This is a genomic window from Clostridioides sp. ZZV14-6387 (assembly GCF_020657835.1).
Lineage (GTDB): Bacteria > Bacillota > Clostridia > Peptostreptococcales > Peptostreptococcaceae > Clostridioides > Clostridioides difficile_A.
This window is the reverse complement of the sequence record NZ_JAGWCW010000008.1, coordinates 1-57671: the sequence shown is the minus strand read 5'-3', so window position 1 is coordinate 57671 and position 57671 is coordinate 1. Positions and strand designations below refer to the sequence as shown.

46 protein-coding genes and 1 riboswitch (1 of these 47 running past the window's edge) are annotated in these 57671 nt (G+C 27.0%); of the genes, 44 read left to right on the top strand and 2 right to left on the bottom strand.

Features of this window, described 5'->3' with window-relative positions:
• From KGF38_RS06990 to KGF38_RS06960, 7 genes are all read left to right on the top strand, one after another.
• Positions 1-1295: the 3' end of a sigma 54-interacting transcriptional regulator gene (locus KGF38_RS06990; RefSeq protein WP_074178362.1), read on the top strand. The gene continues 1609 nt to the left of window position 1, outside the view; the window shows 1295 of its 2904 coding nt (coding positions 1610-2904); its start codon lies beyond the left edge, outside the window; the stop codon is at positions 1293-1295.
• A 31-nt stretch (positions 1296-1326) separates the two neighbouring features.
• A complete protein-coding gene (locus KGF38_RS06985) occupies positions 1327-1773 on the top strand; it encodes a PTS sugar transporter subunit IIA (protein ID WP_054270836.1) in 447 nt (148 codons plus the stop codon).
• A 95-nt stretch (positions 1774-1868) separates the two neighbouring features.
• Positions 1869-2171, top strand: coding sequence for a PTS sugar transporter subunit IIB (locus KGF38_RS06980; protein WP_054270835.1), 303 nt, complete (start codon positions 1869-1871; stop codon positions 2169-2171).
• Positions 2172-2266: 95 nt separating this feature from the next.
• Positions 2267-3673, top strand: coding sequence for a PTS galactitol transporter subunit IIC (locus tag KGF38_RS06975; RefSeq protein ID WP_074178361.1), 1407 nt, complete (start codon positions 2267-2269; stop codon positions 3671-3673).
• A 334-nt stretch (positions 3674-4007) separates the two neighbouring features.
• A complete protein-coding gene (locus KGF38_RS06970) occupies positions 4008-5066 on the top strand; it encodes a galactitol-1-phosphate 5-dehydrogenase (protein ID WP_054270833.1) in 1059 nt (352 codons plus the stop codon).
• Positions 5067-5140: 74 nt separating this feature from the next.
• On the top strand, positions 5141-5827 hold the full coding sequence (gene araD / locus KGF38_RS06965) for an L-ribulose-5-phosphate 4-epimerase (protein ID WP_054270832.1): 687 nt from the start codon (positions 5141-5143) through the stop codon (positions 5825-5827).
• Between the two features lie 17 nt (positions 5828-5844).
• Positions 5845-6492, top strand: coding sequence for a class II aldolase/adducin family protein (locus tag KGF38_RS06960; protein ID WP_074178360.1), 648 nt, complete (start codon positions 5845-5847; stop codon positions 6490-6492).
• A 150-nt stretch (positions 6493-6642) separates the two neighbouring features.
• Here KGF38_RS06960 and KGF38_RS06955 read toward each other — a convergent pair whose 3' ends face one another.
• Entirely contained in the window at positions 6643-8010 is a 1368-nt protein-coding gene (locus tag KGF38_RS06955) for an alanine/glycine:cation symporter family protein (RefSeq protein WP_054270830.1), read from the bottom strand.
• Positions 8011-8199: 189 nt separating this feature from the next.
• Positions 8200-8288, bottom strand: a riboswitch (glycine riboswitch).
• Positions 8289-8716: 428 nt separating this feature from the next.
• Here KGF38_RS06955 and KGF38_RS06950 point away from each other — a divergent pair.
• Both KGF38_RS06950 and KGF38_RS06945 read left to right on the top strand, forming a co-directional pair.
• Positions 8717-10837 carry a DNA topoisomerase III gene (locus tag KGF38_RS06950; protein ID WP_074178359.1) on the top strand — a complete coding sequence of 707 codons (2121 nt, stop codon included), beginning with the start codon at positions 8717-8719 and terminating at the stop codon, positions 10835-10837.
• A gap of 103 nt (positions 10838-10940) precedes the next feature.
• A complete protein-coding gene (locus tag KGF38_RS06945; protein WP_074178358.1) occupies positions 10941-12182 on the top strand; it encodes a hypothetical protein in 1242 nt (413 codons plus the stop codon).
• Positions 12183-12246: 64 nt separating this feature from the next.
• Here the strand turns inward: KGF38_RS06945 and ytvI are convergent, their stop codons facing one another.
• Complete coding sequence (ytvI, locus tag KGF38_RS06940; RefSeq protein ID WP_074178357.1) at positions 12247-13308, bottom strand: sporulation integral membrane protein YtvI; 1062 nt, start codon at positions 13306-13308, stop codon at positions 12247-12249.
• Positions 13309-13585: 277 nt separating this feature from the next.
• Between ytvI and KGF38_RS06935 the strand changes: the two genes are divergently transcribed.
• The 35 genes from KGF38_RS06935 to KGF38_RS06765 all read left to right on the top strand — a co-directional run bounded on the left by KGF38_RS06935 (position 13586) and on the right by KGF38_RS06765 (position 57504).
• Positions 13586-14326 (top strand): tyrosine-protein phosphatase, encoded by a 741-nt coding sequence (locus tag KGF38_RS06935; RefSeq protein WP_074178356.1) that lies wholly within the window; start codon positions 13586-13588, stop codon positions 14324-14326.
• Between the two features lie 11 nt (positions 14327-14337).
• Positions 14338-16116: a BglG family transcription antiterminator gene (locus tag KGF38_RS06930; RefSeq protein WP_074178355.1), complete on the top strand. Its 1779-nt coding sequence runs from the start codon at positions 14338-14340 to the stop codon at positions 16114-16116.
• Between the two features lie 172 nt (positions 16117-16288).
• Entirely contained in the window at positions 16289-17206 is a 918-nt protein-coding gene (pfkB, locus tag KGF38_RS06925; RefSeq protein WP_074178354.1) for a 1-phosphofructokinase, read from the top strand.
• Positions 17207-17242: 36 nt separating this feature from the next.
• Positions 17243-19162, top strand: a complete 1920-nt coding sequence (locus KGF38_RS06920; RefSeq protein WP_074178353.1) for a PTS fructose transporter subunit IIABC — start codon at positions 17243-17245, stop codon at positions 19160-19162.
• Between the two features lie 375 nt (positions 19163-19537).
• Positions 19538-20359: a transporter substrate-binding domain-containing protein gene (locus KGF38_RS06915; protein WP_227832273.1), complete on the top strand. Its 822-nt coding sequence runs from the start codon at positions 19538-19540 to the stop codon at positions 20357-20359.
• Positions 20360-20372: 13 nt separating this feature from the next.
• Positions 20373-21041, top strand: a complete 669-nt coding sequence (locus tag KGF38_RS06910; RefSeq protein WP_074178352.1) for an amino acid ABC transporter permease — start codon at positions 20373-20375, stop codon at positions 21039-21041.
• A gap of 330 nt (positions 21042-21371) precedes the next feature.
• Positions 21372-22898, top strand: coding sequence for an FAD-dependent oxidoreductase (locus KGF38_RS06905; protein WP_074178351.1), 1527 nt, complete (start codon positions 21372-21374; stop codon positions 22896-22898).
• 26 nt (positions 22899-22924) lie between these two features.
• Entirely contained in the window at positions 22925-23482 is a 558-nt protein-coding gene (locus tag KGF38_RS06900) for a hypothetical protein (protein WP_054270820.1), read from the top strand.
• Between the two features lie 474 nt (positions 23483-23956).
• Positions 23957-24226 (top strand): hypothetical protein, encoded by a 270-nt coding sequence (locus KGF38_RS06895; RefSeq protein WP_054270819.1) that lies wholly within the window; start codon positions 23957-23959, stop codon positions 24224-24226.
• A 201-nt stretch (positions 24227-24427) separates the two neighbouring features.
• Complete coding sequence (locus tag KGF38_RS06890; RefSeq protein ID WP_054277068.1) at positions 24428-25414, top strand: hypothetical protein; 987 nt, start codon at positions 24428-24430, stop codon at positions 25412-25414.
• A gap of 36 nt (positions 25415-25450) precedes the next feature.
• Positions 25451-25687, top strand: a complete 237-nt coding sequence (locus tag KGF38_RS06885) for a hypothetical protein (protein WP_065388404.1) — start codon at positions 25451-25453, stop codon at positions 25685-25687.
• A gap of 16 nt (positions 25688-25703) precedes the next feature.
• Positions 25704-25916 (top strand): phage holin, encoded by a 213-nt coding sequence (locus tag KGF38_RS06880; RefSeq protein ID WP_074178349.1) that lies wholly within the window; start codon positions 25704-25706, stop codon positions 25914-25916.
• Positions 25917-25999: 83 nt separating this feature from the next.
• On the top strand, positions 26000-26998 hold the full coding sequence (locus KGF38_RS06875; protein ID WP_074178348.1) for an immunoglobulin-like domain-containing protein: 999 nt from the start codon (positions 26000-26002) through the stop codon (positions 26996-26998).
• A 25-nt stretch (positions 26999-27023) separates the two neighbouring features.
• Positions 27024-27644: a glutamate-rich protein 5 gene (locus KGF38_RS06870; RefSeq protein ID WP_223153159.1), complete on the top strand. Its 621-nt coding sequence runs from the start codon at positions 27024-27026 to the stop codon at positions 27642-27644.
• A gap of 21 nt (positions 27645-27665) precedes the next feature.
• Complete coding sequence (locus KGF38_RS06865) at positions 27666-30257, top strand: Ig-like domain-containing protein (RefSeq protein WP_074178347.1); 2592 nt, start codon at positions 27666-27668, stop codon at positions 30255-30257.
• A 32-nt stretch (positions 30258-30289) separates the two neighbouring features.
• Positions 30290-31348: an immunoglobulin-like domain-containing protein gene (locus KGF38_RS06860; protein ID WP_054270813.1), complete on the top strand. Its 1059-nt coding sequence runs from the start codon at positions 30290-30292 to the stop codon at positions 31346-31348.
• Between the two features lie 141 nt (positions 31349-31489).
• Positions 31490-34243 (top strand): hypothetical protein, encoded by a 2754-nt coding sequence (locus KGF38_RS06855; RefSeq protein WP_227832272.1) that lies wholly within the window; start codon positions 31490-31492, stop codon positions 34241-34243.
• A 52-nt stretch (positions 34244-34295) separates the two neighbouring features.
• Positions 34296-34511 (top strand): hypothetical protein, encoded by a 216-nt coding sequence (locus KGF38_RS06850; RefSeq protein ID WP_054270811.1) that lies wholly within the window; start codon positions 34296-34298, stop codon positions 34509-34511.
• Complete coding sequence (locus KGF38_RS06845) at positions 34501-35580, top strand: hypothetical protein (protein WP_054270810.1); 1080 nt, start codon at positions 34501-34503, stop codon at positions 35578-35580. The genes KGF38_RS06850 and KGF38_RS06845 overlap by 11 nt, the downstream gene beginning before the upstream one ends.
• Before the next feature lie 13 nt (positions 35581-35593).
• Positions 35594-36115 (top strand): hypothetical protein, encoded by a 522-nt coding sequence (locus tag KGF38_RS06840; protein WP_141668732.1) that lies wholly within the window; start codon positions 35594-35596, stop codon positions 36113-36115.
• Positions 36116-36129: 14 nt separating this feature from the next.
• Complete coding sequence (locus tag KGF38_RS06835; RefSeq protein WP_074178344.1) at positions 36130-38493, top strand: LamG domain-containing protein; 2364 nt, start codon at positions 36130-36132, stop codon at positions 38491-38493.
• A gap of 16 nt (positions 38494-38509) precedes the next feature.
• On the top strand, positions 38510-40726 hold the full coding sequence (locus KGF38_RS06830) for a LamG-like jellyroll fold domain-containing protein (RefSeq protein ID WP_074178343.1): 2217 nt from the start codon (positions 38510-38512) through the stop codon (positions 40724-40726).
• On the top strand, positions 40719-42545 hold the full coding sequence (locus KGF38_RS06825; RefSeq protein WP_074178342.1) for a hypothetical protein: 1827 nt from the start codon (positions 40719-40721) through the stop codon (positions 42543-42545). Before KGF38_RS06830 ends, KGF38_RS06825 begins: the two co-directional genes overlap by 8 nt.
• A gap of 1 nt (position 42546) precedes the next feature.
• On the top strand, positions 42547-44559 hold the full coding sequence (locus KGF38_RS06820; protein WP_074178341.1) for a discoidin domain-containing protein: 2013 nt from the start codon (positions 42547-42549) through the stop codon (positions 44557-44559).
• Positions 44559-46052: a hypothetical protein gene (locus tag KGF38_RS06815; protein ID WP_074178340.1), complete on the top strand. Its 1494-nt coding sequence runs from the start codon at positions 44559-44561 to the stop codon at positions 46050-46052. Before KGF38_RS06820 ends, KGF38_RS06815 begins: the two co-directional genes overlap by 1 nt.
• A 195-nt stretch (positions 46053-46247) precedes the next feature.
• On the top strand, positions 46248-47759 hold the full coding sequence (locus KGF38_RS06810; RefSeq protein WP_227832271.1) for a hypothetical protein: 1512 nt from the start codon (positions 46248-46250) through the stop codon (positions 47757-47759).
• 4 nt (positions 47760-47763) lie between these two features.
• Positions 47764-48369 carry a hypothetical protein gene (locus KGF38_RS06805; RefSeq protein ID WP_054270802.1) on the top strand — a complete coding sequence of 202 codons (606 nt, stop codon included), beginning with the start codon at positions 47764-47766 and terminating at the stop codon, positions 48367-48369.
• 71 nt (positions 48370-48440) lie between these two features.
• Positions 48441-50747, top strand: a complete 2307-nt coding sequence (locus KGF38_RS06800) for a hypothetical protein (RefSeq protein ID WP_054270801.1) — start codon at positions 48441-48443, stop codon at positions 50745-50747.
• A 47-nt stretch (positions 50748-50794) separates the two neighbouring features.
• A complete protein-coding gene (locus tag KGF38_RS06795; protein ID WP_054270800.1) occupies positions 50795-51475 on the top strand; it encodes a hypothetical protein in 681 nt (226 codons plus the stop codon).
• A gap of 114 nt (positions 51476-51589) precedes the next feature.
• Positions 51590-52207, top strand: a complete 618-nt coding sequence (locus KGF38_RS06790; protein ID WP_054270799.1) for a hypothetical protein — start codon at positions 51590-51592, stop codon at positions 52205-52207.
• A complete protein-coding gene (locus KGF38_RS06785; protein WP_054270798.1) occupies positions 52188-53312 on the top strand; it encodes a hypothetical protein in 1125 nt (374 codons plus the stop codon). Before KGF38_RS06790 ends, KGF38_RS06785 begins: the two co-directional genes overlap by 20 nt.
• A 21-nt stretch (positions 53313-53333) precedes the next feature.
• Positions 53334-53816, top strand: a complete 483-nt coding sequence (locus KGF38_RS06780; RefSeq protein WP_054270797.1) for a hypothetical protein — start codon at positions 53334-53336, stop codon at positions 53814-53816.
• A 1-nt stretch (position 53817) separates the two neighbouring features.
• A complete protein-coding gene (locus KGF38_RS06775; RefSeq protein ID WP_074178338.1) occupies positions 53818-54885 on the top strand; it encodes a hypothetical protein in 1068 nt (355 codons plus the stop codon).
• On the top strand, positions 54878-55243 hold the full coding sequence (locus KGF38_RS06770) for a hypothetical protein (protein WP_054270795.1): 366 nt from the start codon (positions 54878-54880) through the stop codon (positions 55241-55243). The genes KGF38_RS06775 and KGF38_RS06770 overlap by 8 nt, the downstream gene beginning before the upstream one ends.
• A gap of 38 nt (positions 55244-55281) precedes the next feature.
• On the top strand, positions 55282-57504 hold the full coding sequence (locus tag KGF38_RS06765) for a hypothetical protein (RefSeq protein WP_074178337.1): 2223 nt from the start codon (positions 55282-55284) through the stop codon (positions 57502-57504).
• Positions 57505-57671 lie beyond the last annotated feature (167 nt).

Genomic DNA, 57671 nt, shown 5'->3' with positions numbered 1-57671 from the left:
TAATAAACGTAAATTTAGAAAAAATAAGAAGTGATTTTTCAAAAGAATATGAAATTGGTAAAAATTTTGCAATAAAAATAGAAGAATTAATTGGTATTAAGATTCCAGATGATGAGATTGGATTTATAACACTATATATAAAATCAGCTCTAAAAAATGAAGTAAAAAAAGATAAAGTAGGATTAATAATAATTTCTCATGGACGTATAGCTACTGAGACTGTAAATGTGGTTAAAGAACTTTTAGGAGTAAAGTTTCCTGTAGCTATAGACATGCCTTTAGATGAAAAACCAATAAATATATACAATAAGGCAGTAGAATTATCAAAAATAATAGACCAAGGAAAAGGAGTTTTGTTTTTGGTAGATATTGGTTCACTTACGAACATAGGTCAGATAGTAAATAAGCGAACTAATATAAATACTAAAACTATTGATAGAGTGGATTTATTAATGGCATTAGAGGCAGCTAGGAAAGTTTCTATGGGAGATGAAGAATTAGATGAAATATTTTTTTCTTTGTTAAAAGATAGGATGGGATATAACTATGAATTGGAAAAACATATGGATAAATCAAATGCAATTGTAACTTTGTGTCTTACTGGAGAAGGAACTGCCAAATACATAAGTGAAACATTGGAAGAAAAGTATAATAATACTAAATGTTATCAAATGAGTGCGTTAGATGAAAATTTATTTTGTAAAATTGAAAATTTGAAGGAGACAAACAATATATTGGCTATTGTTGGGACAATAAATCCTAAGATACCAGGTATAAATTTTATCCCATATAATAAAGAACTTTTCAAAAACCTGGATATATACTTATCAAACTCAAGAAAACAAGAAGACAAACAAATTAAAGTGTATGAAAGAATGCTTGATGAAGATTTAGTTATTTTCGAACCAAATATATACTTTAAAAAGGATTTATTAGAGTATATATGTTCAATTCTTATAAATAAAGGATATGTGGAAAAAGATTACTTAGATTCTGTTTTACATAGAGAAGAAATGCTTCCAACATATTCTAAAGGAGCCATAGGTGTACCACATGGAGATTCATCTACTGTAAATAGTACAAGGTTTGTTTTTGTTAAACTAAAGAATCCTATTGACTGGAATGTAGGTAATGTAAATTTTATATTTATGCCAGTTTTTAAGACTAATGATAAAGATATTGTTAAAAATGTTCTTGAAATATTAAAAGATGAAGAATTTATGAATAATGCTAAGCAGTGTTTTAATAAAAATGATTTCAAAAATATTATATTAGATAAATTTAAACATCTGTAGCCATAACAAAAAATTGAGAGGAGTCAAAGTAATGAATGTAGATTTAATATCATTAGGCTTAGAATCTAATGATTATGAAAGTGTTATTAAAGAATTAGGAAATAAAATGTATGAAAAAGAATATGTAAAAAACACATACATAAGTGCTGTATTAGAAAGAGAAAAGACACTACCAACAGGTCTTGATATTGGTGAAATGTGTGTTGCTATTCCGCATACAGATTCAAAACATATAAATGAATCTAATGTAGCTGTGGGTATATTGAAAAATCCTGTAAAGTTTAATTCAATGATAGACCCAACAGATAGATTGGATGTAGAACTTGTATTCTTATTAGCAGTAAAGAATCCAGATTCACAAGTAAAATTATTAAAAGATTTAATGTCAGTTTTTCAAAATATAAAATTATTAAAAAATATAAAAAATGCGTCAACAAAAGAAGAAGTAGCTCAATTATTGGATTTTATAGAGTTATAGTGAAAATCCAAACAATCAAGAGTAAGTGTTGTTTTTAAATGAATTTAATTTATATAAAATAAAAACTTAAAGTATAAAATTAGGAGGAAATTATTATGAAACAATTCAATGTATTATCAGTTTGTGGTTCAGGGACAGTTACATCATCAATGGTGGCAGGTAAATTAAAAGAAGTATTAGGAGATAAGGGAATTTCTATTACAACAACAGAAGCTAGACCAACAGAAGCACTAAATTTGGCACAATCAGGAAGATTTGATTTTATAACATTTACTAGTCCACTTCAAACAGGTGATTATGGAATACCTACCATAAATGCATTTGCTTGTTTAACTGGAATAGGTGAAGAGGCATTTTTTGAAGAAGTATTAACTGTTATTGAGGGAATAAATAAGTAATATCTAGGTGTAAATTATAGTATTTAAATCTGTGATTTAGATACTATAATTAGTCTGAAAATTCAATTAAATATTTATAAATAGGAGGATAAAAGATGTTAGAATTTATGAAATCTATAATCGATACGTTTGGTTCTGCAATTATAGTTCCAATTATAATATTCATAATAGCAAAAATATTTAAAGTGACTACAAAGAAATCGTTTCTTTCTGCTGTTTATGCAGGAGTTGCTTTACAAGGTTTTACACTTATATTAAATTCTTTTACACCAATAATAACACCAGTTATTAATAGAATGGTTGAAAGTACAGGGGTAAATCTACCAGTTTTTGATGTTGGTTGGCAAGCTACATCATTGGTCGCATTTTCAACAAGTGCAGGAATGATATATTTAGGCCTTGGAATTTTATTACAAACAATTTTATTTTTAGTAAAATGGACAGATGTATTTCAGCCTTCAGATTTATGGAATAATTATTCGTATATGGTATGGGGAGCTATGGTCATAGGAGTAACAGGAAATTTCCCTTTAGGTATAGGATGTATGGTTTTATTAAACTTATATAGTTTATTAATATCAGAATTAGTTGCAAAGAGATGGTCCAGTTACTATAGATATCCTAACTGTACAATAATAGCTATGCATAACGTTGAGGCCTCTGTATTTGCAGTATTTGCAGACCCTATATACAATAAACTTGGATTAAACAAAATTAAGTTAAATCCTAAAGAACTAGAGAAAAAACTAGGTTTCTTAGGTGAACCAATTACTTTAGGTCTTTTTCTAGGTATGTTTATTGGGATATTAGGTAATATGACAAGAATAAATACTATGGAAGCTTGGGGAGAAATAATGAAGGTAGGAATATCTACGAGTGCTGTTATGGCAATTTTCCCTAAAGTAGCAAGTATGTTTGCTCAAGCATTTGCACCTATAACAGAAGCTGCTAGGAAGATTATGCAAAAAGCTGGAAATCGTGAGTGGTATATAGCAGTAAATGATGCTGTTGGATATGGTGAACCTGCAACACTAATATCAGGTCTTATTTTAATTCCAATAATGCTTGTAGTAGCCATGATACTTCCTGGTAATAAGGTATTACCAGTTGTAGATTTATTGGCAATTCCATACATGGTGCAAGGTTTAGTTGCTATACATAATGGTAATATTCCAAAAGTATTAGTTTCAGGTATAATTTGGTTTGGACTAGGATTATATATTTGTACATCTACAGCACCATTATTTACAGATATGGCTACAGGAATAGGAGTTGCTATACCAGCAGGAGCAATGCTAATAACAAGTTTCAATATATTAGGAAAACCTCTGATGGGATTAGTTTTCTTTGCGTTTTTAAGTGCAAATCCGATTTATATAGGTCTTTCGATTGCAATTTACTTCATCTTATGGTCGTTATTTAGAAAAAATAAAGCAAGTATACTTGATTATTTAGAAAAGCAAGCACTTAAAAATGTAGTAGAGGAGTCTGTAGCAGTTTAAATTTATAAGTGATAAAAAGAGGAATTAAAGGAGTTTATAGTTGATTTTATATAAATATCAGAGATTATTTGATAAGTATTTAAATGAAATATAGACTCCTTTTTATGATGTATATATTTATAATTTATTGTATTGTATAGTCAATTTTTTAGGTGTCTTGTTATACAAACATACTCTTTTATGTTTATACAATAATGTAGTCTAATTTTATAAAATGTAACTCATATTGGCAAAATACCTTGTATATAACGTATTTGCATGAATAAACTATTTATCTTTTGTATGGCATAGATATTGCTATATACAAGTATATAGCATGAAAGGAGATATTTATATGTCAGATAAAATGAGAGCATCAGTATTATACAATATAGGTGATGTTAGATATGAAATGGTAGATATACCAGAAATAAAAGAGAAAGAAGTACTTGTAAATGTAAAATATGTTGGAATATGTGGTTCAGATTTACCTAGGTCTATGGTAAGTGGTTTGAGTGGAAATACAGCATATCCATTAATTTTAGGACATGAATTTTCTGGGGAAGTTGTTAAAGTTGGAGAAAAAGTAAAAAATATTAATGTAGGAGATAGAGTGACAGTTGCTCCATTAGTACCTTGTAGAGAATGTAACCATTGTAAAAAGGGTAATTTTGGTTTGTGTGATGATTACAATATAATTGGAACAAGAGTAAATGGAGCATTGGCAGAATATGTAAGAGTTCCTGAAGAACATATTTTAAAACTTCCAGATACATTGGACTATGAAACTGCTGCTGGAATTGAACCAGCAACTATAGCTTATCATGGTATTTCAAATTCAGGTATTAAAGTAGGAGATAGTGTAGTTGTATTAGGTTGTGGTCCAATAGGCCAATTTACTATACAATGGGCAAGGGTTTTTGGAGCGTCTAAAATTATAGCTATCGATATTTTTAATGAAAAATTAGAACTTTCTAAATCTCTAGGAGCAAATTATACCTTGAATTCAAAAGAAGTAAATGTAATTGAAGAAATAAGAAAAATAACCAATGGTGGTTCTGATATTGTTATAGAAACTGCTGGTAGTAGGTTTACACAAGAACAATCTTTACTAATAGCTAAAAAAAGAGGGCAGATAGTATTTGTAGGAATATCACATGCAGAACTACCGCTTAGTGTAGAAGCTACTGAGTGTATATTGCGTGGAGAACTCACTTTAAAAGGTTCTTGGAATTCATATACAAGTCCTTATCCTGGAAGAGCATGGACTGCAACTTTGGATTTTATGGAAAAAGGTGATATTGTTTTTACACCAATGATTTCACACAAAATAGGGCTTAATGAGGTAGGAGATTTTTTAAGTAAAATGAGCAAGAAAGAGATTAAATTTAATAAAATCCTAGTAGAAATATAATAATTAAATTATAAAATTTGGATATTAAACAAAATAAGAGTAATTTTTCTAAATAAAATGTAGGGGGGAGAAAGATGTTAGAAAGTTTAAAGGAAGAGGTACTAAAAGCGAATTTAGAATTACCTGCAAGAGGGCTAATTACTTATACCTGGGGAAATGTGAGTGGTATAGACAGAGAAAAAGGATTGGTAGTTATAAAACCAAGTGGTGTAGAGTATAGTAGTATGAGTGTAGAAGACATGGTAGTAGTTGATTTAGAAGGCAATGTAATTGATGGTAAATTGAAGCCGTCTTCAGATACTCCAACGCATCTAGTTTTATATAAAGAGTTTGAAGAATTAGGAGGAATAGTGCATACACATTCAAGTTGGGCAACTATTTGGGCTCAAATAGGAAAATCTATACCAGCATGTGGTACTACTCATGCAGATTATTTTTACGGAAGTATACCATGCACTAGAAAAATGGTTCGAGAAGAAATTTGTAATGATTATGAAAAGGAGACTGGAAATGTGATTGTTGAAGAGTTTATGGGAAAAAATCCAATTCATTGTCCAGGAATAATTGTGAATGACCATGGACCTTTTACATGGGGCAAAAATGCAAAAGAGGCTGTACATAATGCAGTAGTTTTGGAAGAAGTCGCAAAAATGGCTTATTATACAGAATTAATGAGCCCTGAGAATATTATGGATAAAGTGCTTATGAATAAACATTTTTCGAGAAAACATGGAAAAGATGCATACTATGGTCAAAAATGATTATTTGGAGGTAAATTATGTTGGAGTCTTTGAAGGCTAAAATTGTTGAAATAGCAATTAAAGCAGAACATTATGGCTTATGTAAAGAAAAGGCTGGTAATTTTAGTATTAGAGATAAAGAGACTGGATATGTTCTCATAACACCCTCTGGTATAGGCAGAGGAGAATTAAAAACAGAATATATTTGTGTGTTAGATTTAGATGGAAATGTAATAGAAGTTAAGAAGGGAATTAAGCCTAGCAGTGAAATATTGATGCATATTGAAATATATAAAACAAGGGAAAATGTGAATGCTATATCACACACTCACTCTATATATGCAACATCTTTTTCGGTAGCAAAGAAACCCATTATACCAATTGTATATGAGTCTGTTAATTATGGTGGTTATGTGGATATTGCTCCATATGCAAGGCCAGGAACTTTAAAACTTGCTAAAAATGTTTCAAAATTATTGCTATATACAGATGCTTGTTTGTTAGAAAGACATGGATTAACAACTGTGGGTAATGATTTAGAAGAGGCATTATTAAAATCAAGGTATGTAGAAGAAGTAGCAGAAATATACTATAGGTCTTTAGTGTTAAATCAATTTAAGGAACCTGAAGCAGTAGATGTTGATGAATTTAAATCATGGAAATATCCAGAAGAAATAAAATTTTAATCTATACAAATTACATTAAGATATTAATTAAAATATAGATATACTATTTATGTGAATTATTATTTTTGTAAATGTATTTAGTATACTTTTTTAAACGAATATAGAATTCCAGAGTCGTATGAATTTGACTTGGAATTCTATATTTTTTATTTATGCATTATTTTTCAACTGATTTTCTGGAGAATTTATATATTCAAAGTATTTTTTAGTTTCAGATACTATTATAGGAGATAATGCAAGTAAAGCTATTAGGTTAGGTATTGCCATAAGTCCATTTACAATATCAGCAATTATCCAAACAACTTCTAATTTTAAGAATGCACCTAATAGTACCATGGCAACAAATACAGTTCTATATCCATTCATGCCTTTTACACCAAATAGGAACTCAAAACATCTTTCTCCATAATAACTCCAACCTAAAATTGTAGTAAATGCAAATAATGTCAAACTAATTGTAAGTAATATTGGTCCAAATGTAGGAATTGCTCCATTAAAAGCTGCCTGTGTCATAACAGCTCCATTAAGGTCTGAACACCATACTCCTGAAATAACAAGAGAGAATCCAGTAAGTGTACAGATTATAATAGTATCTATAAAAGTACCTGTCATAGATATAAGACCCTGTTCCGCTGGCCATTCAGTTTTAGCCGCAGCTGCAGCTATTGGAGCACTACCTAGACCAGATTCATTTGAAAATACACCACGAGCTATACCATTTCTAATAGCTAGTGAGATAGTTGCTCCTAGGAAACCACCAGTTGCAGCAGTAGTTGTAAAAGCACTTTTAATTATTAGCATAAAAGTTTCTGGTATCTTGTTCCAGAAAGATATTAAAATAATACCACAGATTACAATGTATATAACAGCCATAAAAGGTACTATTTTAGTAGCTACATTAGAGATACTTTTAAGACCTCCAAACACAACTAAGGCTACAAATACTGCTAATATGACACCTGTAATTCTAGGGTCTACACCAAAACTACTATTTATTGCATCTGTTATTGAATTTACTTGAGTGAAAGTACCTATTCCTAAAAGTGCAACTAATATACCACTTATAGCAAAAAATATTGCAAGAGGTCTCCATTTTTCACCCATACCATTTACTATGTAATACATAGGTCCACCAGACACTTGACCATTTTTGTCTTTAGTTCTATATTTTATTGCAAGAACACCTTCTGAATACTTAGTAGCCATTCCAAAGAATGCTGCTATCCACATCCAAAAAAGGGCACCAGGTCCCCCAGCCTTAATAGCTGTAGCAACACCTACAATATTACCAGTACCAACTGTAGCAGCTAGTGCAGTACATAAAGCTGCAAAACTTGAAACATCACCACTACCTTTGTTTTCAGCAGAGAAGATTAATTTAAGAGCTCTTGGAAGTTTAGTTATTTGTATAACTCCAAGTTTAACAGTAAGCAATATACCAGTACCAACAAGTAGTACTAGTAAGGGTGGTCCCCAAATAAAAGCATCAACTTTGTTTAAAATATCAATTAGATTCATAAAAACACTCCCTCATTTTTTTTTGCTTTGCATAATCAATAGAATTTTTAATGAAGTAATTGACAGGAAATAAGTATAATTTATTAATAATTTCTAGTGTAATAAAAAAAGCTAAATCTAAAAAAGATTCAGCTCTGGATATACACTAATTAGCAACCAAAATAAAAGTATTAATAATACTGATTTTGGTAGATAATCCCTGTCCTTTTGCCTGAGAGATTGAGCATAAAAGCCTTGCCCCTTCGGCGCCCATAATGGGTCTCTCCAGAGTTCCGTAAATTTTACAGTCCTACTTTTAAAAAGTACCTGAGAGTGTTACTCCTTCGGTGTGCTAGATAGCAACTCTTCTATAAAATCTTAACCGGATATTGATTTGTCATAGCTTATTGTATTAATAATATTAATATAAGTTTTTATGTTTTGTCAACTAAAAAATTAAAAAACAGTAAGAAGATATAAAAATGTAAGTCTAATTACGAATAATAAAATTAAAAATATAAGTAATATACGTGGAATTTGATGTCATAATAAGTATACAAATTAGGTATAAAATAAGTTTTAGATAAAAAAATAAGAAAATCTTAAATAATTAATTAGATACCATTAAATTATGGTAATATTATAGTTACGATATTAAGAAAAGTTCTATTTATTTAGATTTTAAGTGCAATATGAGATTGAACATAGAGAAAGGAAGTATTTTTAGATGGGAAAAATATTAGTACTAGCAGAAAAACCTTCTGTTGGAAGAGATATAGCAAAAGTTTTGGGGTCGAAAAATGAAAAAAGTGGATATATAGAGGGGCCAAAGTATGTAGTTACTTGGGCATTAGGTCATTTAGTTACACTTGCAGACCCTGAAAGTTATGGAGAAAGATATAAATCATGGAACTTAGAAGACTTACCAATTCTTCCTAAGTATCTAAAGACTGTTGTAATAAAAAAGAGTGGAAAGCAATTTAATACAGTCAAGGCTCAAATGAATAGGAATGATATAGATGAAATAGTTATAGCAACAGATGCAGGTCGTGAAGGAGAACTTGTGGCAAGATGGATAATAGAAAAATCACAAGTAAAAAAGCCTTTAAAACGTCTTTGGATTTCTTCAAGTACAGATAAAGCAATAAAAGAAGGTTTTGCAAAATTAAAAAGTGGAAAAGAATATGAAAATTTATATTATTCAGCAATAGCACGAGCAGAAGCTGATTGGATTATTGGAATAAATGCAACTAGAGCTTTGACAACAAAGTATAATGCGCAACTTTCTTGTGGAAGAGTTCAAACACCTACTCTTGCCATGTTACTAAAGAGAGAGGAAGAAATAAGAAATTTTAAACCTAAAGAGTACTATGGATTGGAGTTAATTGCTACAAAGGGAAGTTCAGACATAAAATTTATTTGGAGTGATAAGAACAACAATTCTTCAACATTCAGTAAAGAAAAGATAGATTCTACATTAAAAAAGGTGAAAAATTTAGATATAAAAATATCTGAGGTAAGTAAATCATATAAGAAAAAATATTCTCCTGCACTATATGATTTAACAGAGTTGCAAAGAGATGCAAATAAAATGTTTGGATTTTCAGCAAAAGAAACATTGTCTATAATGCAAAAGTTATATGAGCATCATAAAGTGCTTACTTATCCTAGAACTGATTCTAGATATTTAACATCAGATATTGTTGGGACATTAAAAGACAGGATAAAAGCTGTAAATGTTAGTGATTATTCAAAGATTTGCAACAAATTATTAAAAAGCAATATTACAGCTAATAAATCTTTTGTTGATAATTCAAAGGTAACAGACCATCATGCAATAATACCAACAGAGCAGAAGGTATTTATGAGTGATTTTAGTGATAAAGAGCGAAAAATATATAATCTTGTAGTAAAAAGATTTTTAGCAGTATTATCTCCTCCATTTGAATATGAGCAGACAACTATAAATGCAAGTATAGAAGGAGAAACATTCAAAGCAAAGGGAAATAAAGTAATAAATTTAGGATGGAAGGAAAGCTATAAAGATATTGATGATGAAGATGAATATGAAAGTATACCAAATGTTTTAGAAAAAGACATACTTAAAGTTAAGGAATTAAAGGTAACTTCAGGTAAAACAAATCCGCCACCATATTTGAATGAGGGCACATTATTAACAGCTATGGAAAAAAATGGTCTTGGAACAGTTGCTACAAGAGCAGATATAATAGAAAAATTGTTCAATTCATTTTTGATGGAAAAGAAAAATAAAGATATATATATAACATCAAAAGGGAGACAATTATTGGATTTGGTTCCAGTAGATTTGAAAACACCAGAACTTACAGCTTCATGGGAAAAAAAATTATTGGAGATTTCAAATGGAAAACTTAATAAAAACACATTTATAAATGATATGAAAGCTTATTCAAAAGACATTGTCTTAGAAGTGAAAAATAGTGATAATAAATTTAAACATGATAATTTAACTAAAAATAGATGTCCAGAGTGTGGTAAATTCATGCTGGAGGTAAATGGTAAAAAAGGTAAAATGCTGATTTGTGAAGATAGAGAGTGTAATACTAGAAAAACTATATCACAAGTAACTAATTCAAGATGCCCTAATTGTCATAAGAAATTAGAACTTCGTGGAGAAGGTGAAGGAAGAATTTTCACTTGTAGCTGTGGATATAGAGAGAAATTGTCATCTTTCAATAAAAGAAAGCAAGAGGAAAAAAAGAAGGCATCAAAAAAAGATGTTAATCAATACTTAAAAAATCAAAACAAAACTCAAGAAACATTTAATAATCCATTTGCAGAAGCACTAGCTAAATTGAAAAATAAATAGTTTTTAAATTATTATTATACACAATTAGAAGTTTAACTATATATTAGTTATATGTACTGATATAATATAGTGTATAATTTAGGCATGAAAGTAGGGCTGTTAAATGGATTTAAATATTATATTTGAATATTATTGTAAAAAATGTGAGGATACATGGAATAATTCAAGTGTTGAATTATCTGAGAATATAGAAACATATAGTAAAAATTCACAAAAAAAGAGTGAAAAAGAATTGGATAAATTGATAGATACATTATCAACTCACTTAAAAAAATATCCAAGTGATTTTGTATTGAGAAGAATGTGGGTAAAAAAAGGCGAGGTATTTTTACAAAATACATTAGAAAAAGACAATATTTTCAAGTTAGAAAAAATGGATGTTGAAGATAGAAAAAAGTTTTTAGGTATAACAAAACAGTTTATTAGAGATGCCAGAAAATTTGATGATGATTTGCCTATAAGTGATATTATGCAGGCAATGAGGAATGTATGGATTTCAAATGCATTACAATTATTATTTGATAAAGAAGTTTATTATTCAAAAGCAAACTTTGCATATAGCATGTTATATCCATATACAGACAACTATTTAGACAATACAAATATAAATGAAATTGATAAAGTCTTATTTAATAGCTGGTTAGAAAAAAGACTCTTGGGAGAACAAATTAAACCTAATAACTACCATGAAAGTAAAGTATCCCAAATGATTGATTATATTGAAAGTGTTTATCCTAGAGAACAATTTAAAGAAGTCTATGAGTCACTATTATTGATATTTAAAAGTCAAGTAAAGAGCTTAAAGCAACAAGATAGAAAAAGTAATTTGTGTAAAGAAGAATTATTATCTATTTCTATTGAAAAAGGTGGTTCATCTGTTTTAGTAGATGGACACTTAATAAGTGGTTTGATGACAAAGGAAGAAATAGAGTTTTGCATTGGTTATGGATTTTTATTGCAAGTATCTGATGATTTGCAGGATATAAAAGAAGATTTAAAATTCAATCATGAAACTGTTATGACAGAAACGATAAAAAATGGAACTTTAGATAAAATCACAAATAAATTAATAAATTTTACTATTGAATTGATAGATGGTTTTAAAATTAATAATAAAAACGAATCTGTAATAACTATGATAAAGAATGATTGCTTGATGTTAATCTTATTTTCTGTAGTGTATAATGCTGAATTTTTTTCTAAGGAATATATAAAAGTAATAGAAAAATTTATTCCATATACAATATCTTACTCATTAGAAATTAAAGAAAAATTTAAAAATGTAGATGTTTTAAATAATGAAGACGAATATAAAGAAATGATTGATATTATTTGTAAAGAGTAGCAAAAATAGTGAGATGTACAATACATCTCACTATTTTAAGTTTAAATAAAATGTAAAAGCTAATCTATTTAAATGCAGTGATAATACCATTATCGTGTAGATTTTTTATGATTGTAGCTGCTATGGGAAATCCAAATAATCCAGCTATTCCAAATAGTTGAGCTCCAACAAACATACACATTAGAGTTATTAAAGGGTATAGACCAATTTGGTGTCCTACTACCTTTGGTTCTAGTATCTGTCTAACTACAGTTATAATGATATATAGTATTAGAAGCCCTATTGCTAAGTTGATATTGCCATTAATTAATGAAATAATCATCCAAGGTGTCAAAATACTTCCTGTACCTAAGACTGGTAAAATATCAACAAGTGCTATGATGACAGATATAGCAAATGCATTTTCAACTCTTAGGATATTAAGTCCAATAAGTAGCTCTATAAATGTCACTGATAGTAGTATTGCATATGCTTTTAGCAGTTTTAAAAGAGCATTAATACTACTATTTTTTATATTTATTATCATCAGCTGACTTTTTTCTGGAAATTGTTTTAAGATAAAGTTTACTATTTTTTGATAGTCAAAAGTAAAGAAAAAAGAAGCAATCAAGGTAATAATAAGTTTTAGCATAAATGCAGGTGTTTTACTTGCAATACTTGCAATAGCATTAAGTGCATTTGTTGAAACAGAGGCGACTAAAGACATCATCGATTGACTTATATTATCCCAACCAAGTATCAATGCTAGGTTAACATTAGGTGTACTAGCATCTATTTTAGAAAACAGAGTATTTAGTGTTGGTTGTATATTTGATTTATATATTTCAGGAAGTCTAAAAAATATGTCACTTACACTCGTAAATATTTTTGCACCAAAACTAATTAATAAAAATATGCATAATCCATAAAAGGCTAAAAGTACTGTTACAGAAATAAATGTACGATTTAAATTCGTATTATTTGTAATAAGTCTTATAATAGGTCTTAAGATGGATGCAATTATAAAACTGATGACAAAAGGCATCAACAATGGTAATAAGAATTTTAACGCAATATATACAATACTTCCTATTAAGACAACATATGTAAACTTAATTATAAAATTCTTTTGCTTTTGAATGTCCATAATATAAATCCTCCAATGTATTTGATATTATTCTAAATATGGTCTTTTTTACATAAAATATACTACTGTATATTGATTATAAACTATAAAGCTTCTACAAAGTAAATAAATTATGTAAAATTTAGGTTAATTTTGTATAAAGATATACTTTTATATTTTACAATTGCTAACTAAATACTAAAAAATATTTTAAATAAACAATATGAAATTGTGATAAAATTAATTTATAAATATTATTAAATATAAGTACAATAGATAGCTTTTAAGAGGTGGTAAGATGAAAAATTTTAGAGATTTAGGTGGTAATAAAACTGAAGATGGTAGGACTGTAAAGTATGGTTTATTTTATAGGTCTGCAAAATTATCAAATCTAAGTAAAAATGATATAAAAATTTTAAAAGAATTAAATATTAAATATATATTTGATTATAGAAGTGACGAAGAAGCTCGTAAACATCCATCAACAATAATATCAAATATAAAAAACATAAGAATTCCAGCTATGAGAGAGTTAGAAGAATCAGAAGGAAATTTTGGTTCTATTGAAGATATGATTGATGGTTTGTTTGAAAAAGATGGTGCATTTAATATGTTAAACAATAGTTATTATAATTTACCAATAAGAAATCCATCTTATAAAAAATTAGTAGAGCTTGTAAAGGATTATTCTAATTTACCAATATTAAATCATTGTACAGCAGGGAAAGATAGAACTGGTGTAGGGAGTGCTATAATTCTTATGATTTTAGGTGTATCAAGAGAGAACATAATGAAAGATTATTTGAAAAGTAATGAATTTGCAGATAAGGAAATAGAAAGGTTTGTTGAATATAAGCCTAAATTTAAGGGAATTCCAAAAGAAAAATTAAATTATATATTTGGTGTGAATGAAGAATATATGAAGACTGCTTTTAGAAGAATTGATGAAGAATACAGTAGTGTGGAAAAATATTTATATGGAGAATTTAGTTTAGATAAAGAAGAAATAAAAAAATTGAGAAATCAATATTTAGAGTAAAAGGTGATTTTATGAGTTTAAATATAACAGCAAGACAGATAAGTATAATAAAAATCCTGTTAAATTCTGAAGATACAATTAGTGGTCTTGCCTTGAGTCAAGAAATAGGATGCTCTTCAAAAACTATACAAAGTGAAATAAAAGATATTAATAAACAACTTAAAAAAAGTAAAATTCTATCAATACGAGGAGTTGGTTATAAGCTAGAGGGGAGCTTTGATGAGGTGAACCTAAATAGCAATCTATATGATGATGTAGATAGAGTAGAGTATATAATCAGAAAAGTGTTAACCTTGAGTAATGAAGAAAAAAATACCATAAGGCTTGAAGATTTAGCAGATTCCATGTATGTGAGTGTTTCAACAGTAAAAAATGACTTAAAAGAAGTAAAAAGAATATTAGAAAAGTATTCCATTTCGATTAAGTCCAAGCATAAGCAAGGTATCTGTATTTCTGAAAATGAAGATAGAATAGTAAATTGTATAATTGATTTGAGTAATAAGAGAGATAATCAATTGACTCTAAATGATTTTTTAAATGATGATATAAGAGAAAAAAAATTAATAATAAAAAAAATATTATTAGATGTATTAAATGAAAATGGTTTGGTATTAACTGACATAGAATTTAAAAATGTGTTGAATAATATACTAGTTATGTTAAGTCGACACAAGTGCGATGAAAAAGAATTTATAGAAAGTTTTGTAGAAAATTATAGCAATAAAAGAAGTTCGATTTTGGAAAATGAACAAAATAAAGAAATTATAATAAGCTCAATAAAAACCTTTTGTAAAAATTTAAAATTAGCTACCTCAATAGATATAAGTCATGATGAGATATTTGAAGAATTTTTATATAAGCATATTAGTAGTCTGTGTAAAAAAATAAAGCTAGGTATAAATCAATCACCTATAATAGCTCAAGACATTAAAATAAAATATCCATTTGCTTTTGAGCTAGCTAGTATAGCTAAAAAAACAATAGAAAAAGACTTAAACATAGAAATCAATGAGGATGAGGTTGCAAACATAGCTCTACATATAGGTGGAGCTGTTGAAAGGGCTTCTTATAATAATAAAGATAAGGTTTTCAAGACTATAATAGTTTGCACATCAGGTATAGGGACATCAATGTTAATAAAGGCTAAATTGGAAAATGTATTTAAAGAAAAACTAGAAATATTAAAAGTTATTCCTTCATACTTAGTTGAATATATAAAAGTTATAGATGTTGATTTTGTAATATCTACTGTTCCTATTGAAATAGCAGATATACCAGTAATAAATATATCTCCTATTTTAAGTGAAAAAGAAATCAAATTAATTGAAAAATATATAGAAACAGGAAATATATATTTAGATTTAGATATAAAAAATCTTCTTGATAATGAATTATTTTTTACTGATTTAGATTTTAAAAGGAAAGAAGACGTTATAAATTTTATGGCAAGTAAACTTGTGCAAAAAGGTTACATAGATGATGATATGAAAAATTCTTACTTTGAGAGAGAAAAAATAGCTACAACTGAAATAGGAAATATGGTAACCATACCACATGGAGCAATTGGAAAAGTTTTTGAAAACAAAATAGCAATTGGAATATTGAAGACTCCTATTGCTTGGGAAATATCAGATGTTCGTTTGATAATAATGTTAGCTCTTGATAAGGATAAAATATTGGATTATGAAGTTATATTTTCAAATATATATAAAAGAGTAGATTCTATAGCAAAAGTTATAAGTATATGTGAAAATAGCAATTTTGAAAAGTTTGTAAACTTATTTAAGTAGAGAGATATCATATAGTATTGCATATACACTTGTAAGTTTGGATAATATAAAACTAAATAAAATAAAAACGATAAATTTCTCTTTTAATTAAGAGAAATTTTTTGACTTTCAGAGATATTAATATGAAGTTAAGATATAAACATAAAGTAAATAAATAAAAAGAGGTGGCAAGATGATTTATACAGTGACATTAAATCCATCAATAGATTATATAGTTAAACTAGATAAATTAAAGACTGGAAATACAAATCGTGTAAATGAAGAATACGTTTATCCAGGAGGAAAAGGTATAAATGTGTCTCGTATACTAAAAGAACTTGGAAATGATAATACATCTTTAGGTTTTATAAGTGGCTTTACTGGAGAATATATAATAAAAACATTAGAAGAAAAGAATTTGAAGACAGATTTTATAAGGTTAAAAAGTGGTTTTACAAGAATAAATGTGAAAATAAAAGAATTGGAAGAAACTGAGATTAATGGGCAAGGACCAAATATAGCTGATGAATATATTGACTTGTTGTATAAAAAACTTGATAAATTAAATCAAGATGATATTTTAATATTGGCAGGAAGTATACCTTCTACTTTAGATGAAAAACTATATGAGAATATAATGTCTAGACTAGAAGAAAAAAATATAAGAGTTATAGTAGATGCAACTAAAAATCTTCTTCTTAATGTTTTAAAATACAAGCCTTTTCTAATTAAACCTAATAGTGATGAATTAGAAGAATTGTTTAATGTTAAATTAAACTCAAATGAAGATATAGTAAAATATGCTAAGAAATTAAAGCAACTAGGGGCTAAAAATGTTTTAGTCTCAATGGGTAAAGATGGAGCACTGCTAGTTACAGAAGAAGATGAGGTACTTATAAGTAATGTACCTAAAGGGAAAGTTAAGAATTCTGTAGGAGCAGGTGATTCAATGGTGGCTGGATTTATATCTGGATATTTGAATACTGGCAAATATGATTATGCTCTTAAATTAGGAGCAGCATCAGGTAGTGCAACTGCTTTTTCATATGACTTAGCTAAAAGAGAATACATTGATGAGTTGGTAAATGAAATATCTGTAAATAGATTCTAAAATATCTAAAAATATATAGAAAGGAAGTTAGGAATTATGAAAATTATAGATTTACTAGATGAAAAATCAATTAAGTTGAATTTAAAGTCAAAAAACAAATCAGAAGCAATAGAAGAATTAGTTGAATTAGTTGCAAACAGTGGTAATTTAAAGGACAAAGAAACTTATAAAAAAGCTATTTTAGCTCGTGAGGAAATGAGTACAACAGGAATTGGAGAAGGTGTAGCTATTCCTCATGCTAAGAACACATCAGTTACTAAAGCTTGTATAGCAGCAGCAATATCAAAAGAAGGTATAGATTATGAATCATTTGATGGAAGCTTATCAAATCTATTTTTTATGATAGCTGCACCAGAAGGAGCTAATAATACACATCTGGAAGTGCTATCAAGATTATCTACAATACTTATGGATGAAGATTTTAGAAATAAACTTATAAATTCAACTTCTGAGAAAGAATTTAAGGCAATAATAGATAAAAAAGAAAGAGAAAAGTTCAGTGAGGAATATCAAGATGAAATAATTAAAAAAGAAAATATAGTAGATACTAAGGATAAAGATATTAATAAATATCCTCAAATTTTGGCAGTAACAGCATGCCCAACTGGAATAGCACATACATTTATGGCAGCTGAAAGTTTAAACAAAATGGCTGAAAGCAAAGGAATATCAATAAAAGTGGAAACTAATGGTTCAGCAGGCATCAAAAATAGACTTACAAAAGAAGAAATAGAAAATGCAACATGTATAATAGTGGCAGCAGATAAGAATGTTGAGATGGCTAGATTCAATGGGAAGAAAGTCATAAAGACTAAAGTTGCTGATGGTATACACAAAGCGGAGGAACTTATAGATAAAGCTGTAAATGGTGATGCTCCAGTTTATCATGGAGGAGAGGCAAATCACAACGAATCAAATGAAGAAAGTGAAAGTGGATTTAGAAAAGTGTATAAACATTTAATGAATGGTGTATCTAATATGTTACCATTTGTTATTGGTGGAGGAATACTTATAGCAATAGCATTTTTACTTGATGATTATTCTATTAATCCTTCAAATTTTGGTTCAAATACTCCAACAGCAGCATTTTTTAAGGGAATAGGAGATAAAGCTTTTGGATTTATGCTACCTGTACTTGCAGGATATATAGCATACTCTATATCTGATAGACCAGCATTTGTTGTAGGTTTTGTAGGAGGAGCCCTTGCAGGTGATGGTGGTTCAGGGTTTTTAGGTGCATTACTTGCAGGTTTTATAGCAGGTTATTTAGTAGAAGGACTTAAGAAGGTATTTAGTGTGTTACCAACTTCATTGGAAGGAATAAAACCCGTATTATTATATCCTTTATTTGGAACGCTTTTGATGGGGATTATAATGACATTTTTAGTAATACCTCCAGTTACAGCAATTAATAATGCAATGGTTGGATTTTTAAATGGCTTAGGAGGAACTTCAAAAATAGTTTTAGGATTGGTTTTGGGTGGAATGATGGCTGTAGATATGGGTGGACCTGTAAATAAAGCAGCATATGTATTTGGGGTTGCATCACTTGAATCAGGGCAATTTGAAATAATGGCAGCGGTAATGGCTGGAGGTATGGTTCCACCTCTTGCGATAGCTCTTGCAACTACATTCTTTAAAAATAGATTTACAAAAGAAGAAAGAGATTCTGGTAAAGTTAACTATGTAATGGGATTATCTTTTGTAACTGAAGGAGCTATACCTTTTGCAGCTGGAGACCCACTTCATGTTATACCAGCATGTATAGGAGGTTCAGCAGTAGCAGGAGCACTTAGTATGTTGTTCAATGCAGCTCTTCGTGCACCTCATGGAGGAGTATTTGTTATACCAGTAGTTACTCATCCACTTGGATATATATTAGCTATAGCTATAGGTGCTGTGGTTGGAATGATGCTTTTAGCATTACTTAAAAAACCACTAAATCAAGAAGCATAGTAAATAAAGATTATTTAATAATTAAAAATACTTTATTTTATAAAAATTAATATATTACTGCATTATCCTAGAGCAAGGAATTCAAAAAAGTGAACTTTGATATACAAAGTTCACTTTTTGTGTGAAGTTATTTTAAGAGCTTATAATTTTTAACATGTAAATTAAATTTTATAACTAAATTGTTAATTATTGATAGAAAATAAAAATAAATATAAATTTAACAAAATAGTATTAATTTCAAAAATAAATTACAAAGAAAGTATAGAAAAGAAGAATATCAGTGTCGAATTATATAGAGAAAAGCAATAAAAAACCTTTTGAAATTATGATATTATGTTTGAGTACACAAATATATAGAAAGAGGGAGTGTTATTTTTGAAATTAAAAAGTAAAAAAGTATTATCATTATTATTGACATTAGTTTTAGGGACAACAATGTTAGTTGGCTGTTCAAGTAAAGATGGTGAAGCTACAACACAAGATGATTCTCAAAAAGATAAAGGAATTTTAAATGTAGGAGTATCGGTAGAATATGCACCATGGTGTTATAAAGAAAATGATGAAAATAAAGGTTTTGAAATTGATGTATGGAAAGAAATATCAAAAAGAACAGGTTATAAAATAGAGTTTAAAACTGCTAAATTTAGTGGACTTATGGGTATGTTAGATGCTGGTAAAGTTGATACAGTAGCACACCAAATGTCAACTACTCCTGAAAGAGTAGAAAAATATGATTTTTCGGATACTTATGCATATAGTAAATATAAATTTATAGTGCCAGAGGATAGCACTATAAGTAAGATAGAAGACATAAAAGGTAAAAAGGTAGGTTGTGTTCTAGGTGGTAATGGAGAAAAAACTATAAGAGATTTAAATGAAAAACATAACTTAGGACTTGATATAGTTACATATGATGGAGTACCTATGGAAAAAGATGTAGAGAATGGAAGAATTGACATTGCATGGCTTTCAGAGGTTAAAGCTAAAACAACTATAGAACAAGGTAAACTTAAATTAAAAGTTGCAGATATAGATACTGGTGTATATGAAGTAAATCAATATCCATTTAGAAAAGAAGAAAAAAGTAAAGCTATAATAGAGGATGTAAATAAAGCTATAAAAGCAATGCATGAAGATGGAACATTTACAAAATTATCTGAAAAATGGTTTGGCTTAGATACAACTAAGGAAAATTAATTGGAGGTTAATGATGCAAGTATTTGATTTTGGATTTGCAGCAGGTATATTTCCGTTAATATTAAAATATTTGACAGTAACATTTAAAATGTCTCTGTTATCTTTGGTATTGGGAATTATTGTAGCTTTACTCATAGCATTAATTGTAGATGCTAAAGTTCCTATTTTAAAAACAGTATCAAGAATATACATCTCATTTTTTAGAGGTACTCCTCTTGCTGCTCAACTTTTTTTCATATACTTTGGTCTAATACAATTAGTACCAGAACTTAAAACATTGGAAGCATTTTCAGCAGCAGTAATAGTAATTGGTTTAAATTCTTCTGCCTACTTTGCAGAAAGTTTAAGAGGTGCTATAACATCTGTAGATAAAGGTCAAATAGAAGCAAGTTTGGCATTTGGAATGACGTATGTACAAACAATGAAAAGAATTGTCTTGCCACAAGCTATAAGAGTTGCAATTCCTCCCTTTACGAATACTTTTGCAGATATTATAAAAGGAACTTCTCTTGCTTTTACTATTGGGGTTACAGAAATTATGGCAGTTGCTCAATCAGAAGCAGCAGCAAGTTATAAATATTTGGAAGCTTTTACTTGTGTAATAGTAGTATATTGGATTGTAAATCTTATATTAGGCTTTGTTCAGACTAAGCTAGAAGAAAGGCTTAGTGAGGTATATTAATTTTATAGAAAGACTTATAAATTTGTATAGATATGTTTTGTTATTAAATATTACTGGAAAATTTGATTTCTAGTAATATTTTTTTGTAACTATAAAATGCTAATCAGAGATGTATTAGTTTTTATTTTATAAAATTTGTAGATTCTATACACTAAATTTTGGTATGTGTTATTAATTGCGTTGACTTAATTATATAGTTATTTCTATTTATACTAAGTAATATAACAGAGTATTCATTACAAAGAGATATTTATTTTTTATGCTATTTATAATAAATAAACTTGATGATGGGAAAACTACTATTATTTAATATGTAAAGGAGTATTTTATATGAACGAATCGTATTGGTTTTCAAATTCAAATCCAAAGGAATATAAAAAATTAGGCGAAAATATAAAAGTAGAGTGTCTTATAGTAGGTGGAGGTATAACTGGATTAACAACTGCATATTTATTAGCAAAAGAGGGTAAAAAAGTAGCGCTTGTTGAAGCTGATAAAATAGGATATGGAACTTCAGGAAGAAATACTGGTAAAGTAACTTGTCAGCATGACATATTTTATTCTAAGATAGAGAAAAAATATGGATTAGAGAAAGCAAAATCATATTATAATGCAAATAATGAAGCTCTAAACTTAATTGAACAAATAATAACAGATAATAATATCAAATGTGATTTTAAAAGAGAACCATCTTTTGTGTTTACAGAAAAAGAAGATACTATAAAGGATATAAAGGATGAATATCGTACATGTAAAAAAATAGGAATAGAGTGTGAATATCATGAAACTATAGAAGATATTCCATTAGATATAAAGGGAGCTATTAGTTTTACAAATCAAGGTCAATTTAACCCCAAAAAGTATATTGATGGATTAGCAGAAATAGCAGTACACTTAGGTCTAAAAATATATGAAGATACACCAGTAGTGGATTTAGAAAAAGGGAAAATATGTAGAGTTAAGACAAGAGAAGATAATATAATAGAAGCTGAGAATGTTATAATTTCATCCCATAGTCCATGGTATGATGGATTGAATTTTTATTTTGCAAAAGAATACGCAGAACGTGCTTATTTAATGGCAGCAGTTTTAGAAAATAAATTGCCAGAAGGTATGTTTATAAGTATAGATGACCCATCCATAACCTTTAGACAATATAATGATGGAAATGAGAACTTACTAATCTTTGGAGGAGGAGACCATAAAGTTGGTCAAGGAGGAACTGAGAAAGAAATATTTAATGACTTAGAGCATTATGGAAAAAAGGTCTTTAAGGTAAAAGATTTTAAGTGTAAATGGTCAGCTCAAGATAATATGAGTTTTGATAATGTTCCTTATATAGGTTACATTAATAAAAGAGAAAACAATATTTATGTAGCTACAGGTTTCTCTAAATGGGGGATTACTAATGGTACTGTTGCAGGAATAATAATAAAGGATTTGATAGTAAATAATAATTCAGCCTATAAAGATACTTTTAATCCATCAAGATTAGGCAGTTATTTCTCAAAGGATTTTATAAAGGAAAATGCAAATATAGCAATGAATTATGTAAGTGGAAAATTAAAAATAGGTAGTGGAGATATGCCTAAAAATAATGGAGAAGGAAAGATTGTTAATATCGATGGGAAAAGATATGGTGTGTATAAAGATGATATGGGAGAATTTTATATTGTAGATACTACATGTACTCATTTAGGATGTGAACTGAATTTTAATAGTGAAGAAAAAACATGGGACTGTCCATGTCATGGTTCTAGATTTGACTACAAGGGAAATATACTTGAAGGACCAGCTCTTAAACCACTAAATCTTTATGGTTATGGCGATAATGATGTTAATCCTAAGCTATTATAGACTTGTTTTAGAAAGGTAAAGTGTGTATGAATAAACTTTTAAAACCAATAACTATATTATTATATATAGTTTATATTTTTTCTGCTATATTTTTTGCAATCAACAAAGAATTAGGTAACATAGGATTAGTAGCAATAAGTTTAGTTGGTACTTTTATACTGAGTTTTATAAATAAGCAAAATCAAAGGTTGTTGAGTAAAGAGCTATATATAGTTCTTGCTTTATTTATAATGTTTTCAGCATTGTTAGGTACTTGTTTTAATTTTTATGATATAAATTATTATGATGATTTTTTACATTTGTGGTCAGGAATAATATCTGCTATTGTGGCATTTTCCATAATCAAATATTTCTATACACAAAGAGATATAAGCAAAATGAGTAAAATATTTTTAATCATATTTGTATTTATGTTTAGTATGGGAGTAGCTAGTTTGTGGGAGATAGGTGAATTTTTAATGGATACTTTTATTGGTACTACTACACAAGCTGGTGGACTAGAAGATACTATGATTGATATGGTAGATGCTTTAATAGGTACAATTGTAACAATTCCTTTTATAATAAAAAAATCAAATGCATAGTTTCACAATTGATGATAATGGATTTAATTTTATTCATATTAGTTTTTAAGAAGTTATATGATAAATTAAATCCATTTTTTGTTAAATATATTAGTATAAGAGATTGTATAATTTCTTATATTATGAAAATTAATTTGAAATATTTAAACAAGTATATAATTACAAAGACAATATTTTGCTCTAAATACATATATTCTACAAAAAGCATAATATAAATTTTGTTTTTTTGTTACAAAATGCAGAACTGTATAGGTATATATATAGATGATAAATATTCTTTGACATTTGACGAAAATTAAGCTCTTTTACTATTGTAATGTAAAAATTATATTTAATAATGTAAATTTTAATAAATTAAATAGTATGGTAGGTAGAATATTTTTTATATAATATTAATTTTGATGATACGAAAATTAATCATTGTATACATGTATATAAATAAATATAAAAAGTTAAACATAATAGGGGGAGAAAATGTTAAAAAAAATCAATTTAGAGAGTTGTTTTAAGCATGCTATAGAAAAAGGATATAACTATTTAGGTGTAGTTGTAAAAGTAGATGAAAATCACAGGGAGTTAATAATAAATACAAATAACAACTTTCAGAGTAAGCTTAAGTATTATAAGTTAGCCTATGATGAAAATTTGAATCATAATGTAGCAAATAATATGAGCATAACTGATTTTACATATGGAAATACTTTAGCAGATATTGAAAGTAAATTAAAAAAAAATTTTATATAAAAGAAAAAATATACTTTTTAATTTAACAAAGTATATTTTATATAGGGTATATTACCAAGTGAATAGAAAATATGTCCACTCAAAAAGCCACGCAATACCAACAAGTCTAATAACCTCAAATAAGCTTGTTAGCATTATTTAAATGCTAACAAGCTTAAGTATGCAAATCTAAGATATTTAAACAAGGAAGGTTTAAAGAGTATGAATAAAAGTATAAATGAAGAAGATGTATTGAGCTATAGACCTAATTTAAAAGTAGGTAGATTTGATGATTTTGAATATAAATCAACAAAGTGTACAAGTGAATCTATTACAGCTGAGAATTATAAAACTAATATTTTAAAATCATTTGAAATGTATCATCCATCAAGTGTAGTATCAAAATTAAATAAACTTATATCATTATCAAAATCATATTTGAGTTTGATAGAGAATGATACATACCAAGGTAAAATCATGAAAAATTATTGTTTTTCCATTACAGAAAATGAACAAGACATACTAAAAGACGAAAATTTTAATAATTTATATGGTGACTCTAAGTTTGAAAGTTACTTAGAAATTTTGAATATAAAAGATGAACTATTGAATATAAGAAAAGTCTTTATAAATGGAATTTATACAACCAAAAAGAATGATTATTTATTTGATGATGTAGATTATTCATTTATTGATAAATTGAATCAATATGAATATGAAGATATTAATCATAATATAAATTATTTTTCTTTATTTTATGATGTCCAAAGTGCATTTATTTTATTAGAATACTGTAATGATATAGAAAAAATAGTTAAAGAGTTATATTTGATTGAAAATAATAAAAAAAGGCAACCAATAAATTCAGAAACTTATACTATTCTAAGCAAAAAGTTTAATCTTATAAATAAAACTATGAAAAATGATTTATTTAATGACAAAAGTGTTTATGGGAATATAGAGACTTCTTTACATAATTTGTTTTTAGCTAAACATGATGTAAATACATTTATAAATGGTTTTATGAATTTAGATGTTTTGAAAGATGATTCCAATTTAGTTAATGAAATAAAGGAAGATAATTTAAACGATATAGAAATTAGAATTGACGAACTGATAAGCGCTTGTATGTTATCTGTAATTTATAAAAGAGATATTTACAATTCATTATGGAATAAATCAAAAATAAGAGAATTTTTTACTAAATAACTTACAATAGAGAAAGATAGTTGGTATATTCAGAAAATGAAAAGTATTAATAAGGAAGGTGAATATGTGGCTGTTAAACAAAAAAATATTAAAAAGAAAGATAAAGAAGAACTTTATTCAAAAGCAGTAAGAATAAAATGTTGTTATTGTATTAAAAAAGAAGGCTGTTTGTATCAAGCAAGAAAGGAGTCTAGTGAAAGTTCAGGTTATATAACTTATTGTACATTAACCCCAAACATTCCTAGAAAACAACGTAAAAAAATAAAACGCTAGTCAAAGGAGAGAATATATGAAGAACTATTTAAAAAAGAGATTAAGAAACAAAGGGTTTTGGGTATCTCTATCGGCGATGTTAGTACTTACAATTCAATCTTTTGGATATGTCGATATACTACCAAAAAATTATTCTGATACAGTAAATTGTTTTTTAGCTTTACTCACAGCACTTGGAATATTGAATGATAATGCTACAGAGAATAAGTGGTATTTAGATGACAAGTAATAGATTTTCTTAAATAGCTAATATATTTATATTCTAAAAAACTTTTCAAAAATATTTATAATAAAAATAAAGGAGAAAATATTATGATTTTTAATGATTTGAAGATACCAAGAGGTAGTTCTTTTGACCCAATGCAAGGAGTTAGATCTATAGACAATATAGATGGAGATGTTACAGAACTTGTCACAGTTGAAGGGGAAGTCAATGTCAATGTAATAGGGCAATATACTTTGAAGTATTCAGCCCCAGATAAATCTGGCAATGTAACAACAATAAATAGAACAATAACAGTTGTAGATACAGGTGCTCCTATAATAAGTGGTGCTGATGATAAGACTATAAATTTATTGGAAGAACTAGATTTAAGAGCTGGAGTTACAGCAATGGATGATATAGATGGGGATTTAACTGATTCTATAGTTATAGATGGAACAGTAGATAATGCTATACCTGGAGAGAATAATATTGTCTATACTGTAGAAGATAAATCTAAAAATAAAAGTGTAGTAAATAGAATAATAACAGTTGTTGATAATATAGCTCCTATATTATTTGGTGTTGAAGATTGTACTGTAGAATATGGCTCAACATTTGATTCAAAAGCTGGAGTTACTGCTAATGATAATATAGATGGAGATTTAACTTCAAAGATAGTAATAGAAGGAGTAATTAATACTTCTATTTTAGGAGAACAAATATTAACATACAAAGTTACAGATGTAGCAAATAATGAAGCAAGTGCTATAAGAAAAGTTACTGTTGTTGATACTGTTAAGCCAGTGTTTTCAGGTATAGATGACTTAACATTAAATTTAAATGAGAACTTTGATGCTTTAGAAGGGGTAACAGCTGTAGATGAAGTTGATGGAGATTTAACAGATTTAATAACTGTTGAAGGTGGAGATTTAGTTGATACATCTGTTGTAAAAGAATATCAAGTTACTTATAAAGTATCTGATAAATCATCAAATGAAACTATAGCAGTTAGGCTGGTATCTGTAATAGATAATATACCTCCAGTATTAACTGGTGTTGAGGACAAGACTATAGAAGTAGAACCAGTGCCTAAAGAAGAAGTTTAATAAATAGTATGATAGAGGTGAAATTATGAGTAACTTTAATGTCACTTATAGTGCTGGTGGGAATTTAGATAAAATAAAAAAAGTTGGAAATATAGAAGAAATAAATAACATAGAAAGTATAGATAAAATAGATAGCCTATCTGAAATAGAAAAAATAGAGACTCTTAAAAATATTGAAAACTTGGAGCAAGTTAAAAGCGTAGAAAAACTTGAATCTGTTTCTAATATAGATAACCTCAATGAAGTTAATGTAGTAAAAGAAATAAAAGCGATAGGGAGTATACGAGGATTTGCATCAAAAACACAACCATATAATTATATGAGGCTAATAGAAGTTCCAGCACTTAGAGGAGTATTTGAAGAAGAGATAGTTTTATCTCCATCTGAGGTTGAGATTCTTGCTATATCTGTTACATGTAGTGGATATGGAGAAAATGACCACTATAATTTATATTTTAATGGACAATTGTGGTTTAAAGATTGGTATTTAGGAGAAGTAAAAGAAGGTCTTTTCTTAGGTTCATCTACATATGTATATCTAGCACCTCCAGATTCAAGAGTAGTTTTAAAATTTCATAATGATAGTGGAACTTCTAAGAAATTATGGTTTGGGATAAGAATGTTAAAAGACCCAGAACCAATTTAGGGATAGAAAGGAAAATTAAATATGTTAAGTAATGAAATAAAAGACTTTGTATTCCATGAGTTTAAAACAGATGCAGATAGTTTTGTAAAAGATTTAGCAAATGTTTTAGCCTTAGGAAATTATACTAAAGAAGTAAAAGATGTATCTGGAAATTTAATGAGAAAGTCATTGCCTTCAAAAGAAGATTGTTGGAATATAGTATATCCAAATCCAAACTTTAAACTTATAAAAGATAGAGAAGTCTCTTCTTTTGATGAGGTAAATGCAAGAGAATATGAGATAATAACTAAAGATCAAATTTCTAAAATAACTGATTCTGTTGTTGTAAGAGCTGTTACAAGACCAGTTGATAGAATTACTCAGCAAACAATAAAAGTTGGTTCTGATGAAGTTTCAAAATATGGACTTTTGGATGAAGCTATAGAAGAAAATGCAGTTATGTATATGGAAGTGTACTTTCCAAAGTATTTATGTGATACAGAATTGGATGACCCTACTCAACAACGAGATGGAAAAACTGTACCAAAAGTTGTAAATCTAAAAACTGGTGAGAAAGATGCACAAGCTAGAAACTATCATAACTGTTATATGAGAATTTTTGATAATCCAAATAAGGATTATTCTGGTCCAGCAGAAAATGTTATAGATATGGTAACTGGAGATATAGCTGAATTTAACTCTGCTTCATCTGAATGGTGTAAACTATCTTGGTTTACAGACTTTGATGAAAAGTTTAAATCTGAGCTTGGTATAACTGGATCAGATGCTCTTTTAAGAATTCCTATTACATCTTCTTTAAACAATAAGACTAAGATAAGAGTACTTGCTAATATACATCCAAATAGAGTACTTATAAATGTTACAGGTAATCCAAATGTAGATTATGAGGATAATAGATATTTAGTTGGTCAAGCATATATAGGCTCTATTGACAGTTTTGATTTTGCTAAAAAGGATATAGCTGGAAATTTTGGTATATTTGCAACTTCTTCATCTGTACCTTCTATACCAAAGTTTAATATTAAGTACAGTGAGCCTTTCAATGGAGTTAATACACTTGGCACTGATGGTGGCAAAACATCAGGAAAGGCTGTTATATCAAATGCAGGTGCTAAGTCAGCATGGGTAAATATAGGTACATTTCCTTGGTTAAATAATTCACTACTTAGTAATAGACCAGCAGATACTGTAATAAAATATACCTATAATAGAAGGGATATACCAAGAGATTTTGGATCAAATATTGCAGGTGGGAAAACGACTATATATGAACCTAGTTTACAAGTTACAATAGGTGCATCTGTAAACAATGAATTTGCATCTGAGTTTGGATTAATGAATCCAAACGTAAAATATAGTGGCGGATATGGAATATCTTATATTACACCTAATGCAAGAACATCCATATCAAGAGAAAAAATTACTTTTCCATCTGAATTGCCAATAACTATAAATAAACCAATAGTAAAGGATATGACAGTGGAAGTTCAGGTAACTTATAATGAACAAGACTTATACAACTATATAAGAAAATATGTAGCACAAAATGATGGAAAAGGTCTCTTAAATGACTTAAGTTATTATATCTATGGTTCACAAGATGGAATGGTTGAAAAACCAATTTATTTTTATCTAGGTTTTGATGAGGTAGAAGAAAGAACTACTCAAGAAGGTGGTTCAAATAGAGATAAGTATGGGAATCTTGTAGATATAAAATACCATCAGACTTATGGTGTACATACAGCAAATGGAACAACAGATTTTGCAATGTATAAGACAGATTCTGCTGACTATTTCCAAAGTCACTATTTTATGTTCTCATCAACAGAGCAATTCATGAAAAAACATATGTATGGCAAATCAGTTTATACAAACGAATACTTCGCAGATAGAATAAAAATTGTCCATAGTGCAGAAGGTGTTCGTGGAGCTTTATCAGGTATGATAGTGATAGATGCTGAATCACTCTTCCCATTTGATGAATTAATAGTAAACAAATCTTTTGAGAAATACGAAGATAAACCAGAAGAAACATATATATACCTTCCATTAACTACTCCTTATACTCCTTTTGCAAATTCTCCAAATGAAAGATACGGTGTTGGAATATTAAAAGAACTTAAATATAATGAAAGTAATGATGATTCTAAGTGTGAAGCTGCATTAAGAGAAATACAAGATATGTATAAAGATATTTATTCTTGTACAAACAATACAGAATCAGTTTATTTTGCTGATAAAACAAATAATGGATTAGAAATAATCTGGGATTCTTCTGATATGAATATAGTAAGTTTTTCTAAAGGAGCAGATGTTGAAGAACCTACATTAGAATTAAAAATATCTCCTGAAAACCCAACTATAACAGTTGGAGCAAAAAAAGCTCTTTCCCTACTTGAAGGAGAAGAAGTAGTAGTGGATGATAAAGTAATTTGGATTTCATCAAATGAAAGTATAGTTACTGTTTCTCAAAATGGAGAATTGGCTGGAATAAAAATAGGTGGAGCCGTTATAACTGCTAGATATAAAAGCAGAAAAGTCCAAACTGAAGTAAATGTAAATTCTACAGATGAGTTGGATGAATCAGATTTACAAGAGGAACCTGTTATATAAAATATGATTAGAAATAGAAAGGATGAATATTAATGTTAGGTATAATTAATAGACCAGATTTCTATGAAGGAGATAAGGAAATATATTTATCTGCTAACGTGAAATCTGGAGAAGTCTCTAAAACTAAAAAATTTAAGGTGCTTGTAAAAGCATCAAAGCGAACTGATTTGCAAAGTATCCTAGAGGATATAGGAAACATATCTATACCAAGTATAGTTACAGAAAATCTAACATTTATACAAAAAGGTAGTTGTGGTTCAACTATAGTATGGTCATCTTCTAGTCCGAATATAATAGGACAATCAGGAAGAGTAACAAGACCTGTATTTGGAGAAGCAGATGCAAAAGTTACTATAAATGTTATTGTATCAAAGGGAAGTGTAAGTAGAAGTAAAGAATTTAAAGTTACAGTACCAGCATGGACTCAAGAAGGTGAAGTTGAATCTGCAGCTAATGCAATAACTTGGGAACTTATTAGAAATAAAAATTCTGATATAAATAAGGTTACAACTGATTTAATACTTCCAACTACTATAGGAAATGAAATAGCAATAACATGGACTACAAGTAATTCTGCTTGTCTAAGTGATAAAGGGGTAGTCACTAGACCTGCATATAAAGATGGCGATAGTATTGTATCTGTTACAGCAACTCTTACTAAGGGTGAACTTACATCTATTAAGACCATAACTAATATTAGAATACTTAAACAAGACCCTACTAATCAAGAAAAGGTTGATGATTTTGTAAAAACTTTTGATTTTGCTTCATATATTGCACCAAATAAATCATTAACAGAACTTAGCAATAATTTTACATTACCTGCTAAAGTTGAAAATATGTCATTAACTTTTTCAGCACTTGATAATGAAGGTGAAGATTTAACATCAGCAAATATAAAACTAGAACTTGATAGTCAGTCCCTTTCTTATAAAGCTATAATAGTAAGACCTAGTTCTAGCACTGGTGACTTTAGTTTTAATTTAAAAATAGAAGCTAAAATCACTGTCTTATCAGGAGAAGAAACTTCAGAAGAAATTAAGGCCTCTAAGATATATTCAGCTAAGATATTAGCTATGATTGAAGAATAGATGATTGCAACTTTTAAGTTTAGCACTGGCGTTTTCGTCAGTGCTAATTTTAAATATAATCTTTCTGGGGATGAAAACTCTATAAGTTTATTTTATAAGATAGAGTGTGAACACACAGAAAGCAATATAGGCAATACTTTGTTGAGGTTAAAAAATGATATAAAGTCAATGAATATTAGTAAAAAACAGAAATTTTTTATAAAAAGTAAGAAGTCTTTACAACCAATATCAGTTAAGAATATCTGTATAAATAAAATATATAAAAAGCTATATGATAAAAATAGTGATGAATGTATAAGTTTTTATAAAGGTCTTAAGGAATTTAGAAATTTTAATGATGCATTGAAGTATTTAATTAGAGAAGAGCAATATTTAGATAAATCAATTATAGAATATCTACTATTTGTAGAATATAAAGATACTAGAAATAAAATTCAAATAAATAATGATTATAATACATTTCGGACTAATCAAAACACATTATCTTTCCAAGACAATATAACAGAAGTAAGTAATATTGATAAGTATCTAAAAAATTATGATTATGAGGATATGATAGGCACACCAAGTAAACAAATTTTTGGAGACAATATAGATGTAAATATAAGTGAAACAGAAAATGATACATACATACTTGATTTTGAAAAAAATATTAGAGACTTAGACAAAAAAATAAATATAAATGATTATATAAATCTTAAAAGTTCAATAAATAATAAAATCTTTATGGAAAAACCAAAGTTGGTTGAAGGTTATACTGAAAATCTATCTATAGATTTACAAAAACTTATAAAAGATGGAGATTTGAGGAATGTTTTTATTGAAGAAAATAAAACATCTACATCAAATTCTTCATCTAATATATATATTAATTTGCCCTATTTTATTGATATGCCAAACATGTCAGAGATTTTAATAAATGAGAATATAAAACTGAGAAATAATTTTAATAAACAAATACTTATAGAAGATAAAAAGTATTTATCAAAGGGATATTCAAGTAAAATACAAACATTTTTAGAATCTAAATATAAATTATATAAAGGTGAAGATTATATAGCGTTATATAATTTACTAGACAATATTGAAAAAAACATAGATGGTAGTCTTCATGTTGTAGATAATATTAAAATTTTTACACATGCAGGTTCAAATATTCAAATATATGAGATACTAGATAGTTATGATTTTATAAAAGGAAAGCCTACATTTAATTTATATAACCTAGATATGAATACAAGAAAGGCTGACAATCGAAAAATTTATATTTCTAGTACAGATTTATTTTCCAAATACTACAATCCAAAGTTTGATTTTAAAAATGATGAATATAACTTATTAATATCAAAATCTAACAATAAGGAAACATCAATAACTGAGTATGAGTTGTTTGGCAAATATCAAGAGGGTAATTTGTATCTTATTGACTCAATTATATCACCAGAATATCTTTCAAAATCTTCATTGTATGTATTTGAAAACTATATATATAAGCTATTAGAAAGTAGCAAATATACACTTCTAATAAATAAAGAATTTGAAAAAGGAACAATACAAAAAAATGACTTTAAGATATTTTATGATTCAAATCTGACGAATTTTTATAAAGAGGGTAATTTATTAAGTATTCCAAGTTGTATAGACGAATTATATAAATGTAATACTAATCTCTATAATATGTATCAAATTCAATTTGGAATAATAAAAAAAATTAAAGGTGTATCATCTAATGAATCGCCAATTGAATTAAAATTTTCAAAGTTACCTACATATAAAAATAATGATGGCTTTTTTGGAGTTGCAACAGAATATTTTCCTGAATTTGTGGTTATTGATGGAAGTCAAGATGAATTGATTCTTCCTAAAAACGGTTTTGATTATAATATATATAAAGATAAGATATTTGGTGATAACCTCATAATATTAGATAAGGACAAGTATGTAAAAAAATATACACAAGTAGGAAACCAAGTAATTGAATTGCCTATAGAAAATCCAGTAGATTATTTTGCAAATATAGCAATAGATGTTATAAATATTGATGTTTCTGTTATGAAGTATGTTCTTGACACACTATACAATCAATGGAGGCATAATATTTATAGATATGCTGGTATAGAGCCTGAAAAAGCTATAAAAGATTTAATAGATTCAACCATGAAATATATAGGTGAAAAATACTATTGGGATAGATGCAAAATACCACATCTTGAAAGAACATTGAAACTTTTCTTGTGGTATGCAGAAATGAGTATATTATGTAATTCAGAGTATGAAGTTGTGTATATAAGAGAAGATTGTGAGATTGATTATTCTAAAAAAACTCTGGGAAATTTAGAAAAAAATATACTATATATTGATAACTTAGTATTGACCGATGATTTTGTTTTATCAAGTCAAGAAAAAGGTGTAAACTCTGGGTTAAAATTTAAAGTTAATCAAGAATTTGATTTACAATTAAAATTTAAAGCTTATATGGAAAATAGTGGCGTGTTAGAAATACATATAGGAGAAGCAATTTATACATTTTTAGGAGATGAAAAGCCCTCTTATAATATAGATTTGACAATTCCAAAAGAAATTAAAGAAGTAGAAATTTTGTTTTTTTATGATAATGAGGAATCTTTCATAGATATAGCAGTTTTTAAAATAAAAGATATGTTCAATAAATCTGTTAATATAAAGTATCTTGGAAAGCTTGGAAAAACGAATAAAACTGTTGAATATTTGATAGATATGTTAACTATTGCAGGTGAATCTATAGAGGATACACAAGTTAAATTGGGAATTCAAAACTCAGTACAAGTTGCATATGCACTTGATACATTTAAAGATTACATGTTTAAACATCATGATAATAAAGAAAAAGGTAGACGAAGAGTAATCAGGAAATAACAAGTATAAATTACTAAGTAATTATCAAAAATGTTAGAAGGGAAGAGATATTATGGTAAATTATCAAATTCAATACAAAGAGAAAGTAAATCAAAATGTATTATCTGGACCACCAAATGAAGCAAATGAATTTTGGAGAGTAGTATGTGACATGCCAACTTTACAATCAGCAATAGCAACTACTAAATCACTAGTGAAAAAATATGGGTATGAAAATTTTCAGATATGTAAAGTAACTAGTATAAGGGTTGAAGTTCATGCAGAGTAAAAAAAAATTGAATAAAATATCTACAGGACATATATTTAGTGAGGAATTCAATGGTGCAATGAATCCTCTGTGGGATATATTTCCAAGTGATAATAATAGAATCACCTTTACAGGTGATTCTATTAAAATACTTGAAAATGCTGACAAAACAGAATTATTGATACCATGTCCAAAAGAGTCTGGATATGTATTTCAAACACATATAAGATATGAACCAAAAGAATCTAATAATGGTGGATGTATAGTAAAGTCTATTACAGAAAATTACATAGAATGTGAACTATCAGCAGAAATGGAATTAATATATTATTCATATTTAAAAGTAATATATTCTGAGAACTTTGTATTAAATCTTAGAGCATCAAAAGATGGATTAAATTGGGAAGATTTTGGAAGTACAAAATTACTTGATTCTAATTCTATAGGATATTATCTAAATGACAATAAAAATTCATTAGAAATATTTAATTGTGAAATGTATAAGAGTAATTTTATAACACTTATAGGAATTGATAAAACACAAAATATTAAAATATATGATGAAAATAATGAAGAAATAGTTACAAAGATAGATATGAAATATACTAAAGATTCTGTTGTAGTTGATTTATCATCAAAACTTTTTCCAATAAACAATGTAAGGATAGAAGTTGAAAGTGAAGGTAGATTATTTGACAGTGTGACTATAGATAAGTTGTATGGTGGAGATGTGTATTCATTTGAACCAGAAATTAAATTTATTGTAGATGAAGCTAATATAAATAATGGTGATTTTGATTTAGGATTAGTACAAGGTAAAGATAGAGTTTATGAGTTAAAAGTAGTAAATGAAGGAAATCTTACTAAAACTGGAATTTTAAAAATAGTAGGAGTTTCTAGTTATGATAAAGGCAATAGCATGGCTTATTTGATGCCATATGGGGATTCAAGTGGAAATTCTGATTTATTTAAAGAACTAGAGGTTAGTTTGTTGCCTGGAACTACAACTAAGTTTTTGATTAAAATAATAAAGGATTCTAGTTGCATAACAATTGATGATAAATATAGTTTTAATATTATATTCATGTAAGGTGGTAGGTGAGATGGGTGTAAAAATAAAAAGATATGGAAAAACAGAATATTTAAATGACCATAATCAATTAAAAAATACGGATATAGAAGATCAACATCCAATAAAAGCTATTACTGGATTGAATAAAAAATTAGATGATATAGACAACAATATAAATATTAATGTAAATAATATAAGAAGTAACAGAGAAGATATAGATATTATTAATAGAATGATAGAAAATGGGGAGATTGGTGGAGGTTCTGGTGGTGTAGCTGATATAACTCCCCTTATTGAAAGAGTAAAAGTGTTAGAACAAAATGTAGTTATACTAAATGGTAATAATTTGGAACTAAAAGAGTTTGTAGTTAATGTATTGGGCGAAGTGAATCGTTTAGAAGATGAACTTGCAAAAACAAAACTTATTGTAGATGAGTATCATAAAAACACCAATTTGAATAAAAATAGTTTTACTGATACTTTGATAAATGATGACTATATACAAAATCTAATTGATTGTAAGATTGATATAAATAATGACAATGTTACATAAAGTGAGGTGATAAGATGCAAGGAATAGATAAATATACTTTGGTGTACTTAAAAGCAGAAGATTTTACTGATAGCAGTTTTAATAATATAGAGATAACTTCTGGTGGTGCTCAAATTATAGATGATGGTTGTTTTGGAAAATGTTTTAATTTTACAAATGTAAACCAACGATTGAGAGTTCCAGATGGTTCATATAAATTAAATGAGGAATGGACTATCGATTTTAGATTGTATATGAATTCATTGAGCACTCCTACAACTTTTGATATTTTAGGTAAAGGATACTATCAGGGTGGAGTTAACAATGGATTTGTTATTAGAATAGAAGATAACGGTTCAATTCGTATTATGCTAACCAATGGTTCAACAGTAAGAAACCAATTATTTACTTCAACTAAAGTCATAAAGGTCAATTGTTGGCAACATGTGTGCTTTATATACAAAAACTATAATTTAAGCATTTATATTGATGGAAAATTCGCATGTTCTTTTATTGATTACAATGTAGATATAAATGGAACAGGTAGAGATTTAATCTTAGGTGGTGGATGGGAAAATGATTCTACTAGAACCTCAAATCATAGAATAGATGAATTTAGAATTTCTAATGTGGCAAGGTGGACAGAAGATTTTACATTGTCAACAGAACCATACGATTACTCTCCTAACATTGAGATAATGGAGCAAACAGAACATCAGATAAGTTTTAATGTATTATCAAATACAACTACTGTAAATAAAGTTAAAGTTTATATAAATGATGAAGTAGAAAAAGAGTATATTGATATTTTTGAAAACTTAATATTTGATATTATATATGATGAAAAATACATAACTGGAGAAAATGAAATAAAATTTGTTATTGAATACAATGACATTAAAACTGTAGAAGAAAAAGTATATCATCATAGACAAGGGATTGATGAAAACACTGTCTTTTTTCTAAATGGCACAGAAGTAGTAGATAGCAGTTATAATCCCAAAGTTATAAATAATAATGGAGTAACAATGTCTGATGATGGTAAATTTGATAAATTCTATAATATGAAATCTGGATATCTACAAATACAAAATTTTAATCCTCATTTTAAAAATTTTTCAGTAGAGTTTTATTTGAAATTTAATACAAATAATACACTAGATGTATTATTTGATACAAGAAACTCTTCTCATAATAAAGGATATGTAATTTATATAGAATCTAATAAGCTAAAATTCCAAATAGATAAAGATGCATCGTTGAGTTCTTTTATAGATTATTCAAGTTTTGATAAAAACATTTATCATCATTTTGTATTTGAGGTTAAAGATTATAAATATGTAAAAATGTATCATAATGGTAAACTTAAAAAATTTGATACCGTATCTGAATTACCTCAAGAACATATAAGTAATAACATATATATGTCAAGAAGATGTGATGGAGTTAATAATTTTTTTACTCATGAATTAAGTATGTTTATGATTTCTAATGTAAATAGATATAATGAAGAGTTCATACCAACAAATACCATTTATTCTTATGAACCTACACTAAAAGCAAATCAAGTATATGAAAATCAATTAATATTATCAATAGAGGATATATCAAATGTAATGAACAAACTAGAAATTTTTATAAATGGGAAATTAAAAGAAACTATAGTTGATGATTTTAACAATATTAACTTTAATTTATTATTAGATGATTATAGTGATGGTTTTAATGAATTTGAATTACTAATGACATTCAATAATATTAAGCGTATTATAAAAAAATTTAAAATTTATAAAAATAAAGAAAAGTTAATACTTACAAGTAAATATTTTGAAATTAAAAAAGTTCTATTTGATAAAGCATATACTCATTTTAAACCTTTCTTTTTAGGTCATGGCAGTATTAATATTTTGTGCTCAACAAATGATAATGAATTTACTTACTGCGATATTAACACTTTTACACAAATAAATTCAAATAATATAAAATTAATGTTCTTGATGGATTCAGACGCTATAATTGATGCCTATAAAATTTATGTGAAAGATTGTATTGATACAAGTATCATTAACTTTGATAAAGTTTTACCTCCACCAAACAACATAGATAAATTCCCAATAGCTGGTGGTGGAGGACTTAGTGAAGAATTATTTGATGCAATAAAAAGTAATTTTGATATTTTAAACAATAAAATAATAGAAGAACAAAAATATATAAAAGATATAAACGATAGAATTATCTCAGTAGAAGATAAAGTATATGATATTGAATTTGATGTAGACGAATATCATAAGAATTCTGGTTTAAAATATAATCGATTAACTGATACTCTTATTGATGATAGATATATAAAACAATTAATAGATTGCGAATTGGATATTAATAATGACAGTGTTACATAGAAAGAAGGTGAATAATATGTCTAGTGTTGGAGATTCACTTCCTCAACCAGAAAAAGGATGGAAAAGATACAATGATGATTGTGTAAATATATTCTACTCTGAACCGTATAAAAGAGTTCCTACGAGCTCCTGTTATGGTGGAACAGGTACATATGTTAAGAATGTTCTTTATAATGAAACAAATATTAACTTTAGTTTTATTGGTTCAAAAATAAGAATAATGTGTGATGTATGTAGCGATAGGTCTGATTTAATTGATATTAATCTTGATGGCAAAGTTGAACAATTTAGCACAAGAACTGATAGCACTTGGAATTTTTCTAAAATAGTATATGAAAAATTAGACCTAGACAATAAACTACATAATATTAAAATATCAGTAAATAAAAACAGTGTTGTTGTTTATTTATTCTTAGATTGTATAGATATAGATGAAAATGGATATATGCTGGATTTAATTGAAACTAAATTAAATAAAAAATCTACATTAGAATCTATGGAAATAGGAGATATAATTCCTTGTAAATATACATCCCCAATTTCTGGGAAAGTAGGATATTTTTCAGAAATTGGGATTTGTAATTGTGATGGAATAGATGTAGACACTTCATCAGATACACCAGATGGAAAGTTTTATTTTATAAAAGTTGATGATAATAAATTTATTGCTGATAGAAATGTTCAATCATCTATTTCATGGAATGAATTAAATAAAAGTAAATTAACTTGTAAAATGTTTTCTCCAAATGCTTTAGTATTTGATGGTAAATCATCATATGTAAGTATCCCTATAGAAAAAATCAGAACCACTAAAGAGATAACAATAAAAATAAGAGTATATCTAGAAGACTGGACAGTTGGGTCAGAACATAGATTTTTTAGCTGTACACAAGTTGGAGGTTATGCATGTTGTTATGTACCAGAAGATAGATATTTTAGATTTGAAATTTCTACAAATTCAGCAAGTTCATATTTTATTACTGGATTTAATGTTGACACCTCTACTAATGGATGGAAAACTTTTTATATATCATATAATGGAGAATCGTTTAAAATATATGATGGATCAACTTTAAAATTAAGTGAAAAACAATATGGCTCTGTTATATATGGGAATACAAGTCATATTGTATTAGGAGGAGAGGCCGGATTTGGATTTGAAGTATATGATAATCGTTTAACTGGAAAAATATCAGAGTTTGCAATATGGAATAAAGCAATAGATCCATTAATTATAGAAGATAATTTAACAGGCAATGAAGAAAATATAATTTGTCTACTAAAATCTACTAATGCAATTGGAGACAAGCTTTATGATTTATCACCAACTAAAAATACTGCAACTATTAGTAATTGTGTAAAAGAATATGATTATATTAATAACTATTATTATACTATTCCAAATGGAGGTATAGCCTATAATGATGATACAATTGTATCTTTTCCAAAAAAAGTTTTAACATCAAATGAAAGTGATGACTACATTCTAGAACAAAGTTCAACATACAGTGCAGGATACCTTGCGTATTTAGCTTTCAACAAAACAAATATAGATTCTTATGACTGTTGGCATAGTAATTCTGAAGCTAATCCATATATAAAAATATCATCAAAAAAAGAAAAAATACTAACTTGTGGATTTGTGTTAACCAACAGAAATTGTCCTGGCTCCATCCAACCTCCATCCTCTTGTACTGTATATGGAAGTAATGATAATACAATTTTCGAAAAGATATATGAAACATCAAATTTGCCTTCAGGAAATAAAGCAACTTCTTGTCATTATTTTAATTCGCAAGTAGAATATTTACATTATAAGTTTAATTTTCAACGTGTAGATTCATATGTAGCTATAGGTGAATTAGAACTATTTAAAGAAGATGAATATAAAAATACATCTTCAAGTCTAATTAATAAAAACCAAGGCGGTTGGCCAATAGAAAATGATTGGGACAAATACATAAGAAATAGTGATTTAAAAGTAAATATAACATCAGGAGATAATGATATAGCTTCTTTATGTAAAGAGAAAGTTATTACAGGATTAAAAGATATTAACAATGAAAATATAGAACCTACAAGTGGAAATATATTAATACCAATTTGTGGAAAAACTGAAGATGTTGATGATTTGTCAGCAAAAAGATTTAATATATGTTTATCTTCATCTGTTGCTAAAAATATAGGTTTCAGACCTATGTTAATTACAGAGAGAGGTGGAAAAAATGGCTAATATAGGAAGTTCTTTGTCACAACCAGAGCAAGGATGGAAACGATATGATAATGCAGATAGCAGAATAAAATATATAAATAAATGGACTATATATAATAATAATACATCTGCTTATAACAATACATCTTGCATATCCAATTATAAGCATAATGAGAATGGTGCATTAGAATTTAGATTTACTGGTACAAAACTAAGATTAATGGATGCTGCATCTGATGCTTCCCACACTAATAAATGTACTATAGAAATAGATGGAGAGAAATTTATAGCTAGTCAATGTACACCAAATCTTGTACATCCTAATTACATTTATCAAATGTTATTTTTTGAAAAGCTTGATTTAACTGACGGCATTCATACGGTTAAATTATATATAGAACCTGGAACTCCTCCACCTCCAAGTGCTCCTTATGGAGATCACTACTTAAGTCTAGATTCAATTGATATTGATACAAGAGGACAATTACTACATTATAAACTAGAACCAAATAAAATAATCAATGATATTCAAGTTGGAGAATATATATCTTGTGATTATACTTATGATAATGGATTTTCAAATTTTGGTGATGGAAAAAGATTAAACTTTATCTGTGTTAAAAATAATTTTAATCAGCATATCTTAATTTCTGATATAGTAATTCCAAACTTAAGCTTTGATGAAATAAACAATAAAGGTTTTATTTATGGAAAAGAATTGGATAATAACCCATATAAAGGTTACTCATGTATTATAAAATCAATTACAGACAGTCCATATAATGACAGTTACTTACATTCAGAATATGATAAATATATTTTAAACAGTACTTTAAATGACTTAATTATTGCTGGAGATAAAGATATATGGCATCATAATTTAGCATCTATAACTGACACTTTTTCTGATTCAGATAGTACTAAAGTGATAATTAGAGGTGGTACAAGTTCAAACTTATATAATGTGGTAAATACATCTACTAAAAACGACACAATCGGGTTTAGACCAGTTTTAATTATAAATAATATATATTTATATCCAGAATTTGATATTGATTATACTTTTGGAGAATGTGATGGAATTATAAACTTAACAAATATATTATTAGATAAAACAATAGAAGTATCAAAAATAAAAGTTAAAATAACAGATAAAAATAACATAGAGATATTATATACAGACTTATTAGATGTAAATGAAGGTAGTTTAAATTTAGATATAAGCAACACTGAATTGCCAAATGGATTAAATATTTTAGAAGTAATTATAGAAGATGAAAATGCTTGTATTTCAATTCCTAAAGATATAAAAATATTTAAACATAATAAAGGTATTATTCAATATTCTAAAATAATCTTGACTGAAAATATATCATTTGATAGAGAGTATAAAAATATGAAAGTTAAATTAAAATCTACAGGTTCAATTATTGGAATTTATACTATAGATAATATTAATTACAATGTTTTTGACATAAATTCTATTTTTAACATAAATTCAAATAACGTTAATCTACTATTATTAATGGATAAAGATACTGTTTTAAATGCATATAAATTAATCTGTGATGATATTGAACCAATTAATTTTGATAATACTGAATTAAATCCACTTCCTCCATATAGCGAAGGAGGCTCAGAGTCTGTAAACAAAGAAGAGATAGTGAAAATAGTAAATGAAATTGTAAATCCGAAAATTGATTTAATAAATAAAAATCTAAATACATCTGATTTAAAAATTCAATTAAAATATGATAAAGAATTAAATCTTTCAGCTAATTATACATCTAACTATTATATAGACACTAAGATCGATACATTAGAAAGAGAAGGTGAATAATATGACCAGCACTGGAAGCATACCTATTCAAACAAAAACTGGTTGGAAAAGATATGACGATAATCATATAAATATATTGTATTCTAAAAATTACAAGAGAACATCTTTAAGTACATGTTATGGTGGTTCATGTTCATATGTTATTGATGCACCTCATGATGAAACTAATATTAATTTTACATTTATTGGAACAAAGATAAGATTGTTTTGTGTTAAGTTTAATGATAGGTCTGATGTAGTTGATATCGATATTGATGGTGCAATTGAACAATTCAGTACAAAAGACAATAGTGGCAATATTTCTACAGTGGTATATGAAAAGTTAGGATTAGAAAATAAAATACATAATGTTAAAATTTCTATAAATAAAAAAAGTCAATCTGTTCATTTTTTATTTGATTGTGTAGATATAGACGAAGATGGATATATCTTATCACCAATAGAAGGTAGATTAACTCAACGAACTTCAATAGAAGATATGGAAATAGGAGATATAATATCTTGTAGATATACTGCTTCTACTGCTGGAAAAATAGGAGATTTTTCAGAATTAGGAAATTGTAACTGTGAGGAAATTACAAGAGATGTATCAAGTTCAACACCAGATGGAAAATTCTTTTTTGTTAAAGTAGATGACAATAAATTAATAGCAGATAGAAATATACAAAACAATATATCTTGGAATCAGATTAATGGTAATTTAGACATATTTTATAAAGAAAAAATATTTCCTCTGAATATTTGTGAAAGTGATGAAACAGATGAATATGTTTTAAAAGCTAGTAGTGTGTATAATGAGAGATATGCATACAAAGCTTTTGGGAGTAAACTAGGATGGCATAGTAAAGGTGCTGGCTACCCACACACTTTACAAGTTACTTTCAAAACTCAACCTCAAAGAATAAATTTTTATAAATTTCATTTTGGAAATACTGAACAATACCCACAATCTGCAACTGAATGGACTATAGAAGCTAGTAATGATGAATTAAATTGGGTTGTTTTACATACAGTTAAAGAAAATCCAGCTCCAAAACATGATCAAATTAAAAATTATATATTTAAAAATGAAAATTTTTATAAACATTATCGAATAAAAATAACAAATTCAAATTCAGTTGATAAAAGTGTAGCCATAAAATGTTTAGATTTCTTTTATAAAGAATTTTCTATGTGTTTACCAGATGGAGGAGTAGCATATAATAACGATATAACAGTATCTTTCCCTAAAAAAGCTTTAAATGCAAATGAGACTGATGAATATATACTTTATGCAAGTGGGTCTCTTAGTGATGCACTTCTTACGTATAAAGCATTTAATAAAACAAACATTGACTCTAATGATTGTTGGCATAGTCCTAATGAAGCAAATCCATATATAAAAATATTTTCAAAAAAAGAAAAGATAATTTCAAATGGATTTATATTCACTAATAGAAATAGTGATTTATTCCCTCAAGCTCCTAATTTATGTATCGTATATGGTAGCAATGATAACGAAAAGTTTGAAAAGATATATGAGTCATCAAGCTTTCCTCAAAATGCTAGAGCGGTATCTTATCATTATTTCAATTCTCAGGTAGAATATTTATATTATCAATTTAATTTTAGTGGAGCAACAGGTTATGTAGCTATAGGAGAATTAGAAATGCTTAAAGAGTACGAGTACAAAAACTCTTCTTCAAGTTTAGTTAATAAAAATCAAGGAGGTTGGCCAACTATTAATGATTGGGATATATATATATGGAAAAATAACTTAAATGGAAAGATAGATGCAGGCGATAATGACATATGGAATTATAAATATCTTGTATCTTTCACCAAAAATATTGCAATTTTATCAATTCAATCTATATATGGAACTATTCCAGATGGAAATAGAATTGTTGTTAGAGGATATAATGACCAATATGTAAATGATAATAGTCCCAAAAGACTTGACATATCAATTACAACACATAAATCTTCTACTTTTGGGTTTAGACCTATGTTGGTTATAGGTGGTGAAGAATAATGGCTATTGTAGGTGAACAATTACTTCAACCAGAAGCAGGTTGGAAAAGATATGATGAATCAAAAATACGATCTATAAACAAAAACTGTAGTTCAGAGTCTAATAGTACTTATTATGGAGGTTCAAGCACTTTACTTAAAAGTACTGATAGCAGTTATAAATTCAAATTTTATGGAAATAAGTTAAGACTTATATCAGATAAAAATTCAAATAGACCAAAAGACAATACCAAGATAACTATTGATGGAATTGAGTATATAGCTAATTCATATAACAGTCAACCTATTCCACAGGTACTTGCAATTAGTTTAGAAAATCTAGAAAATTCTATACATGAAGTTGTAATATCACCTGTTAAAGAAGGATTTGTGGTTGTTGATTGTATAGATATAAATGAAGAAGGATATATCGCTGATTTACCTTTAGAAAAAAATAGAATTATTAATGTAATAAAAGTTGGAGAATACATTTCATGTAATTACACTTATAATAATGGTTTCACAGATTTTTATAGTGGGACAGACATGAATTTTATTTGTGTAAATCATACAGATAGAGAATCAATATTAATATCTGATAAAGTCTTTCCTAATTTGTCTTTTGATGAAATAAATCAAAAAGGATTTATATATGGTAATGAATTAGATAATCAGCCTTACAAACATAATTTATTAATAGTGCGTTCATTAACTGGTGGCTCTAACAATAATGGTTTATCTGAATATGATAAGTATATTGTAAATTCAGATTTGGATGGACTAATAACTCCAGGAGATAAAACTATTTGGAATTGGGACATTTGTAGTATAACAAGTTCTATATCAGCATCTGATAATTCTAAAATAATAACTAGAGGGTATTCTAGTTTAACAAACTATTCAACAAATAATACTTTTAATAACAAGGGACCAACATTTGGGTTTAGACCAGTATTAATTATTAAACATTCATATATATTTCCAATATTTGATATAAATTATTTTGGATATATTAATAATTGTTTTAATATAACTAATATAATTTTAGATGTCTCAATAAAAAAACCTAAAGCAATAATAGAGATAATAAATATAAATAATTCTCATACTTTAGTATCTACTGATTTGATAGATATAGTAAATGGTTCTTTAAATGTAGGCTATGTGTTTAATAAAAATGATTTTATATTAAATGAGAAAAATGAACTAAAGATTACTTTAATTGATGAAAATAATTTTAGTTCATTTATAAGAATAAATACATTCCCTACTGAAGATAAACTTTTTATATTTAATCACTCAATAACTTCTACTATTATTGAAAATAAATATAGCAAAGATAGAATGATTATTTGTGCAAATATAAAAGACAATTACAATATTTTATATTTAAATAATGATAAATATATATCAATAGATCTTGAAAAATTTATTGATGTAAGCAAAAGTACAAAGTTAAAATTCTTATTAGATAAAAATTCTAACTTAATTTCTTATGGAGTAGCATTTGTATAATAAGAAATGAACATTATAATGAATTAAGATTTAAATAAGAAAATAATTATTAATAGATAGTAAATAAAATTTAATCTAAAACTTACAAAATGGATATAAGGAAGAGTATATTAAATAATGTCAAGATACATAGTGTATTCAACTAATCTTAAAGAATCATAACAAATAAAGATGCTTAAAAGGAATTAAATAAATATGGACACATCAAAAAAGCTATTTAATGAACATGAATTTTATGGTAAAAATATTTATCTATTAGGAACTTCAGAATTTGGACCAGTAAACACTCCAATAAAAATAAACTCAATTTCTCATATGAATTCAAAATTTGGAAAAACAGGCTCTTTAGTTAAAGCATATAAAATTATAAAAGAATCTAAATTAGACTGTAAAGTTTATCTATGCAAAGTTACAGGAGCACATGCAGAAGTTTTTTTAGATGTAAAATGTACTAATGGTGAAGTAATAAAAAACTGTATACATATTAAATCAAAGTATGCGAATGAAATATATAATGATATAGAAATAATAGTAAATCAGGATGATTTGCAGGTAATCTATCCAAAAAGTTTAGGGGATTATGTATTAAAATATCCATATAAAAATTATCCTACACTATATGACCTATCAGAAGCTATAAATAAAGATTCTCAAAAACTAAAAGGGATGATAATTTGTAGTATTTATTGTGATTCTTATATAGAAACAAAGGAATCTATAAGTGAAGTAAATCAAAGTATATACAAACTTAGTGGAGGATATAGTGGATTAGATTGCAGTAAAAACACAATGTACAATAATTTAGATAGCACATACACTATTTTGGAAGGGCTTGACATAGATATTATTATGCCTTTAGGAGTATACTATGATGATACATTTACAGATGATATAGAAAAAATAGATAAATATTATGACCTAACTAGAGAATATCTAACTCTGAAAAATGGAGAAAGATATGTAACTTTTTATGAACAATTACTTATTTTTTGCATAGTACAAATGAAAACAGGTATTATAACTCATGGTGTAATTGGACTTAATCCAACTAATGAGATTTGGATAGATGAGAAAGAATATATTGGTAGATTAGAATATTTTAAAAAAATAAATGAAGTGTCAAAGTTTGATAAAAATTATGAACAATTGATAAGTGTAGTGGCTGGTGACATATATACCACATATGGTACTAATATTGTAAATGCAAGTATTGTATATGCTCCTCTTATAGCCAGTTTAAACATAATAGAAAATACTACAAATAAAGAAATTCCAGAGTCATTTTCATTATTTAATACTTTTGATATTTTAACAATAGAAAAAATGAATGAGCTTGGATATGTATCATTTAGATTCAGTCAGTTACTTAGAAGAGTAGTTGTATCAAACGGAATTACAATGAGTGAGCATACAGAATATAAGTATCTATGTAATGTAAGAATGATTCAATTGACTATGTGCTATATAAAAAAAATGATGTATTCATACATAGGTGAAAATATAGATGCTTTGCTATCATCTGGATATTTAAAAGAAAACTTAACACAATTGTTAGATGAATTAATAGATAAAGAAATTATAAGTAAATATATAATAAATGAATTGTTTAAACATAAGTCAGGAGAATTATTTTTAGATTTAAGTTTAAAGACAGTATATATGTTAGAGTATGTTAAAACCTATAGTGGATTGAGTATAGGTAGGTGAAAAAATGGATATGGAATTTATGCAAAATAATAAAAATATACTTACAACTGAAGAATATATTGATAATTTTGAAAAAATGGAAGAAATATTAGGAGACATTTTAAATGTAGAATTAGAGGATAATTGGGGAGCAATTTCCTTTGACACAATAAAAAAAGATGAAGCAAATAAAATTATACTTCCACAAATAAATTATATTGTAAAATTAAGAGAAACATCTAAAGGAAAAAGTCATAAACCAATGTTGACTGATGTAATAGATGAATCAAATGAAAATAAAGAAAAAACAGGTAAGGTCATTAAAGTATATAGACAAAGTTTTGATTGTATATTAGAATTTAGATTTCTAACTAAAACACAAAGAGAATGTAGAAAACTCATGGAAGATTTCGAAGATATAATAGTGTCTTATACAGGATTTCTAAAGAAAAAAGGTCTTGGAGAGATTTTCTTTTTAAAGGAGATGTCGACTGAAGATAACATAGGTTTTGATAAAAATATTTCAGTCAAAATATCTGAATATTTTATACGATTAGAGAAAGTAAAGACTTTAAACGTTAATAAACTAAAAAGTATAGAAATGAAATTTTCTATACAGGATAGAATTTAACCAAGAATAATGTGAATTTTACTTGGTATAAAATCTGTAAAATCTACAAGATTTAGAGGAGGAAAACCTTTATGGCAAATTTAGGAAATTTGTATCCTAATCTTCCAGGAATGTTAGTTGAATTTAAAGATGGTGGTTCTGCACTTAGATTTAGCTCAGATGAATACAATACTGATAGCATGTTGTTACTTGGTACAGCAGTTGATGGACCAGTAATGGAGCCAGTAGCTATAGATGATTCTTCTATAGAATTACTATTTGGCTCAGATATTAATTTAAATGGAATTCCAAATGGTGCAACATTAGTTCACTCATATAAGCAAGCTAGAGAGGCTGGATGCCAAGATATAAGAGTGATGAGAATATCTGGTACATGTTCAACATCAAATATAAGTGCACCATCACAAGTGGTTGAAAGAAATAAAAAAATAGATGAGGATTTATCCATTATTCAAGGTTGTGAGAAAACTGATATAAAACTAAGTGGAAAAGGAATTGTTCCAAGTTCGATTAGAGTGTATGTAAAAGGAATTGAGCTATTATCTGGATTTACATATAATGAATCTACAAAAAGTATATCAATAGAAAAAAATGCTTGTGATGCAGGAGTACCTGTTTCAGTATCTTATAGTTATAGATATTGGGTTGAGCAGAAACCAGAATATTTAACTTTAAATAAAGATAAAAAAATTTTTCTATCCAATATACCAAATGGAGCTGCTATAGTAGCTACTTATGATGGTAAACCTATAGAGGATGACATTGAAATGAATGATAATGTTATAACAATGCCATCTTTAAGTGAAGGAGAAAAAGTAGCTGTTGGTTATAGGGTAGAAGTTGTTGGAGAAGATATAGAAACTCAATTAGATGGAAATATTTTTATGACAGCTACAACAACTCAAAAACTACTTTTAAGCAATACTCCAGTAGATGGAACACTTATATTATATGTTGGTGGAAGTAAAGTACTCGATTTGAACTCTTTTTCAATAGATAAAAAATCAAAGACTATAACTCTTAAAAAAGAATGTTTTGAAATGGGGCAAGTAGTATCAGTAAGTTATTATATGCCATTTAAAGAAAATATAGAAAGAAAAATAAGATTAAAATCTAGGTTTGCTGGAGATATATATAATTTAGGTCAAGTGAAAGTAGAAGATTTGAGAGATACTTTTGGCAATTATATAGGAAAATATGTAAAAATAATTAAGCCAGAATCTAAAATGAGTATTGGTGAAGAACCATTGATATTGTCAACTCTTGACTACATAACCTTTGGAGAGTTAGTAGATGCAATAAATACTTTACAAACAACATATTTTGCAGAAACAGATACACCAGAAGTACTAACAAAAGACTTGATAAAATCAGCTACATATTTTATAGGAGGCTCTAATGGTTTAGACATGAATAAAGAAGATATGTTTAAAGCATTATCAGGAGAAAGGGATAGAAATGGATATATAGTAAAACAAGGTGCTTATCAGTTGCTTGAAAATTATAATGTAGATTGGATAGTACCCTTAGGTGTTTATGCTGATGATAAACTATTTGACAGACATCAAAATTTTGCATATGAACTTGCTTTATTTTGTGCAGTCTTATCTTATAGAAATAAATCTACATATGGCGTGATATCAATGAATCCATTAAAAGACACCTCTTTGTCAGGTGTTCAATTACACTCTAAATATTTAACACAATATAATAATGAGTTTTTAATGAAAGATGATAAAGGCTCTATAATTACTGATGGACAGGGAAATTGTATAGACCTTGGAAAGTTTATATCAGTGGTTGCAGGGCCTACACCTATAGTTGAACATAGGGTAAGTTCACTTAGAGAAGGAAATGCGGCAGTGCTTTATGCTGCTTTAAATACGAATATCTTACCATATTCATCTCCAACAAATAAGATATTAAGTGGTGTAAAATCATTAAAGTACTCTTTTTCAAATGCACAATTAAATGATATAACAGGGAATAAATTTGTTTCATTCAATTCTAAAAAATTAAATAGCAGAACTTGTTTAAATAAGGTTTTTGTAGTGGATGCTCCAACATCCGCAAAGAAAGATAGTGTATACTCAAAATTATCTACATTAAAGGTTATGAGAGCAGTAACTGATAATATAAGAGAAGTAGCAGACCCATTTATAGGGGAAGCAAATACAATAGAGCAGAGAAATGCATTAAGTGCAACAATTGCAAAGAGATTAGATACATTACTATTACAAGGAGCTATACTAGATTATAGTTTTAACCTAATAGCAACGCAACAAGATTTAATATTAGGACAGGCTAAGCTAGAAGTTGGTATAGTAGCACCACAAGAACTTAGAAAAATAACCACTATAGTAGGTTTAAAAAAATAAAATGGAAGAAAATATCCATTTAGATTTAATGGTTAGGAGATATCACTATGGCAAGCACGAATATAAACACACTAACAGCATTTTCTGGAGCTGATTTAATTGTAAGCTTTGCAAATCAAGTTATTGGAGAATTACAAAAAATATCATGGAGTATAGAACGTGAAAAAAAGCCAGTATATACATTAGGAAGTCCAGATGCACGAAGTTTTTCAAGTGGAAAAAGAGAGATTAAAGGGTCATTAGTATTTGCTATGTTTGACCAAGATTCTCTAATTAAATCTATGAAAAGCATTTTGAAATCATCAGAATCTACAGTATTTACAACTTCAGGAACTTTAGCTATAACTGAAGAGGAAAATTTTATAAATGCAGTAGAAATGTTGAAGTGGAATGTTACAGCACAAGATGCTATGAATATGAATAGTAAGTCTAAGTATAATGAAAATAATTCTAGAGTAAGTGATGAAAACTTTAAAGTACCTAATGGATTTAGTCCGATAAGAGATAATAGAATAGTTTATTTAGATTCTTTGCCACCATTTGATATAACAATGACATTTGGAAATGAACAAGGTCAATGTGCATTTCAAAAGATATATGATGTTGATATAGTAGATGAATCTAGTGAGGTATCTATTGATACAATCGTCTTAGAGAAAAAGCTAAATTATAGAGCTAGAAAAATATCACCACTTATACAAGGTGTATACTCAAAAGATGAAAAATAAAAATAAATCATAAAATTAAAAAACCCATGTAGTTAAATCTTTGTAAGTATATTTTGTGTATTTAAAAACTATATGGGTTTTTTCTAAATATAAATAAAAAGAGAGGTAAATAAAATGGATTTAGATAATACTTTTTACAAAGCATTCTCAAGTACAGATTCTCTCGCATTTATTTTATTTCCAGAATCTAAGCCAATTCTTTTAGGTAGCTTGACAAGTATATCCTACTCAATTCAAAGAAATAAAAAGCCAGTAGCATCAATAGGAAGTACACATGTATCTGGATATACTCGAGGACCTAAGATGATTTCTGGGAAAATGGATTTTACTTTAATAAATCAGAATCTAATAAGTGATTTGACAAATAAAGTTTCAATTTTATCTAATAAAAAAAAGATTAGTTCAGATGAATTGCCCTTATTTGATGTGATGATAGTATCTTTAAATGAATACAAATATGCCACACAAATGATGATATATGGAATAGATATTACCAATGATAGTCAAATTATTTCTATTGAGGATGTTTTTATAAAAAATATAATTCACTTTGTAGCAATGGATTTGAAGGATTTTGCAAATTTAGAAACTCATAAAACAGTATCAAATAATATAAGTAATTCAAATATATACTCAAATTCAGTATTCTATTATGATTTTACGATTGAAGGATATGAATATTCTAAAAAAAGCAATTTGAAAGGCGTTAAATATGACAAATTTAAACTTTGATGATGTAAATAAAAAAAGGAGAGATTATAGTACATATAAAGAAGAGTTTTATGGTAGTTCGGATGTATTGATTTATATAAATGGAAAACATAATAAACAAATATCTGCAATAAAATTTTATGTCAAAGAACAAAGTAAACCTATTTATGGATATACATCTAATACATTTGATAATATAGCTATTGGAAATAGGATAGTATTAGGTTATATAAAAATCCCTGTCAGCAATGCTTTAAAAAATTTCTCTAATTCTTTAGAACAAAATATAAATACTTGTGATGAGCCTATTTCAAATAAAGAAGAAAAAATATCTATACCAGATTGGATATATGGATATGATTTAAGAAATCTAAATGATAAATGTATATATGGAGAATATGACAATGTCTTATATAAAAATCAATGTAATGTATATGACAATGATGTCTCATTTCTTTATGATAAATCTCTGTTCTATGTTAATTTTGGTAGCAAATATGATATTAGAGTACATTCTGTTCAAACAGCTTTAGTATATATGGGATATATGTATGAGGAACGAAGCTTTAGTGAATTAAAATATGGTTATTATTGTGTGTGTACATATGATATGATTAAGGTTTTTCAAAAAGAACATAAGATAATACCAACTGGAAGATTGTGTAAGAAGACCTGGAGTTTGATATTTAGAAAATTATATTCCAATTATAATATAATTATTTTGAAGAATAGTGAAAAAGAAATCTGTATTAAAGATAAACAAGAAGAGAATCAATATAAATCGCCTTGTAATCTAAAAGCTATAAATTCTTTTATATATGATGAAGTAGAATGTGATTATAATTTGATTGATGCTTTAATAGATGATTGTTATTATGGAGAGAACAAGCAAAAGTTTGACTTAGAAGATTCAGACTATCAACTTTCTTTTAATCCAAATAATATAAATACACTTAAAAAGAGTAAGTTTTCTATAAGTCTTATATATGGAGACAAAAAAGAAAAATATCGAAAAATTATTGGAGTATCACCTATATCAGTAAGTCAAGAAATAGATACAACAGGAAATCCTGTATACGATGTTTATGAATTTATAGCAAAAGATGTAATTGAAATTAACAATTAAATAGTGTTTGGAGGAGATTAAATGAATTATGATGAAAAAAAAATAGATTTATTGGCAAAACAGGCCAAGTTGGATTTAGAATCTCAATATGGAAAAAATATAGATGAAATTGATTTATATGCAGATGTTTTTAATGATGGCAGTAAAAATGAAAAACTGAAAGATTTAGCGTTAGAAGATACACCATTATTTAAAGATGGACCAGGGACAATTCAATTACAAACATGGAAAAAGAAATGGTCTGATTATGATATATATATGATTGATATTTTAAAAAAAAGGTTTATATTTAGAACTATTAATAGATTTGAATATAAGCAGTTATTGTCTCTTCAAAATATTGATACTTTAGAACGTGAAGAAATTATATGCCAAACTGTGACATTATGGCCAGAAAACTATGATTGGAAAGATAAGTCTAAGGCAGGATTAGCAACTTCATATTCTGAAGTTATTATGGAGAAGTCAGGTTTTACAAAAGATTTTGTAATAGAGGTAATATAGAATGCTTTCAATACAAGATATTATAAATATAAAAGAAAAAATGGGTTATAAAAAATTAATTCATATCAAATTTGGCACACATGAATATATATTTAAATTGATTAATCTAAATATATATATGAAAGCTAGTATTATTTCTAATACATACGAAGAATTTAATGATTTTATATGTCAATCTGCATTAATATATCCTAAGGAATTTATTTTTTCAAAAAGTTCAGTGGCAGGATTAACAGATGAAATTTCTAAAAAACTAATTTATGAATCTCATATTTTAGATGAAAGTTCAATAGTAAATTGTTTTGAGGAAAGTAGAGGAAAACTTAATACTTTTTTAGAACAAAGTAAGCTATTTGTAAAAGCAGCATTTCCAGATATTTCTTTTAAAGAAATATGTAATTGGGATTATGAGAAGCTTATGGATATGACAGCTAAGTCTGAATATATTCTTAAACTAAGAGGTGTAGATGTAAATCTTGAATATGACAAAGACTATTTAAATAATAAATCTAATAAAGAATATATGAATAGTCAAAATAAGATAAAAAGTTTAAACAAGAAAAACCTCAAAATTAATTATATAAAACCTAAATACTATCATCTAGATTCTAATAAATTTATAAATACAAAATGGGACACTCCAGATAAACTAAAAGTGATAGAGAATAAAAATATACAAAAACTAAATATAGAAACTAAATATATAGGCTCAAATGTTTTGAACATAGGGAATAAAAATAATAAAGATAATATTACTTATTCAATATATAAAAAAGATAAGAATAAAGACTCTACTGAAAATGAAGATGACTTTAAAAATGGTAATTATAGAATTAATTCTAAAATAAATGATTTTTATATCGACGAAAGTTTAAAAGATTATAACAACATATCAAAGATTCATTTAGAAATAAGAGATATTTTAAATAGAGCAGGATATAAAAATATTGATATAAATTATATTTTAGGTGGAAAAGATTCAAATATAGATTTAAATTTTTATGAAAACAGACTTGAAAAACTTAAAATAAAGATGTTAAAAATGATTGGAGATATTATACATGAATAGTATAAATAATATTGAAGAAAAATTTTATGAAGAATATGAAAACTTTTTATTAGGAAGAGGAATAAAAGCTAAGGTAGTTTTTAATAATATTAAATCTAAATTAAATGACGAATATTATAATTCAGAAAGTAAAGATAACATAATAGAAGATGATATTTTGATAAACAATGATAAAGCATTAAATATGAAAATATCTGCTCAATCCCCTTTAGATGCTAATATAGATTATGGTGAAAAGATTATAAAAAAATTATTTAAAAATATAAAAAATTTAAATATAAGAACTACAATACAAGATGATAGAAAAGATATAACAAGCGATGAAATTGAAAGCATAATATCTAAAATCATTTTATGAATTTATAAAAGTACTTATGAGCTAAAGAGGGTGAATTTATGGGTAATGAGTCTAATAAAAGTTCAAATCAATCATATTATGGAGCTATTGCTCAGGAAATAACAGATAGAGATAGTCAAGAAATAGTTAATATGTTATATAAAGAAGCAACACTTAGAAACTTAAGTAATAAATATAAACCTTTAAGTTATTATGAATATATTCAGTATGAACATAGACTCAAATATAAAGACAATGTTGATAATATTTTTAGAATAGGAGATTGCTGTTTTGAAATACCTCCAGAATATATAAGTGTAACTTCTACCAATGATGGTGAAAGTTTTAATGAAAATAGGTTTGCAAATATAGGACAATCTAAAAAACGGAATATAAGAAGAGAAATATTTGTAAACTTAATGACAAATGGTATAAATCAAGTTAATGGATATAAGGTGGAATCACCATTTGATTTCAAATATTATGTAGATGGATTAAGAAATTTAATTTGTCAATTTAAATATACTCCATTTGTTCCAATTGAATGTAAAGTTGTGAATAATGCAAATGGTATAAATAATGTGGCCTTAAAAAGTATGTCAGTTGAAACTGTAGAAGGTTTTTCTGAGAGTCTAAGAATTAAAATAATTATGGAAGAGCTTAATGTAAATCCTTATTTTAATAAAGATTATGTCTCATTAGATAACCATATAGATTGGGATTTGTATAGATTTTATACTCAAAAAAATCTTGAAAATTCTAATTTATCGAGGATTAATAAGATAAAGTCAGTAAACTTTACTGGTAAATTTACATTTAAAAAATTACACTCAAAAAATATAGATTCTAATAAAATAAAGAGCAAAACCACAACAACAAATAAAATTTATTTTGATGAAATATTAAGTGATAAAGAAAATGTGTATCTTACATATATCAATTTTAATTTAAATAATATATTTTCTAACATAAAACTAAATAATGGTGAAATACCAACAAAACAATACATGGGATTTGATAAAATTGACTTTGTGTTTGTATTTAAAACTAGTGATGAGAGTATAATAAAAAAATTCAACAAATTAAATAATAAAAATAGAAATTTTGAAAATGAAAATATAGATATTATAAAAGTGGAAAATGAACTTGTTAATTTGACTGGCACAGAATACATAATGATAAAAGATGTTCAAGTAGATACTGTTTTAGGATTTTCTGGACTATACAATATAACTATTAAATGTAGAAGTTATGATATAGATAAAATCCAAAAGACTAAACCAATAGGATTTAGACCATTCTATGAAGTTAAGGAAACAAATGGATATGAATATAATGAAATTCCTGAGGGTAGATTAGGTACAAAAGAGGATTTTATAGATTGTACATCTAGAGGTATAGATAGGAAAACTATGCAAGATATTTGTGTTAACAAGAAAATTATGTATTTAGAAATGTATCCAACTCTAAATTTACCAAAATATTACGAAATAGACAATGCTATACAAAATATAAGAGATTTTAGATTTAAAAATGGAGTTAAACAAACATCTCTTATAAAATATCCTAGAACAGATATTGTTATGAATAAAATAGAAGAAAATGAAAAATATAATGGTTTTGTAGAACCAGATTTTTATATTATATATCCTGATAAATTTGAATTTAGTAAAGTTAATGTACAACTAGAAAATATTAAATCAGATACAGTTATAGAACCAGAATATAAATATGGATATGAACCTCAAGATATAAATAAATTGGAGAACGAATTTAGAAAAGATCTACCTTCTGATGAAAATTTAATATTTAAGAATGAAAATTTTAATAAAATACATGGTAATGAGATTGGAAAATTTAATATTGAACAAGTAAAACCAAAGCAATCCTTTAAAAAACTTCCTGAGAATAATCCAAGTACAGTTGTAGAAAATATGTTAGTGGATGAATTTTTATATTCACAAAAAGGTACATTTACTAGAGCATTTCCAAACTTTATATTTATGTTATGTGATGAAGATATAGGCTTTTTAGAGGGAAAAAAAAGTTGGACAAACTACTATATATACAAATCTGTTGTAGATATAAAAATATCACAAAATGTTGATTCTCCCATATCAAGTGCAAAAGTAATCATTTCTAATGATTTTAATAATAAGAAAAATTTAGATGATAATAATTATATAAAAAATGATGTTTTAAATATATTTAATAAAAATCAACCTATATCATCAAAATGTTCAGAGGAATATAAAATAGATTCAAAATCTGAAATTGATTAAAAAATAGCTACGCACACTTGTGACTTTAGTCGTGAGTTAGTAGCTAAAATAGTCAGCATATAGGGAAACTTATATGTAGAGATAGGATAGAACCTATCCAATACTACTTGAATTGCTGGAAACCCCTAAAGCTAACCAAACTAAAACATAAGGATGAAATAAACCTA

Excerpts from the sequence above, each read along its gene's own strand:
- KGF38_RS06985 (WP_054270836.1), top strand. The coding sequence starts at position 1,327 with ATGAATGTAGATTTAATATCATTAGGCTTAGAATCTAATGATTATGAA.
- KGF38_RS06980 (WP_054270835.1), top strand. The coding sequence starts at position 1,869 with ATGAAACAATTCAATGTATTATCAGTTTGTGGTTCAGGGACAGTTACA.
- KGF38_RS06975 (WP_074178361.1), top strand. The coding sequence starts at position 2,267 with ATGTTAGAATTTATGAAATCTATAATCGATACGTTTGGTTCTGCAATT.
- KGF38_RS06970 (WP_054270833.1), top strand. The coding sequence starts at position 4,008 with ATGTCAGATAAAATGAGAGCATCAGTATTATACAATATAGGTGATGTT.
- araD (WP_054270832.1), top strand. The coding sequence starts at position 5,141 with ATGTTAGAAAGTTTAAAGGAAGAGGTACTAAAAGCGAATTTAGAATTA.
- KGF38_RS06960 (WP_074178360.1), top strand. The coding sequence starts at position 5,845 with ATGTTGGAGTCTTTGAAGGCTAAAATTGTTGAAATAGCAATTAAAGCA.
- KGF38_RS06955 (WP_054270830.1), bottom strand. The coding sequence starts at position 8,010 with ATGAATCTAATTGATATTTTAAACAAAGTTGATGCTTTTATTTGGGGA.
- KGF38_RS06950 (WP_074178359.1), top strand. The coding sequence starts at position 8,717 with ATGGGAAAAATATTAGTACTAGCAGAAAAACCTTCTGTTGGAAGAGAT.
- KGF38_RS06945 (WP_074178358.1), top strand. The coding sequence starts at position 10,941 with ATGGATTTAAATATTATATTTGAATATTATTGTAAAAAATGTGAGGAT.
- ytvI (WP_074178357.1), bottom strand. The coding sequence starts at position 13,308 with ATGGACATTCAAAAGCAAAAGAATTTTATAATTAAGTTTACATATGTT.
- KGF38_RS06935 (WP_074178356.1), top strand. The coding sequence starts at position 13,586 with ATGAAAAATTTTAGAGATTTAGGTGGTAATAAAACTGAAGATGGTAGG.
- KGF38_RS06930 (WP_074178355.1), top strand. The coding sequence starts at position 14,338 with ATGAGTTTAAATATAACAGCAAGACAGATAAGTATAATAAAAATCCTG.
- pfkB (WP_074178354.1), top strand. The coding sequence starts at position 16,289 with ATGATTTATACAGTGACATTAAATCCATCAATAGATTATATAGTTAAA.
- KGF38_RS06920 (WP_074178353.1), top strand. The coding sequence starts at position 17,243 with ATGAAAATTATAGATTTACTAGATGAAAAATCAATTAAGTTGAATTTA.
- KGF38_RS06910 (WP_074178352.1), top strand. The coding sequence starts at position 20,373 with ATGCAAGTATTTGATTTTGGATTTGCAGCAGGTATATTTCCGTTAATA.
- KGF38_RS06905 (WP_074178351.1), top strand. The coding sequence starts at position 21,372 with ATGAACGAATCGTATTGGTTTTCAAATTCAAATCCAAAGGAATATAAA.
- KGF38_RS06900 (WP_054270820.1), top strand. The coding sequence starts at position 22,925 with ATGAATAAACTTTTAAAACCAATAACTATATTATTATATATAGTTTAT.
- KGF38_RS06895 (WP_054270819.1), top strand. The coding sequence starts at position 23,957 with ATGTTAAAAAAAATCAATTTAGAGAGTTGTTTTAAGCATGCTATAGAA.
- KGF38_RS06890 (WP_054277068.1), top strand. The coding sequence starts at position 24,428 with ATGAATAAAAGTATAAATGAAGAAGATGTATTGAGCTATAGACCTAAT.
- KGF38_RS06885 (WP_065388404.1), top strand. The coding sequence starts at position 25,451 with ATGAAAAGTATTAATAAGGAAGGTGAATATGTGGCTGTTAAACAAAAA.
- KGF38_RS06880 (WP_074178349.1), top strand. The coding sequence starts at position 25,704 with ATGAAGAACTATTTAAAAAAGAGATTAAGAAACAAAGGGTTTTGGGTA.
- KGF38_RS06875 (WP_074178348.1), top strand. The coding sequence starts at position 26,000 with ATGATTTTTAATGATTTGAAGATACCAAGAGGTAGTTCTTTTGACCCA.
- KGF38_RS06870 (WP_223153159.1), top strand. The coding sequence starts at position 27,024 with ATGAGTAACTTTAATGTCACTTATAGTGCTGGTGGGAATTTAGATAAA.
- KGF38_RS06865 (WP_074178347.1), top strand. The coding sequence starts at position 27,666 with ATGTTAAGTAATGAAATAAAAGACTTTGTATTCCATGAGTTTAAAACA.
- KGF38_RS06860 (WP_054270813.1), top strand. The coding sequence starts at position 30,290 with ATGTTAGGTATAATTAATAGACCAGATTTCTATGAAGGAGATAAGGAA.
- KGF38_RS06850 (WP_054270811.1), top strand. The coding sequence starts at position 34,296 with ATGGTAAATTATCAAATTCAATACAAAGAGAAAGTAAATCAAAATGTA.
- KGF38_RS06845 (WP_054270810.1), top strand. The coding sequence starts at position 34,501 with ATGCAGAGTAAAAAAAAATTGAATAAAATATCTACAGGACATATATTT.
- KGF38_RS06840 (WP_141668732.1), top strand. The coding sequence starts at position 35,594 with ATGGGTGTAAAAATAAAAAGATATGGAAAAACAGAATATTTAAATGAC.
- KGF38_RS06835 (WP_074178344.1), top strand. The coding sequence starts at position 36,130 with ATGCAAGGAATAGATAAATATACTTTGGTGTACTTAAAAGCAGAAGAT.
- KGF38_RS06830 (WP_074178343.1), top strand. The coding sequence starts at position 38,510 with ATGTCTAGTGTTGGAGATTCACTTCCTCAACCAGAAAAAGGATGGAAA.
- KGF38_RS06825 (WP_074178342.1), top strand. The coding sequence starts at position 40,719 with ATGGCTAATATAGGAAGTTCTTTGTCACAACCAGAGCAAGGATGGAAA.
- KGF38_RS06820 (WP_074178341.1), top strand. The coding sequence starts at position 42,547 with ATGACCAGCACTGGAAGCATACCTATTCAAACAAAAACTGGTTGGAAA.
- KGF38_RS06815 (WP_074178340.1), top strand. The coding sequence starts at position 44,559 with ATGGCTATTGTAGGTGAACAATTACTTCAACCAGAAGCAGGTTGGAAA.
- KGF38_RS06810 (WP_227832271.1), top strand. The coding sequence starts at position 46,248 with ATGGACACATCAAAAAAGCTATTTAATGAACATGAATTTTATGGTAAA.
- KGF38_RS06805 (WP_054270802.1), top strand. The coding sequence starts at position 47,764 with ATGGATATGGAATTTATGCAAAATAATAAAAATATACTTACAACTGAA.
- KGF38_RS06800 (WP_054270801.1), top strand. The coding sequence starts at position 48,441 with ATGGCAAATTTAGGAAATTTGTATCCTAATCTTCCAGGAATGTTAGTT.
- KGF38_RS06795 (WP_054270800.1), top strand. The coding sequence starts at position 50,795 with ATGGCAAGCACGAATATAAACACACTAACAGCATTTTCTGGAGCTGAT.
- KGF38_RS06790 (WP_054270799.1), top strand. The coding sequence starts at position 51,590 with ATGGATTTAGATAATACTTTTTACAAAGCATTCTCAAGTACAGATTCT.
- KGF38_RS06785 (WP_054270798.1), top strand. The coding sequence starts at position 52,188 with ATGACAAATTTAAACTTTGATGATGTAAATAAAAAAAGGAGAGATTAT.
- KGF38_RS06780 (WP_054270797.1), top strand. The coding sequence starts at position 53,334 with ATGAATTATGATGAAAAAAAAATAGATTTATTGGCAAAACAGGCCAAG.
- KGF38_RS06775 (WP_074178338.1), top strand. The coding sequence starts at position 53,818 with ATGCTTTCAATACAAGATATTATAAATATAAAAGAAAAAATGGGTTAT.
- KGF38_RS06770 (WP_054270795.1), top strand. The coding sequence starts at position 54,878 with ATGAATAGTATAAATAATATTGAAGAAAAATTTTATGAAGAATATGAA.
- KGF38_RS06765 (WP_074178337.1), top strand. The coding sequence starts at position 55,282 with ATGGGTAATGAGTCTAATAAAAGTTCAAATCAATCATATTATGGAGCT.